This window comes from Pantoea dispersa (assembly GCF_035783935.1).
Taxonomy (GTDB): Bacteria; Pseudomonadota; Gammaproteobacteria; order Enterobacterales; family Enterobacteriaceae; genus Pantoea; species Pantoea dispersa_C.
Genome location: NZ_JALKOV010000003.1, coordinates 173015 through 230685, shown reverse-complemented (window position 1 = coordinate 230685; position 57671 = coordinate 173015). Strand labels below are relative to the sequence as shown.

The following is a 57671-nucleotide window of genomic DNA, read 5'->3' as shown; positions in this document are numbered from 1 at the left end:
TGAGGAAGCTTATCCGGGCGATATCATCGGCCTGCATAACCACGGCACCATCCAGATTGGCGACACCTTTACCCAGGGCGAAACCATGAAGTTCACTGGTATTCCTAACTTCGCCCCGGAACTGTTCCGCCGCATTCGCCTGCGCGATCCGCTGAAGCAGAAACAGCTGCTGAAAGGGCTGGTCCAGCTGTCGGAAGAGGGCGCCGTGCAGGTGTTCCGTCCGGTGCACAACAACGATCTGATCGTGGGTGCGGTGGGCGTGCTGCAGTTTGATGTGGTCGTGGCGCGTCTCAAGAGCGAGTACAACGTTGAAGCGATTTACGAAGCCATCAACGTGTCGACCGCCCGCTGGGTTGAGTGCAGTGACGCGAAGAAGTTTGACGACTTCCAGCGTAAAAATGAGATCAACCTGGCGCTCGATGGCGGTGACAACCTCACCTACATCGCACCAACCATGGTCAACCTCAACATCACGCAGGAGCGCTATCCTGACGTGACCTTCCGTAAAACGCGCGAGCACTAAGTTCGCCGTGCCGACCGGGCTGTCAATTTGTGCGGCCCGGTTTTCTCCTATACAGACTCCTCTTAATTGCGCTGCGGTTATCGCTTTTTGGCGAGATATCAACCACAAAAGCCAGCAAAAGCTGTAATCCCTACTATGATTATTCTGTCGGACGAGAAAACGGACCTGCAGGTCTGATTACGTCCATCACGCAGCAACGTGGTGTGTTGCTGACGCATTCGCGGTTGCGAGTGGGTTAACTGATAGAAGGATGATATCGATGAATAAGACTAAGATTGCTAAAACCCTGATTGCTGCACTGGCCGGTACTGCGCTGTTAAGCGGCGCGGCGATGGCGGCTGATACCAGCAGCAGCGCGGGTTCCAAAATCGATAGTTCTATGAAAAAAGTCGATGGCTTTATGGATGACAGCGGCATCACCGCCAAAGCCAAAGCCGCACTGGTGGACGATGAAGCAATTAAAAGTACGGATATCTCCGTCAAAACGCAGCAGGGCGTGGTTACGCTGAGCGGTTTTGTCACCTCACAGGATCAGGCCGAGAAAGCCGTGGCGCTGGTGCAGAAGGTGGAAGGGGTGAAATCCGTCAGCGATAAACTACACGTCAGAGACAGCAAACAGAGTTCATTGAAAGGTTATGCAGGTGATGCAGCAACCACCAGTGAAATAAAAGCTAAACTTTTAGCAGATGACATTGTGCCATCGCGCAACGTGAAGGTGGAAACTACCGATGGCGTGGTACAGCTGTCCGGGGAAGTGGCGAATCAGGCCCAGTCCGATCGGGCTGAGAAGATCGCCAAAGCCATTGAAGGCGTGAAAAGCGTGAAGAATGACCTCAAGGTGAAATCTTAACGCAACCGCAACGGCATCACCAACGGTGCCGTTGCGTATTAAAAACAGTGATGTGAAGAATAAGCAGTTCGATTTTCACTATGGTAAAGGAGAGGCTTATGTTTCGTTGGGGTATTATCTTTCTGGTCATCGCTCTGATTGCTGCAGCATTAGGTTTTGGCGGTCTGGCGGGTACGGCAGCATGGGCAGCTAAAATTGTCTTTATTGTCGGTATTATTCTGTTCCTCGTAAGCCTGTTTACCGGGCGCAAACGACCCTGACCCACTGCGTTAACATTGTTAACCCGCTAGTCACGTAAAGCGGAGACCAGTCATTGCCACCATTGAAGGTGCGCCGCGACGCTTGCAGAATGCGGTTGGTCAGGGAACGACAATGACTGGTTCTCCGGGATGCTGATTGAGCGCCTCCCTCAGAGCAGCAAAACTGAGGGACATTCATTGGGAATACGCATCCCGGTGTCGCTGGACACCTTTGAGCCGCTGGCGCTCACTCCGTTCAAATCCAAAAAAATTGCGCTGGTCTGCGAAGGCGGCGGGCAACGCGGCATCTTTACTGCGGGCGTTCTGGATGAATTTCAGCGCGCAGGCTTCAACCCCTTTCAATTGATGCTCGGCACCTCGGCCGGTGCACAAAATCTCTCAGCATTTGTCTGCGCGCAGCCCGGCTATGCGCGGCGCGTGATTACCCGTTACACCACCAGTAAACTGTTTTTCGATCCGCTGCGTTTTGTGCGCGGCGGGCATTTGATCGATCTCGACTGGCTGGTGGATATCACCCGACAGGAGTTTCCACTGGCGCTGAGCAGCGCCGAAAGCCTGTTTGCCAAAGGCAGCGAATTCTACATGTGCGCCTGCCGCAGCGATGATTACAGCGCGCAGTATTTCAATCCCACCAACCTGACCTGGCACGACATCATCAAGGCGTCCAGCGCCATCCCTGGCTTCTACCGCAGCGGCGTGTTGATGGATGGCGTGAGCTATCTCGACGGCGGCATCAGCGATGCGATTCCGGTGCGCGAAGCAGCGCGGCGCGGGGCCGATACCATTGTGGTGATCCGCACCGTGCCGTCACAGATGGCCTATACGCCGAAGTGGTTTAAGCGCATGGAGCGCTGGCTGGGCGACAGCGCCCTGCAGCCGATGATCAATATTCTGCATCAGCATGAAGAGAGCTATCGCCAGATTCAGCAGTTCATTGAACAGCCGCCGGATAATCTGCGCATCATTGAGATCTATCCGCCGAAGCCGCTGGCCAGCATGGCGCTGGGCAGCCGTCTGGCGTCGCTGAATCAGGATTATCATCTGGGCCGCCGCAGCGGGCGCTATTTCCTCGCCACGCTGGGCCAGTGGCTGAGTGATGCCGAACCGCTGGCGCGACCGCTTGCCGTGACGCCACCTGCCGCTGCCGCCAACGCGCCGGACAACCGGGCGGTCAGCACGCCACCGCTGGCGGGCAACGACGCCGATTTCGATGCAGGATCGCTGGCATGAGATTCATCGATACCCACTGCCACTTTGATTTTCCGCCGTTCGTTTCGGCTGCTGAATCCAGTATCGCGCAGGCGGCACAGGCGGGCGTTGAACGTATCATCGTGCCGTGCGTCGATGCCAGCCGTTTTGCCGTGGTGAGCCAGCTGGCGCAGCAGCATGCGGCGCTGTACAGCGCGCTCGGGCTGCACCCGATCAATATTGCGCAACATCAGGATGACGACCTCGACCGCCTTGAACAGTACCTGCAAACGCCGGATGTAAAACGCGTGGCGATCGGGGAGATCGGGCTGGATCTATATATGGATGCGCCGGATTTTGCGCGGCAAACCCGGCTGCTGGATGCGCAGCTGAAGCTGGCAAAGCGCTATGATTTGCCGGTGATCCTGCATTCGCGACGTACGCACGATCAGCTGGCGCAGCATCTGCGCCGTCACGACGTGCCGCGACGCGGCGTGGTGCACGGCTTCGCCGGCAGCCAGCAGCAGGCGGAGCGTTTTATCGCCCTTGGCTACGCGATTGGTGTCGGCGGCACCATCACCTATGCGCGCGCCAGCAAAACCCGCCACACCATCGCCAGCCTGCCCTTGCAGGCGCTGCTGCTGGAAACCGATGCGCCGGATATGCCGCTGCACGGTTTTCAGGGCCAGCCGAATCGCCCGGAGCGGGCGCGTAACGTGTTTGAGGTGCTGTGCCAGCTGCGACCGGAATCGCCCGACGAAATCGCCGACGCGCTGTGGCACAACAGCCTGCGTCTGTTCGCGCTGCCGGGTTGAGCCATGATCCTGCGCCTGCCGCGATCTCACTTCATGGAACAGCGCCATTACGGTCAGTGAAGTGTTAACTCTGCTTAATGGCCGTTGCAATTTTGGTCGCGGCGCAAGCTATTGCGCGATAAATCGCGCCGCGACAACGCCTCTGCGACTTCTGATGATCCGCTTACACCCACCTCTCTATCGCAAATTAGCTACGCTTTAACGATATCCGATACCTTTTTGCGGCAACATTTGTGATAATAATCACAATCAAACCGTGCTGCGCTGTGGCGCTGAATAGCGGTTTAATGTGATTAAAATCACTAAATTTATGTATTGATGAGTTCAGTTTTCTTTTCCCTGTGACAAATCTCGCAAATCAACAGAATGCGGATTGTTATAATTATCACATTCTCCGGTGAGCAGATTTCACCGGCCTGACTTTGGAGAGCACCATGACCGATCTGAACGCCGCCGCGCAACGCGCGCTGCAACTGATGGACCTGACCACCCTGAATGAAGACGACACTGACGAAAAAGTGATCGCGCTGTGCCATCAGGCGAAATCACCGGCCGGTAACACGGCGGCGATCTGTATCTATCCGCGCTTTATCCCGATTGCGCGTAAAACGCTGCGCGAGCAGGGCACGCCGGAGATTCGCATCGCAACCGTCACTAACTTCCCGCACGGCAACGATGATATCGACATCGCGCTGGCGGAAACCCGTGCGGCAATCGCCTACGGCGCGGATGAAGTTGACGTGGTGTTCCCGTACCGTGCGCTGATTGCCGGTAATCGTGACGTCGGCTTTGCGCTGGTAAAAGCCTGTAAAGAGGCCTGTGCGGCGGCGAACGTACTGCTGAAAGTGATTATTGAAACCGGCGAGCTGAAAGAAGACGCGCTGATCCGTGCAGCGTCCGAAATCGCGATCGATGCCGGCGCGGATTTCATCAAAACCTCTACCGGTAAAGTGCCGGTCAACGCCACGCCAGAGGTGGCGGCAATCATGATGCAGGTGATCCGCGATAAAGGCGTGCAGCAGCAGGTAGGTTTCAAACCGGCTGGTGGCGTGCGCACGGCGGAAGATGCGGCTATTTACCTGCAGCTGGCCGACGATATTCTCGGCAGCGGCTGGGCGGATGCGCGTCATTTCCGCTTTGGCGCTTCCAGCCTGCTGGCCAGCCTGCTGAATACCCTGGGTCACGCCACGGCGACCAGCAAAGCCGGTTATTGATCCACGCGGTCGCTAAAATGGCGGCCCACGGTGTCATTGCCCTCAGGTACGCATGGCTGCGTATCTGGCGGCTGTCATTCAGCGATACATCGCTTTTCCGGGGAGGCAACCTTGTTCCTGCCACAAGAAATTATTCGTAAAAAACGCGACGGCCAGCCGCTGAGCGAAGCGGAAATCCGCTTTTTCATCAACGGTGTGCGTGATAACAGCGTGTCAGAAGGGCAAATCGCCGCGCTGGCGATGACGATTTATTTTCACGACATGAACCTGGAAGAGCGCGTGGCGCTGACCATGGCGATGCGCGATTCCGGCACGGTGCTCAACTGGCAGGCGCTGAATCTCAACGGACCGATTGTCGATAAACACTCGACTGGCGGCGTGGGCGATGTGACTTCGCTGATGCTGGGTCCGATGGTGGCGGCCTGCGGCGGCTACGTGCCAATGATTTCCGGGCGCGGCCTCGGTCACACCGGCGGCACGCTGGATAAGCTGGAAGCCATTCCTGGCTTCGATATCTTCCCCAGCGACGATCGCTTCCGCCAGATCATCAAACAGGTCGGCGTTGCCATTATCGGTCAGACCAACTCGCTGGCACCGGCGGACAAGCGGTTCTACGCCACGCGCGATATCACCGCCACCGTGGATTCGATTCCGCTGATCACCGCCTCGATCCTCGCCAAAAAATTAGCCGAAGGATTAGACGCGCTGGTGATGGATGTCAAAGTCGGATCCGGGGCGTTTATGCCAACCTTTGAGGCCTCGCAGCAGCTGGCGCAGGCGATTGTCGGCGTTGCCAATGGCGCGGGATGCAAAACCACCGCGCTGCTCACCGACATGAATCAGGTGCTGGCGTCGAGCGCCGGTAATGCGCTGGAAGTACGCGAAGCAGTGCACTTCCTCACCGGCGAGGCGCGCAATCCGCGGCTGCTGGACGTCACGCTGGCGCTGTGCGCCGAAATGCTGATCTCCGGCAAACTGGCGGCAAACGAAGCCGAAGCGCGGCAAAAACTGCAGCAGGTGCTGGATAACGGTAAAGCGGCTGAGGTGTTTGCCCGCATGGTGGCGGCGCAGAACGGCCCGACGGATTTCATCGAGCAGATGGACCGCTACCTGCCAGCACCAACGCTGAGCAAAGCGGTGTACGCCGATCGTCCCGGCATCGTCAGCGCCATGGACACGCGGGCGCTGGGCATGGCGGTGGTGGCGCTGGGCGGTGGCCGTCAGCGCGCCAGCGACAGCATCGATTACAGCGTGGGCTTCAGCGAGATGATCGCGCTCGGCAGTGAGGCGAACGCGCAGCAGCCGCTGGCGGTGATTCATGCCGCCTCGGAAGCGCAGTGGCAGCAGGCCGCTGCGGCAGTGAAAGCGGCGATAACGCTCAGCGACCACGCTCCGGAGGCCACGCCGGTGGTGTATCGCCGCATCAGCGAATAGTGGCGTAACTGCGTGCCAGGCAGCGGCCGTTCGGGTATACTGATCTGATCGCTTTTTTTTGACTTGTCATCGCGCTATGGCGCAGGAGACTTGCATGAAACGTGCTTTTATTATGGTTCTCGACTCCTTCGGGATCGGTTCCAGCAAAGACGCCGATAAATTCGGTGATGAAGGATCGGATACGCTCGGCCATATCGCCGAAGCGTGCTTTGAAGGCCGCGCCAATGAAGGCCGCGAAGGTCCGCTGCATCTGCCCAACATGACTGCGCTCGGCCTTGGCAAAGCGGCGGAACTCTCTACCGGCCGCTTCCCGCCGGGACTGGATCCACAGGCGGAAATTATCGGCGCTTACGCCTACGCCAGCGAACTCTCTTCGGGCAAAGATACGCCGTCCGGCCACTGGGAAATCGCCGGGGTGCCGGTGCTGTTTGACTGGGGCTACTTCAGCGACAAAGAGAACAGCTTCCCGCAGGAACTGCTGGATACGCTGGTAAAACGCGCCGATCTGCCGGGCTACCTCGGCAACTGCCACTCTTCGGGCACGGTAATTCTCGACCAGCTGGGCGAGGAGCACATGAAAAGCGGCAAGCCGATTTTCTACACCTCGGCAGATTCGGTGTTCCAGATTGCCTGTCATGAAGAGACCTTTGGCCTCGATCGCCTGTACGCGCTGTGTGAAATCGCGCGTGAAGAGCTGACCAACGGCGGCTATAACATTGGTCGTGTGATCGCGCGTCCGTTCGTCGGCGATAAAGCCGGTAACTTCCAGCGCACCGGCAACCGTCACGATCTGGCGGTCGAACCACCGGCACCGACCATGCTGAAAAAGCTGGTGGACGAGAAGGGCGGCGAAGTGATTTCAGTGGGTAAAATCGCTGATATCTACGCGGAGCAGGGCATCACGCAAAAGGTCAAAGCCACCGGTCTGGATGCGCTGTTTGACGCCACCATTGAGCAGATGAAGCAGGCGCCGGACAACTCGATAGTGTTCACCAACTTCGTCGATTTTGACTCGACCTGGGGCCATCGCCGCGATATCGCCGGTTATGCCGGTGGGCTGGAGCTGTTTGACCGTCGTCTGCCGGAGCTGATGGCGCTGGTGAAAGAGGGCGATATTCTGATCCTCACCGCTGACCACGGCTGCGACCCGAGCTGGCATGGCACCGAGCACACGCGCGAGCACATCCCGATTCTGATCTACGGTCCAAAAGTAAAACCGGGCTCGCTGGGTTACCGCGATACCTTCGCCGATATCGGCCAGACCATCGCCAGCTATTTTGGCCTGTCCAGCATGGACTACGGCAAAAGCTTGCTGTAAAACAGCCACCACTTTTTGATAAGGAAGAACAACAATGGCAACTCCTCATATTAATGCCGAAATGGGCGATTTCGCGGACGTGGTGCTGATGCCAGGCGATCCGCTGCGTGCAAAACACATTGCCGAGACCTTCCTCGACGACGTGGTTGAAGTGAACAACGTACGCGGCATGCTGGGCTACACCGGCACTTACAAAGGCCGCAAAATCTCCGTGATGGGCCACGGTATGGGTATTCCATCCTGCTCGATCTACACCAAAGAGCTGATCACCGATTTCGGCGTGAAGAAGATCATTCGTGTGGGTTCCTGCGGTGCCGTGCGCGCGGACGTGAAGCTGCGTGACGTGGTGATCGGTATGGGCGCCTGCACCGACTCAAAAGTTAACCGCATGCGTTTCAAGGATCACGATTTCGCCGCCATCGCGGATTTCGACATGGTGCGTAACGCGGTTGACGCGGCTAAAGCGCTGGGCGTGGACGCGCGCGTCGGTAACATCTTCTCGGCTGATTTGTTCTATACGCCGGACCCGCAGATGTTCGACGTGATGGAGAAGTACGGCATCCTCGGCGTAGAGATGGAAGCGGCCGGCATCTACGGTGTGGCGGCAGAGTTTGGTGCCAAAGCGCTGACCATCTGTACCGTGTCGGACCACATCCGTACGCACGAACAAACCACCGCGGCAGAGCGTCAGACGACGTTCAACGATATGATTAAGATCGCGCTGGAGTCGGTGCTGCTGGGGGATTAATTTCCCTGGGTTTTCCTTCGCCCTCACCCTAACCCTCTCCCGCCCGCGGGAGAGGGGACCGATCGAGCTACGGTCATCGGCCTGTCCCGCATTCCTGACACAGCAGCCCCACCGTAAACATCTGACACACTTTTACCCAGGCTTGTGCATCTTCCTGCTGGCTCTGCGGCGATCTCTCCCTATCATTAGCGTGATAATGAAGAGACTAAACCCCTGATGAATTTCCGCAATTTCGAAGCCGAAGAGAAACTGTTTGTGCGCCGCGCACTGGTGGCGTTTGCCCTGGTTGTTATCTGCTTCACCATTCTTGGCATCAACCTGTATCGCTTACAGGTGGATCAGCACAGCTATTACCAGACGCGTTCCAACGAGAACGACATCAAAATGATCCCCATTGCGCCAACGCGCGGGCTGATTTTCGATCGCAACGGCATCCCGCTGGTGCGCAACGTCACCTGGTACGACATCCTCGTCACGCCGTACAAAATTGACAATATGCAGGCGACGCTGAAGGCGCTGACGCCTATCGTCGATCTGACACCGGATGATATCGAAACCTTTGAGCATGAACTGAAGCAGAGCAGCCGCTATAAACCGGTGGAGCTGAAGGCCGAGCTCACCGACGAAGAGGTGGCGCGCTTCTCGGTCAATCAGTTCCGCTTCACCGGGGTCACCATTGATACCTATCAGGATCGGGAATACCCGTACGGCGCCGATCTGGCGCACGTGGTCGGCTACGTGTCGAAGATTAACGATAACGATTACAAGCGGCTCAATGCCGAGGGCGTCGGGGAGAATTACGCCGCCGACCACAACATCGGTAAGCAGGGCATTGAGGGCTACTACGAATCTCTGCTGCACGGCAAAACCGGCTATCAGGAAGTGGAAGTGGATAACCACGGCCGCATCGTGCGCGTGCTGAAAGAGGTGCCGCCGGTGGCGGGCAAAAACATCTGGCTGACGCTGGATCTGCATCTGCAGCAGTATGTCGAGAGCCAGCTGGCCGGGCAGCGTGCGGCGGTGCTGATTGAGGATCCGCACGATGGCGGCGTGCTGGCGATGGTCTCCAGCCCGAGCTACGATCCCAACCCGTTCGTGAAGGGCATCAGCTACAAAGCCTATAAAACGCTGCTGCAGGATAAAAACCTGCCGCTGATCAACCGCGTCACTCAGGGGCTGTATCCACCGGCATCGACGGTAAAACCCTACATGGCGATGTCGGCGCTGCTCAGCAAAGTGATTACGCCGGGCACCACCTTTTTTGGTGCGCCAACCTGGACGCTGCCGGGCACCGATCGCAAATACCGCGACTGGAAAAAGTCCGGCCACGGCATGCTCGACGTCACCAAAGCGATTGAAGAGTCTGCCGACACCTTTTTCTATCAGGTGGCGTTCATGATGGGCATCGACCGCATCCACAGCATGCTCAGCCAGTTTGGCTACGGCAAACCCACCGGTATCGATTTGAATGAAGAGTACGCCGGGCTGCTGCCAAGCCGCGAATGGAAGCAGAAAGTACATAAGCACGTGTGGTATCAGGGCGATACGGTCTCGGTGGGCATCGGTCAGGGCTACTGGATCGCCACGCCGATTCAGATGGTGAAAGCGATGGTGGCGCTGATCAATAACGGCCGGGTGATTAATCCGCACCTGCTGGCCAAAGCGCAGCGCGGCACCTGGCAGCAGGCTTATCAGCCGACCGCGCCGCAGCCGCAGATTGGCGATGCGAAATCACCCTACTGGTCGCTGGTGCGCCACGCCATGTTCGGCATGGCCAACGCGCCCAACGGCACCGGTTATAAATATTTCCATACTGCGCCGTACGGCATCGCCGCCAAGTCCGGGACGTCGCAGGTGTTCAGCCTGAAACAGAACCAGACTTACAACGCGAAGATGATCCCGGTGCGCCTGCGCGACCACATTTTTTATACCGCCTTTGCGCCGTTTAATAACCCGCAGGTGGCGGTGGCGCTGATTCTGGAAAACGGCGGTAACGAAGGCATTACGGCCGCGCCGGTGATGCGTAATATCCTCGACCACATCTTCCTGCCGCCGCCGGATAGCAGCGTGCCGATGCAGACCGCCAGCACCGCGCAGGTGCACTGATCAGCGGAAAAATACCCGGTTGCGGCCGTGGTGTTTAGCGTCGTAGAGCGCGGCATCGGCATTGCTGTACAGCGTGTCGAAATCGGAGCCTGGCTTGCCGTAGCTCACGCCGAGGCTGGCGGTCACCAGCTGCTGCGGCAGCACCGCCAGCGGCGAGGCGTTAAGCGAGGCGTGAATCGCACCGGCAACAATCACCGCGTCGGACAGGCGATAGTGCGGCAGCAGCACGGTAAACTCTTCGCCACCGATGCGGCCAATGCTGGCACCGGCCGGGCAGTGCGCCTGAATGCGCGTCACCAGCCCGCAAATCACCTTATCGCCCGTCGGATGGCCGTATTCGTCGTTGATCTTCTTAAAGTGGTCGATGTCCAGAATGATCAGCGCCGCCGGGCCGCTCTCCAGCGTCTGGCTGATGCGCTGAATAATCGCGCCACGGTTCCACACCGCCGTCAGCGGATCGTGGCTGGCTTTGTACTCCAGCTCCTGCGCCAGCTGGTTTAACTGCTCATTCACGCGGTTCAGCTCGCGTTCGGCGCGGTCGCTGCGCGAGATCAGCCGCCAGGTTTCGCGCATCAGGCGCTGATAGTGGCGATTCAGGTGCAGCAGCGCCGCGCGGTAATCCTGTGCGCTCAGCGAGCTTTGCGCCGCCACGTCCTGTGAGCGGGTCAGCACCTCGCTCTCTTCCCGGAACAGCTCATTGAGGTCAATCATGACGCCAGTTCCGCCTGCAGATTAACCTGCAGATCGGTAAAATCCAGCGCCAGCTCCTGGCCGAACTCTTCCGCGATGTCATCTTCCGCATCAAACAGCCAGTTGAGCGTGACGCGCTGACCGCGCTGCGCCAGTTGGTTAAACTGATCGAACAGGCTGAACAGCATTTTGGTGCTGGAGCTATTGAAGTAGCGCAGCGCGATATGAACCTCCACAGCGCTATCAGCCCCAGGCTGCCACTGCTCAAGCGCATCCAGCAGCGGGCGATAAAACGCCGCCGCGTTCTCCGGCCACGACTCACCGCGCAGCGCAAACTGGTGGGTGGCAAAATCAAAACTCACTTCGGGCGTGCTCTCAGTGGCAGCAATCATAAGGTTTTGCATACAACATCAATCCTGGTGAATGGTGGCTTTAAGCCAAAACGTGGCGAAGCCGCTGGCGGGCAGCGGACGCAGTTCATACTCCAGCGGTTCACTGACATCACGGGCGAGCGTGAGCAGACCGATATTGGCCCCTTTGCTGGTGGCGGGGCTCTCGGCGCGCAGGCCAATACGATAGGCCTGCTTAATTTCGTCGTTGCTCATGGTGCGCAGTACCTCAAGCCAGTCGCGCAGCTGCTCGCAGGCGGCCTGATCGACCTGATTACTGCTCTCCAGCACGTAGTTATCGCCGTCTACGTGCAGCGTCACGGTGCCAAAGCGAAAGTCCTGTTCGGCATGGGTCAGGGTGCGGCTGTCCTGCGAATAGCGCAGGATATTCTGCACAATCTCGACAAAGCTGGAGAACAGCCGGCGGCGCACTTTGACCGGCGCCTGCTGGTTTTCCAGAAACACTTTGATCACTTCGCCCATCGCAGTGATGTTCTGCGGCGAAAAGAAGCCGGTATAGTGCAGCGCAACGTTGTCGGGCGGCAGGTGCGTGCCGGAGGAAGCTGGATGCATAGGAAGCTCGTTAATAACGCAGGCCAAACCAGGTGACGTCATCGCGTCGCGGCTGGTTGCCTTGCCAGTGAAGAAATGCCTGCGCAAACGCCGTGGAGAGCTCGGCCATCGGCAGGGTTTTATGTTGTTCAATGACCGTCTGAATGCGCTTTTTGCCGAACATGATGTGCCGCGCGCCGCCGGGTTGATCGGTCACGCCGTCGCTCATCACCAGCAGCACATCGCCGGGCTGCAGCGTGCGCTGCTGCTGCGGCCAGCAATAGTCGTGCGGTGTATCGGTGTAGCCAACGCCGACGCGATCGGCCTGCAGCGCGGCTGCTTCACCTTGTACCGGCTGCAGCACGGCGTGCATGCGCGCGCTGGCCCAGCTCAGCTGATGGCTGGCCGTCTCCAGCCGCAGCGCAATCGCATCGCAGCCGTCGTTGGACAGCGAGGTCTGCTGCGAGGCGTTGAGCTGGCCCAGCGTTTGTTTGATATGGCGATTGAGCGCCTGCAGCAGGGCGGACGGCGTGCGATGGTTGTGCTGCAGTGCACGCTCCAGCGCCGCGTGCAGAATCACCGTCATGAACGCGCCGGGAATGCCGTGGCCGGTGCAGTCGGCAATCAGCGCCAGCCAGCCGTGCTCGTCGCGGTGAAAGGCGTAATAGTCGCCGCCCACGCCGTCGCGCGGCTGCCAGTGCAGGCACCAGTCGCTCAGCTGCTGCGCCATCTGCTGCCGCGAGCGGTCCAGCATCGCGTCCTGAATCACCCGCGCGTAATCGATGCTTTGTAAAATTTGCTGATGCTGCTGCGCCTGCAAATCGGAGACGGTACGAATCAGGTCGATACCCAGACCGATGCCGATATAGCGGCCGTGTTCGGTCACGATAAAACCATCGGTCACTGATTTATCCCCGCTGGCAACCACCTGCTGCGCGACCCGATCAAGTTCGGTTTCGGCATCGATCACCAGCGGTTGTTTGTCCATAAAGGCGATGCAGCTTTTACGATCGTACAGCTCACGGAAGAACGGGCGCGTCATTTGCGACAGGAAGATGTGGCGGTTGATCATGCCGAACGGCGTGCCGTTTTCCACCACCGGCAGGCCAATCAAATCTTTGTGTTCGCTAAACAGCGCCATGACCGCCGTGTTGTCCATCGCTGGCGTGACGAACGGCACGGCAATACACAGCGAACGCGCACGGGCTCGGGCCGACAGGGCGCTAAGCCCGGTGGGTGAATCAGGCAGCTGCATAAGAAGGATTCTGGCGTTGGTTAGGAATAATCTTAGGCTACGACACGGCGATGACACTTTTATGTCATCACCGTGCCGCGCACGCCGCGGCGCTTACTGCGGGGCTTTTAGTGTATCGGCGACGTGGCTGATGGCGCGCACCACTTCACTGGAGCTGCCGCGAATCTCCGCAATCACACCGCCTGCCTGCTGCGCGAGCGCCACGCCCTGATCGGCACGCTTCAGGTTCGACGCGATGCCTTTCTGCGCCTTATCCGCCAGCTGGTGATTATGTTTCACCCGACTCTCGATTTCGCTGGTGGCACGATTGATGTTCGCCGCGAGGGTGCGCACTTCACTGGCGACCACGGCGAAGCTGCGGCCATGCTGACCGGCGCGCGCGGCTTCGACTGCGGCATTGAGCGCCAGCAGATTGGTTTGGTCGGCAATGCGGCGGATGCTCTCCACGATGGCGCCGATGCGATCGGAAGAGTCGCTCAGATCGTTGATATCCCCTGAAATACCGTGCAGTTCGCTGGCCAGCGCGTTGATATTCTGCACGCTGTTCTCAATGACCATCGCACCCTGTTGGGTGCTTTCGCTGGTGTGCAGCGCGGTTTGCCATGCCTGCTGCGCAGCTTCACGCTCCAGCTGGTTCTTTTCCACCTGCGCGGTAACGTCGGTGGCGAACTTCACCACTTTGTACAGCTCGCCGGCGCTGTTAAACACCGGATTATAGGTGGCGCGCAGCCAGACGGTGTTGCCCTGCTTATTGACGCGCTCGAACTGGCCGGAGATATATTCACCCTGATTGAGCTTGTGCCAGAAGCGGCGATAGGCCTCGCTGGTGCGCATGTCGGGCGGACAGAACAGGCTGTGATGACGGCCGATAATCTCATCAGCGCGATAGCCCATGGTATTAAAGAAGTTATCGTTGGCCATCAGCACTTCACCTTTGAGGTTGAAGGCGATGACTGCCATCGAACGCTCAATGGCTGTGGTCATGGCGCGCTGCTCCTGCGCATCCATAATGCGCGCGGTGATATCGCTCGCCAGCTTGACGATTTTAATCACCCGGCCGTGGCGATCCTGCACCGGTACGTAGTTGGCTTCCAGCCAGATCGGACGGCTGTGCTTCGCCACGCGCAAAAACTTATCGCTGAAGCCTTCGCCGCGATTCAGACGCTGCCAGAACTCGCGATACTGCGATGACTGCACCATATCCGGCGTGCAGAACAGGCTGTGATGCTGGCCGACAATTTCTGCCAGCGTGTAGCCCATGCGCTCCAGAAACAGCGCGTTGGCGGTGAGGATGTGACCATCAGGCGTAAACTCGACCATGGCGATGGCCTCCTGCAGCGAACTGAGCGTTGCGCTGCTGTGACTGCGTTTCTGCCGCGCGAGGCGCGACAGGATTCCCGATGTAATAGTGCTGAACATAGTGGACCTTATTATGGTTATGGGATGTCAGCACGGTTATCGGCGTGGGTGGCTAAAAATCCACCACTAAATAGCCCGGTTGCGCAGGTTTTTACCATCGGGTCCGGCGGTTGCTGCAAAAGGCAGCAGTCAGCTGATTTTTACCGAAAAGCGTTTGACGGTACGGCGCGAGTAAGGTTTAATGCGCCCCGTTGCCCGGATAGCTCAGTCGGTAGAGCAGGGGATTGAAAATCCCCGTGTCCGTGGTTCGATTCCGCGTCCGGGCACCAACATTCTGAAAACCCAGCCTTTATGGCTGGGTTTTTGCTTTTTGAAGCACCAATGATTTCTGGTCACTTTGACTGCTGAGGTCACTGTAATGCTTCAGCTATCCAGTATGAGCCTTCCTCTTAAGCAACCTGACGGGTAAAAGCACTTCGAAAATGTCTGCGTTAACTGGCGAACATCCAGATGCAGACGATCGGTTAAGCCATAGAACAGATAACAAATCGGGCAAGCGCGGCATCCCTTACTTTGGTATTTGCCCGTCCATGCCAGACATCCACTGCAGCCCAGGCTGCCCAGAGAAACAGCACGCACAGTAGTAGCCCAAAGGACACAAGATACAGAACGCTAATATCGATGTTGCCGGATGCCGTTTTAAACGCGTTAATCTGCGCGGTAATCATCGCCATAGCGGGCGGTCTCGCGTGTAATCGCCGCTGACCTTGCCGTAATCCAGCGGCTGCGCACGCGAAGGCTGCGTGTAGCGGTCAATGCCAGCACGCATGATGTTGAGGTCTTCGTTGGCTTTTTTGTAATCGAACAGGTAACGGCGGCGGTTATTCGGATCGGACTGCGCGGCGACGGTGCGGGTCTGGTCGGAAGAAAGCTGGATTTGGTCTAGTAGGCGTTGGGTGGTGGCGAGTTCGTCTAGTTAGGGTGATAAACAATTGAATGTGGCTAATACAATGATGGTAAAAGTTATTTTATTCAACATGATGTTAATCCCGAGGTTGCTCTGAGGCATTTAGATTACATTGGGTAAAAACTGGGGTGTCCTTTTAAATAAAGTTTAATGTTTTTTGCTAATTATAAATCCTCATGGTTATACACAAAAAATCAATAGCCTATGGCCAAAAGAAGGTTATCGAAATATACCATCCAGGCGGAGTGAAGGCTAACTATCCATGATGATATCAAGTCTGCAAAAGACAATATATGAAGTGATAAGTATAGTAATGAAGCAGATGTTATATAAATAATGCATCCAATAATTCGAGATACTGAATGGTATGTGCCGATTGATTTTCCAATGACGTCTCCTGCCATTGATTTATAATCATCCTCATCCATGAAAGAATAAAGTGATCTTCTCCAGGTTATTCTACTTTCATCCATCAACAAAATATGGTCGTTATTTATTTTGTTGTTAATTTTAAATGAAAGAAACAGATAAACACTCAGCGCCAAAAAAATGAAACCATAAGCTGATGTTAGTGATGTTATCTTTGCTGCATCAGTGGAATACTTTAATACGACCGTTGCCATGACTATAGCCAGATCTTTCCACAGAGATGATGCTATGTCTTTAGTTTGTTGCGTCATTTTTTGAACATCATCTACCAACCCTTTTCTTAAATCGCCTAAAGATTTAAGCGTGCCTTTACTGGATGTGCGTAAATGAGCTTTGAAAAGTAGTTTTGCAGAATCAAATGCTGCTCTCCCTTTACTCAAAAATCCTTTTTCAAGGGTTGTATTATCTGGCCATTCCCTAGCAAGCTCTGATGAGAAAAGCGTATGTTTTACTTCAATATCATCGACTTTACTGTAAACCCAACTACCTATTAATTGTAAATCATCAAATAATTCATCACCTACATTTTTATTTTTGAACTCTAAATGCTTTGGAGGTTTTCCGCTTAATTTGACGTTGAACGATTCATCTTCTCTATCAATTTCATTAACTAGCGAAATAAGAATGTTTTTGCTCGCCTCAACTTTCCAGGCTTCAAAAAATACATTGTTAGATGATTGTACCTTTAAAAGCCATGGATAAAGAGAATCAGGTATGACTGCTTTGTAAGACTGAGCTTTAACATAGTTTCTAATTTTATATTCTGCTTTTGCTGCATCCTTCGGCCTAGATATTGGATCACCTAACCAAGGTTTTACTTTAAAGGAAAAGTTTTCAAATTGCTTATCGCAGCCCAATATATATATTTCAGCGCAGTTATAGGGTTGAGTTGATGATGAAAGAAAACTTATCCATCCCTCTAATGATAATAAATAGTTACCAAGACTAAAAACCTTAATATTTATAGTGCAAATCTCATCATCATCAGCATCTGAAGGTGCCATAGAATTTTGTGTGCTGTCTTTGAAGGTAAAATCCAACCATCCCAAATTAAGTTGATACACAGCATTCCAAGCAGATAAACATTCACGAGACATTTTAGCTTTTAGGAAAAAGTGAGTGCCTTTTTCTACAATATCTTCAGTGATCAATAAGTTTTCACATTTGCGTGAAATAAAGATAGCAAGCTGAATGCACTCAAGGCTCGAAATCATCTAATGTTATCCCTGCCGTAATGATTTTAATTTCTGTTCTACCATCCGCTAATGGCGTTTTAGTAGGTTCGATATTGTCATCAAAAATAATGATGACATTCTCTTCGGTAACAATCTTCCTTCTCTTTGGGCTCGTAATATTTTCAGGTCTAATGATAAAAGACTCACCAAGAATGCCATGGCTTTTTGCTTCTTTGTTGAATGAGGTTAGAATAGGAGAGTCTTCAGTTAGATTGCCGAAAATAACTGAAAGTGAAACGCTAGGTTCAGAGGTATTAAATTCAAATTCTGCACTTTTCAAATGAGAGTATATTCTGTTGATTCCTTCTCTTTTGATTACATCAGGGAGGATAGCAGCGTTTTCCTTGAAGACTTTTTTTAAGACAGCTATGAGTTTTTTAGTTAAATCTGTTTCTGTATTTACACGTTTAACTAACAAGAATTTCTCAAAGTAATCAGAGATGTGGGAGCGATTACTTCGGTCCAGAACAATAACTTGACCACCGGACTTTTCGTTAAAACGTACCAGCGCAACTTTTTGAATAGCATCTGCTTTTTTAACAAATGATTCGCTAAAACGTTCAAGTTTTGGTACGTGAGCGACTTCAACATCATCTTCCAGCACGTATCTCACTACATCTTCATTTTCGTATTTAATTAATGCGTAAAGTTTTCCAAGAATGGTTGTAAGCTCAAAAAGCAGAAAGACGCCTTTACTTGCATTACCGGTATGGTGTGAATGAAAATCAGTAGCCAATTGTTTTGATTCATCTGAAAAACAATTTGGATTTTGATCTGCTGTATTAGAAATTATTCTAAGGATTCGTTCAACATTTGAAAAATCAAGAAATTCAAACAGATTACCCTTTAAGCTTGTTTTTATTCTCTCAAGAAAAAAATCTGGATAGAGTGGCGGTGATATCTCTTTTAAATAAATTGGAGTTTGAAGGCCTTTACCTACAACGTGAAAAATCATTCTATTGATTGCCAGAGAGTCTATTTCTTCATCCGTTAGAAAGCTCATACCAATTCCTGATTAAGATTTTTAGAATTATTTGCATACAACATAATAATTAACATTTCTGATAGATACAATCTTTTAAATGTAACTTTAAATCCAGATATTTCATGCGGTTATGAGGTTTGTCCTGAGCTATCATTCTAGGAAATGATGCTTAGCAACCCTAAAGCTTAAATTATTGCCGCGCTGTTAGCTTGGCTTGCCTGTTGGCGGCTTTGCGCTAGTCAAGCTTCGCACATCGTCGTCATGACCTGCTCCCCGTTGATTAATACGCTGTGATGTTAGTAATGTTTTCAATTTCATCCTGACCCCGAATATGATCCATGCATAACTTGGAATAACCGGCTTGCCGGGCACTCACCTCACAACGCCAGCTGCACCGCCGCGTCCCCGTCCCCGTCTTCGAGCTGCGCCGGCACCGCGCAGCAGATCAGCACTTCATCCTGCGCCAGCGTGATGCCTGGCCGGGAAGTGTAAGTCACCGCGCCTTGCACCAGTCTGGTTTTACAGCTGCCGCAATGTCCGGAGCGACAGCTGTAGGCCGGGCTCAGGCCGTGCGCTTCGGCCAGCTCCAGCAGCGTGCCGGACTGCGGTGTCCAGCGCGCTTCTTTCAGTGACTCTGTAAACACCACCGGCACCGCTTCGGTCGCCACCGGCGGCAGCGCGACGGGCTCTGGCGCATCCTCCTGCTGACGCTGCAGCGACGACGGACCAAACGCTTCGGCGTGAATACGCGCGTCGGCAATGTTCAGGCCGCGCAGTCCGTCATACATCGCCTGGGTAAATGACGGCGGGCCGCACAGATAGAAATCGTAATCGTTGAAGGGCAGCACCTGCGACAGCAGCGCCATATCGATGCGTCCGGTGACGTCGTAATCCACGCCGGCTTCGGCTGCACCCGGCTGGCTGAGCACGCGCACCAGCTTCAAGGCACCTTCGCTGGCTGCCAGCAGCGCATCGAGCTCACGCGCAAACGGGCGTTCGGCCAGGGTACGCGCCGACTGCAGCAAATACACCGGGCGCATCCGGCGTTTGCGTCGTCCTTCATAAATCAGATGACGCAGCATCGCCAGCAGCGGCGTGATACCAACGCCCGCCGCCAGCAGCACTGCCGGCCGCGTTTCATGTGCATCAATGGTGAAGTCACCGGCCGGTGCGCGCACCTCCAGCCGATCGCCGACGCGCAGGGCATCGTGCAGATACTGCGAGACGGCTCCGTCGCGCTTCACGCTGATGCGGTAATAACCGTCCGACGGCGCAACCGACAGCGTGTATTGCCGAATCAGCGGCTTAGCGCTGCCCGGCAGCGTCAGGCGGATCGGCAGATGCTGGCCCGCCAGATGCGGCAGCACGCCAGCGCCATCATCCGGCATAAGATGAAACGAGCGAATCTGCGCGCTCTCATCGACGATCTGCGTGATGCGAAATGGTCGCCACTGCGCCGCCAGCTGCTGCGCCTGCAGGCGTTCGCTGGCGGACGGCCAGTCACCGGTCATCAGCGAGGCGGGCGATATGCCGTCTGGCTGATCAGCCCAGCGCAGGGCGAGGGCAGCGCGCCGGCGCACGATGTGGCGCGCGCTAAAGCGCCACAGACGCTCTGCCCCCTGAAACGCGGCGATTTCGGCGGAGTCGGTTATCACCGTGGCATCGCCGCTCATCTGCAATACATCGCCGCTGGCGTAGTCGATAAACAGCAGCCCGGCCTTGCCGTTGAGTACCATGTTGCCGAGGGTGGAGAAGAACAGGTTGCCGTTGAAGTCTGGAATGGTCAGCACATCATCGGCACCGATGCGCACAAAACCGGCTTTGCCGCCGCGATGCGAAACGTCCACCTGACGGCGCGCTAGGTCGGCATAGGTGGTGACATAAAACGTGTCGGCTTGCCCGATGGCGGCGCGCGCGGCGTCATCCAGCGCGCTGAGCGTCTCAACTTCGCCCTGATACGCCCTGCCGGGCGCATGATCGAAGCGGAAATCGCGCAGCTGAATATAGCGCGGGCAGTTGCCGAAGCTCTGGTCTACCTGCACGCGCAGGCCACCGCCAATCGTCGTCACCACGCCGTTCATGCGATTGCGCCGCCGCGTGTGCAGTTCAATGCCGAGCAGGCCCACCGGCGCGCCATCGGCCATGCCGGCGGCGGCCGGATCGCTGGCGTCGGGATGCGCCGCGATATCCAGCGTGGTGGCGTCGGGCGAGAAGATAAAACCGGGCTGGCCCTCCAGCAGCGTGGCCCAGGCATCACCCTGTGCATCGACGCTGCCGGCCACGATAAATGGCAGCTGCGCGTAAAAGTCACGATGCTGATCCGGCATGTAATCGCGGATCACGCGCGGCCCGACATCGGCCATACGCTCCGCCACACCCGCCTGCTGCTGCAGCGCAATTTCACCTTCATGCCATACCGGCAGCGTGGTCAGTTTCTCGCCCATGATGCTGGCTCCTGTCAGGCGCGCAGGCCGGCGGCGGTCTGCGGAAAAGGCACAAAGCCGGGCAGCGCTTCAATACGACGCAGCAGCTGATTCACCGCAGGGTAAGCGGCCATCTCAACGTTGCCTTCCGGGGCACCGGCCAGGTAGCTATACATTGCAATATCAGCAAGGGTGGGATGGTCGCCCACCAGCCACTCACGCTGGTGCAGATGTTTCTCCAGCCGCGAAAGCAGCAGGTGCGCGCGCGCCAGCACCTCTTCAGCATTGAATTTGGCACCGAACACGGTAATCAGGCGTGCCGCTGCCGGGCCATAGGCCAGTTCACCGGCCGCGACCGATAGCCAGCGCTGCACCTGGGCGGCACCCAGCGCATCTTCCGGCAGCCAGTCGCTGCGGTTAAATTTCTTCGCCAGATAGACCAAAATGGCATTGGAATCCGCAATATAAACGCCTTCGTCTTCCAGCACCGGCACCTGACCGAACGGGTTGATGGCGAGAAATGCCGGGGTTTTATGTTCGCCGCCAGGCAGGTCGACGTCGACCGTTTCATGCGCTATGCCAAGCAGTGACAGCGCCAGCAGTGCGCGGTGAGCGTGGCCGGAGAGCGCCAGATGGTAGAGTTTCATGATGTGTTTCCTCAGGTTGTGGTCGGGGTGATCCCAGGCCGTGGCCTAAGGTTCGCACAGCCGCATGGCGGGCAGAATAGCCAGATCTGCGAAGTCATTATTGCAAAAAGTGGAAGGATGCAGCCGGGTGCGCAGCAGGGCGCACCCGGTAGAGGGCGTGATTCAGGAAGGCACGACGGCGCTGCCGCTGGCAGCCTGCGCCTGCTGTTCGTTCTGCAGCTCTTCGCGCAGCTTCAGGCGATCCCACACGCGGAAAAACGGATAGTAGATCACCAGCGAAATTGTCAGATTGACCACCTGCAACACCGTGCCGGAAATATGGCCGCCGGTGGCAAGATAGCCGCTGACGAAGATCGGCGTGGTAAAGGGCAGGGCGATGCCGGCCGGCGGCGCCACCAGACCGCTACTCATTGCCGCCCACGAGACAATCACCAGCAGCACCGGCGTCAGGATAAACGGCAGGAACAGGTACGGGTTCATCACCAGCGGAATACCAAACACCAGCGGCTCGCTGATGTTGAACAGCGCGGCCGGCGCGGCGATTTTCCCCAGCTGTTTCATCTGGCGGCTGCGCGCGCGGATCAGCATAAAGATCACCAGCCCCAATAGGGCGCCGGTGCCGCCGGGCGCAATCCATAAATCGTAAAACTGCTGGGTAAAGATGTGCGGAATCGGCTGGTTATGCTGAAAGGCTTCGAGGTTTTCACTCATGTTCGACAGCCATACCGGCTGAATGAACACCAGCACGATGGCATCACCGTGCAGCCCGAGCGTCCACAGAATGCCAATCAGCAGCACCGAGAAAATCATCCCCGGCAGCGTGCCGCCGACGTGGTGCATCGGCAGACCAATCACCGTGGCGATCAGGTTATTGATGTCGTGGAACGGCGAGGCTTCTACCGCCAGGCGCAGCAGCAGCACCACAGCCAGCACGCAGAAGCCGGGAACCAGCGCGAGGAACGATTTCGCCACCGCCGGCGGCACGCCTTCCGGCATCTTGATCACCAGGTTGCGGCTGTGCACAAAGCGGTAGATTTCAGTGGAGAGCAGTGCAATCACAATCGCCACGAACAGGCCCTGACTGCCGATCAGCGAAATTGGCAGCACGCCGGTGACCAGCTGCGCGGGCGCGCCTTCAACCGGGGCGAACAGCGTCTGCTGCGGAATGGTCATTACAAACGCTACCAGCGCCATCGCGCCGCTGGTTAGCGGGTCGAGCGTGCGGTATTTCTCCGCCAGCCGGTAAGCGATGCCGAAGCTGGAGATCAGCGCCATGATGTCGTAGGTGGCACGCACCGGGTAGAGCAGTTTGTTGCGCCAGCTGTCGCCGAACAGGTCAGCCATCAGATGGCCCCAGGCCGGGATCGGCAGGTAGGCGAAGATCAGAAAAAAGCTGCCGATCAGCATGAACGGCATGTTGAGAATGATGCCGTCCCGCACGGACAGCACATGCTTCTGCCCGGCCACCTTGAGCGCGGCGGGCAGCACATAACGTTCGATGATATTACGGTTGGACATAGGGCCTCCTCGGGCACAATGGCGCAACAAATTAACAGGTCAATGCGTGTCATTTCGGCGCGGCAGCGGATACCGGCACCCGGTCGTCGCGGCGCAATTTATTGCGCGATGAAACGCGCCGCGATGGCCGGGATGCGGTTTGCGACAGGGATATCACGCAAACTGCGGCAGCCACGGTTGATTCAGCGTCAGCACCTCGTCCAGCAGCGCTTCGGCGCTGGCGACGTCGCCGACCAGCGGGTTGCCGACCAGCGCCAGCAGCGCGGCACCGCGATCGCCGTGCACCGCCGCGTCGATGGTCAGCCGCTCGAAGGCTTTGATCTGCTGCGTCAGCCCGTGCATCAGCGGTGGCAGCGCGCCAAACACCAGCGGGTGCGCGCCCTGTGCATCGATCACACAGTTGACTTCCACCACCGCGTCGTCCGGCAGACCGTGAATCGCCCCGCGGTTCTGGCAGTTCACCACCAGATTTTGCCCGCTATTGTTATGGATGGCGCTGATGAGCTCAACGGCAACTTCGGAGTAATACGCGCCGCCGCGAAAACTCAGCTGCTCCGGCTTGTGCGCCAGCTGCGGATCGGCATACAGCGCGAACAGCTCGGCTTCCACTTTCATCACCTGTTCGGCGCGCGTTCCGGCCTGGCCGTGCTGCGCTTTCTCCTGCTCTTCGGCCAGCATCTGCGGCGTTTGCCAGTAGTAGCGGTGATAAGGGCAGGGAATCGCCTGCAGCGCCCGCAGAAACGCCGGCGACCACGGCATCTCTTTGATGTTATTCATGGTCAGCGACTGGCCCTCGCACAGCTGCTCGATCACCTGACGGGTCACATCCTGACCGCGGCACAGCACCTGATGCACCCACACCAGATGGTTCAGTCCGGCGAAGCGCAGCGCCACCTCGTCAAACGGCGCCTGTAACATACCGGCGATCATATGGTGCATATTCACCGGCACGTTACACAGGCCGATGATTTTCGCGTTGCTGAAGCGCGCCACCGCTTCGGTGACGATACCCGCCGGATTGGTGAAGTTAATGATGAAGGCGTCCGGCGCCAGCTGTTCCACTTTACGCGCAATCTCTAGCATCACCGGAATAGTGCGCAGCGCTTTGGCGAAGCCGCCGACGCCGGTGGTTTCCTGGCCGAGCCGGCCATATTTCAGGCCGAGGCGTTCATCGGCGGCGCGTGCCGCCAGCTGGCCGACGCGCAGCTGTGTCAGCACAAAGCGCGCGCCGAGAATCGCCTCATCCAGCGTGAAATGCACGCTGACTTTCACCTGCTCCAGGCCGTTTTTTTGCAGCATGCGGCGCGTGAGATCGGCGATGATCTGCACCTTTTCGCGTCCTGCCGCCACATCCACCAGCGCCAGTTCGGTTACCGGCAGCTGCGCATAGCGGTTGATAATCCCTTCCACCAGCTCCGGCGAATAGCTGCTGCCGCCGCCAATGATTGCTATCTTAAGCATCGTTTTCTCCTGCCGTGGTACGGCGATAGAGTTCAATGATTTCGCCCGCTAAATCCTGAATCAGCATGGCGTTCATCAGGTGATCCTGGGCATGTACCAGAATCAGGGTAACCGGCAGCCGGCCGCTGCCTTCATCAAGGCTAATCAGCGCCGTCTGCTGCTGGTGCGCGCTGCTCACGTTTTCCCGCGCGACCGCCAGCTGCTGCTGTGCCGCATCAAACTGCCCGGCACGCGCCAGCTGCAGCGCGCTCAGTGCGGCGCTGCGCGCGGCCCCGGCCTGCACCAGCAGCAGCATGATCTCCTCTTCCGGAACCACCATTACGTCATCTTCAGGCATGCAGAATCTCCCACAGCGCAGCGCCGTGTGTTGTCAGTTGGATTAGGGGAAACGGAAAATCAGGAAGCGTGCAGCGCCAGCGCTTTATCCAGCACCTGTTCGCCGCGCATCATGCCGTAATCCATCATATCGATCACGGCGACCGCCTTGCCCTGCGGGGCGGCGATGGCGGTGAGACGGGCAGCTTCAAACTGCACCTGCGGGCCGAGCAGCACCACGTCTGCGTCCGGCAGGATGCGTTCGAAGTCGGCCACCGGCACGGCCTGGATATCGATCGCCAGCCCGCGGCCCTGAGCGGCGCTCTGCATTTTATTCACCAGCATGCTGGTGGACATTCCGGCAGCACAGCAAAGTACGATGCGCATAATTTATCCTCGTGTGAATTGACTCCGGCATTTAAGACCTGTCTCATCCAGAGTGTAAATACCCTGCGGCCAGAGGATTTTGTGATGAAGAGGATTTAAAGTGTTTAAAATCATAGTATTAATCACAAAATGCATATGAAAATAATTTTCACTGATGTGATCGGGACGATAATTTTTCGCTTACTGCAATATCATTCCAGGAAATTTCACTGCGAAAAAGTGAAAAAAATATCACCATGAAAAATATTTTCATGCATCATGAGGGTTCGTTACCGGAGATGTGATGAGCTAATGGATATTGTCTGGCAACTGCAGCAGCAGTCGGCGCGCTTTGATGCGCAGGAATCAAAGCTGGCGCGATTTATTCTGGAGAACCTGCACGCCAGCGCGCAGGCCACCATGGAGAGCCTGGCGGCGCAGGCAGGCGTCAGCCCGGCCGTGCTTCAGCGTTTTGCTGCTTCGGCGGGCTATCCCAATCTGGATGATTTTCTGCATCAGGTGCGGCAGGCCGGCCAGCAGGAGAGCGCGTTTATGACGGTGATTCGTCAGCGACAGGCCTCGCTCAGCCAGCAGGAGCAGCGGGTGGCGCGCGCCATCCTGCGTGACGCCGCATTCGCGGCCTCGGCCACCATTGAACAGCTGGCCAGCCGGGCGGAAGTCAGTGCGGCGACCATTACCCGCTTTGCCCGTTCGGTCGGCTGCGACGACATTCGCGATCTGCGCATGCGGCTGGCACGCGCCAGCGCCGAACCGGCTACTTCCAGCCACGGTGCGGTGCCACAGCTGGCGAGTCTGCATCAGGCGCTGACCCAGCAGTGGCAGCAGCTGGATGACAGCCGCTGGCAGCAGGCGGCGCAGGCGCTGCGTCAGGCACGCAGCGTGTTGCTGATCGGTGCCGCCGGCCAGCACACGCCGCTGGTGGCGGAAGTGCAGCAGCGGTTGAGTGAATCCGGGCTGGCGCTGGCGTGGATCCAGGACGACAACCTGCTGCGCCTGACGCTCAGCCGTTTGCAGCCGGACGATCTGCTGCTGATCCTCGCGCCGGACACCATCAACAGCAGCGTGCTCAGCGCGGTGCATCACGCTCACATCCAGCAGACCCCAGTGATGGCGCTGTGCCCGGCGGCGCTGGATCTCGCCAGCCAGGCCAACTACTGGCTGCCGCTGCCGGATGCAGCACCGGCGCGGCGCTATGGCATTCTGCTGGCGCTGGACCGGCTGGCGGCGGCGCTGTAACACCCCGCCTTTCTGTTCAGGCGGTTGCCGCCACCTGAGATTTGGCTTCAATAAACTGCACCAGCGCGCGCGTCACGTCAGCGGTGGTGGCGCTGCCGCCGACGTCCGGCGTCAGAATGCCCGCCGCGCACACGTGCTCAATGCCCTGCATGATCAGCGCGGCCGCGTTGCGTTCGCCCAGATGCTCCAGCATCTGCACCGCGGTCCAGAAGGTGGCGATCGGGTTAGCGATGCCTTTGCCGGTGATATCAAACGCCGAGCCGTGAATCGGTTCGAACATTGACGGAAAACGCCGCTCCGGATCGATGTTGGCAGTAGGCGCGACGCCGAGACTGCCGGCCAGCGCACCGGCGAGGTCGGAAAGAATATCCGCATGCAGGTTGGTAGCGACGATGGTATCCAGCGATTTCGGGTGCAGCGTCATGCGGTGCGTCATGGCATCCACCAGCATCTTGTCCCACTGCACATCCGGAAACTCCTGCGCCACTTCCGCCGCAATTTCATCCCACATCACCATGCCGTGCCGCTGGGCATTGGATTTGGTCACCACCGTCAGCAGTTTGCGCGGCCGCGACTGCGCCAGTTTAAAGGCGTAGCGCATGATGCGCGTTACGCCCACGCGGGTGAAGATCGCCACTTCGGTGCCGACTTCTTCTGGCAGACCGCGGTGCGCACGGCCGCCGTTGCCGGAGTATTCCCCTTCCGAATTCTCGCGCACGATGACCCAGTCGAGATCGCCCGGTCCGCGATTGCGCAGCGGCGAGATTACGCCCGGCAGAATTTTGGTGGGCCGCACGTTGGCGTACTGATCGAAGCCCTGACAAATCGGCAGGCGCAGCCCCCACAACGTGATGTGATCCGGCACGTCCGGCGCGCCCACCGCGCCAAAGTAGATGGCATCAAATTGCTTCAGCGTTTGCAGGCCATCTTCCGGCATCATCACGCCGTGCTGCTTGTAGTAATCCGAGCCCCAGTCGAAGGTCTGCACATCAAACTTCAGCTGCTCATCGTGCCGCGTCAGCGCCTGCAGCACTTCAACGCCCGCTGAAATCACTTCCGGGCCAATACCGTCTGCCGGGATCGCGGCAATTTTGTAGTTACGCATCGTGTTCTCCAGTCAATTAATGGGTATGAGGATGAGGTAAATCGGCGCTTTGCGGGTTTGGCGTGCGCGCGGCGAGAATCAGCACGATGAGCGCCGACAGCACCAGCAGCGCGGCGACGTAATAGAGTCCCCAGGTGTAGCTGCCGGTTTGCTGGCGGATCACGCCGATCATCATCGGGCCGACAAAACCGCCGAGGTTGCCGATGGAATTAATGGTGGCGATGCCGGCGGCGGCGGCCGGTCCGCTGAGAAACAGCGTCGGCATGCTCCACAGCGGCGGTTTGGAGGCGCTGATGCCGACCGTGACCAGCGTCAGCGCAATCATCACCGCCAGCAGCGTGCTGACGTTGCCGGCATAAATCAGCCCGGCGGCAGCCAGTAAACAGGCGCCAATGACGTGCCAGCTGCGCTCGCCACGGCGATCGGAGTGACGCGCCCACAGGATCATGCCGATCACGCCGATCACCGCAGGGAAAGCATTGAGGAAGCCGATTTCCAGCGAGGAGGCGCCGAAGCTGCGGATGATTTGCGGTGACCAGATCCCCAGCGTATACAGGCCGGCCGATGTGCCGAAGTACACCAGCGCCAGGGCCAGTACGCGCTTGTCCGCCAGCCCGCGCCAGGCGCTGCTGTGGCCGTGCTGCGTCGATCGTGCCTGCTCTTCAGCCTGCATCGTCTCCTGCAGCCAGCGCCGCTCTTCTGCGTTCAGCCATTTAGCCTGCGCCGGACGGTCGGTGAGAAAAAACAGCACCACTATGCCCAGCAGCAACGCCGGAATCGCTTCTAACACGAACATCCACTGCCAGCCGGCGTAGCCCAGCAGACCGTGCATCTCCAGCAGCGCCGCAGAGACCGGCGAGCCGAGCGCGGTAGAGAGCGGGGCGGCGGCCATGAAGATGGCGGTAACCTGCGCGCGCTTCGCCGCCGGGAACCAGTAGCTGAGGTAGAGAATGATGCCGGGGAAGAAACCGGCTTCCGCCACGCCGAGCAGAAAGCGCAGGAGGTAGAAGCTGGTGGTGCCCTGCACCAGCGCCATGCAGCCGGAGACTAATCCCCAGCTGATCATCACGCGGGCGATCCAGATGCGTGCGCCCACTTTGTGCAAAATTAAATTCGACGGGACTTCAAAAAGAAAATAGCCGAGGAAAAAAATCCCAGCGCCAAAACCAAATACCGTGGGCGAGAAACCTAAATCCTGATTCATGGTTAACGCGGCAAAACCAATATTGACGCGATCGAGAAACGCGATGAAATAGAGCAGCATGATGAAGGGCACAATGCGCAACGTCACTTTACGCATCACCCTTTTTTCGAGGTGAGAGTTCATATTAAAGTGCTCCAGATTGTGTAGGGTAGTATTATTTTCTGGTTGTCGAATGCAGTATGCAGGTTTGTATTGCGCGATCATCAGGCGTGGATTATATAAACTATTTGAATAATCGTGCGGTGAGGGAAATGTGGATATAAATCAATTGCGTTGTTTTGTCGCGGTGGGTAAAGAACTGCATTTCGGTCGGGCGGCACAAAGTATGGAAATGATGCCTGCATCACTTTCCCGCTTTATTCGCCTGCTGGAGGAGGATCTCGGCGTGCGCCTGTTAAACCGCTCAACGCGCAATGTTTCATTAACCGCCGAGGGAGCCCTGTTTTTTGACGAAGCGGGAAAACTGATCGATCAGTTTGATGCGCTGGCGCTGCGTTTTAAAGGCGGATTAAAAGATGAACGCCGGACATTACGCATTGGGGCTATCGATAGCGCCGCGCGCGGTTTAGTGCCGGCACTGCTGAATTTATTTGTGCCGCGTCATCCGCTGAGCGATATCCATATTATCGAAGATAAAACCCTTAACCTGATTCCTAAATTAAAATCCGGCTGGCTGGATATGATTATTATCCGTGCGCCGCAGCGCATGGATGCGTCACTGGCGCTGCGTTTTATTACCCGCGAAAGTTGCGTGCTGGCAGTGCCGCTGACGCATCCGCTGGCGGATAAAGCGCAGGTGACGGTGGCGGATTTTCAGCATGAAGCCATGATCATTCCCGACCGCCGCACCCGGCCGCACAGCCACGATCTCACCATCAGCCTGTTTAAGCAGGCCGGCCTGACGCCACATATCGCGCAATATGCCGAAGAGAAGCAAACCATTCTCAGCCTGGTGTCCGCCGGCCTCGGTCTGGCGGTGGTACCAGCCTCTTATCGCACCATGAACAGCGACAGCGTGCGCTATATCGCGCTGACGTTACCCGAGCAGATTAAAGGTTTGCCGCTGAGTATTGCGTGGCAGAAGGGCAATGAAGATCCGCTGTTGCGTGAAATGCTGCGCCTGCTGCATGACCACCGGCAGGAATTGATCGACAGGCTGTGAGGCTGCGCCAGAGCGCGCGCTGACGTTCTGTTTATTACTTTCATTCTGCAAGTGACTTGCAAAATGAAAGTTACTCTGCAACAGTATTCCGCAACCACTCCTTTGCGGACACTGATCGATGAAAAACCAACCTCTCTGTAATATGCCGTGCCCTATCGCGCGCAGCCTTGGACGCGTCGGCGACGGCTGGAGCATGCTGATCATGCGCGATGCGCTGGCCGGCTTTACCCGTTTTGATGAGTTTCAGAAAAGCAGCGGCGTGGCGCCCAATATTCTGTCGCGCCGGCTGAAAGAGCTGGTGGAGGATGGATTGCTGGCAAAGGTGTGTTACAGCGACACGCCGGCGCGCTACGAATACCACCTCACCGCAGCGGGCCGCGATTTTCGCACGGTAATACTGGCGCTGGCCGAGTGGGGCAGCACCCACTTTTCACCGGAAGGGCGGCAGATGCAGCTGGTTGAAAGCGCCACCCAGCGCCCGGTGACGCCGCAAATGGTCGACAGCGCCACCGGCCAGCCGCTCTCCAGTGACAAATACCAGATGGTGCCAGGCCCGGCGGCCAGCCCGATGATGCACTATCGCCAGCAGTATCTGGCGAGAAAGCGCGCGGGCGATACGGCGCAAAAATTCGCCCCGCAGACGGTGGCCGGGAACGAACCATGAGCCTGACGCGGAAAAAAGCGGCACTGCTGCTGATGCTGGCCTGCGGCGGCGTGGCGCTGGCAGGCTATGGCTATTACTGGTGGCACAGCGCGCGCTTTATGCCTTCGACCGATGATGCTTACGTCGGCGCGGATATCAGTGCGATTTCGGCCAAAGTGTCCGGCTATGTCCAGACCCTGGCGGTGCAGGATAATGCGGCGGTTAAAAAGGGCGACCTGCTGGTACAGCTGGATAACCGCGACTATCTGGCGGCGGTTGACCGTGCGGTGGGCGAAGTCGCCGCGCAGCAGGCGGCGCTGCAGGATATCGCCGCCACGCGTCAGCTCCAGCTGGCCACCATCGACGGCGCGCGTGCTGCACTGCTGGCGGCGCAGGCGGTGACGCAGAAAACCACCGCTGACCAGCGCCGCTATGACGCGCTGGTAAGCAGCGCTGCGGTGTCGCAGCAGATTCGCGATCATGCGCAGGCCGATTACCATCAGGCGCTGGCGCAGGAGGGCAAAACCCGTGCCGATCGCACGGTCGCCGAACGCCAGCTGCAAGTGCTGGATGCGCGCGAGCAGCAGACGCACGCCGCGCTGGCGCAGGCGCAGGCCGGCCTGGCGCTGGCGCAGCTCAATCTGGAATACACCGCTATCCGCGCGCCGTTTGATGGCGTGATCGGCAATCGCCGCGCCTGGGCTGGTTCGTATGTTAGCAGCGGCACGCAGCTGCTGTCGCTGGTGCCGGCGCAGGGGCTGTGGATTGACGCCAACTTCAAAGAGAGCCAGCTGGCGCACATGCAGCCAGGCCAGACGGCAACAATTGTCGCGGACGTGCTGCCGGGCCGCACCTTCAGCGGGCATGTCGCCAGCCTGTCGCCTGCGACCGGTTCGCGCTTCAGCATTCTGCCGGCGGAAAACGCCACCGGTAACTTCACTAAAATCGTCCAGCGCGTGCCGGTGCGCATTGCGCTGGATGGCGATGCGGCCACGCTCGGGCTGTTGCGGCCGGGGCTGTCGGTGACCGTTACCGTCGATGAGCGCAGCGCGCGATGAGCCGCGTGGCCGCCGCGCCGATCGCGCCCGCGCAGATGCCGGTCAGCCGGAAAGTTTTCGCCTTTGCCACCCTGTGCATCGGCATGTTTATCGCGCTGCTGGATATCCAGATCGTCTCAGCCTCGCTGCGTGACATTGGCGGGGGTTTATCGGCGGGCGATGATGAAACCGTGTGGGTGCAGACCAGCTACCTGATCGCCGAAATCATTATTATCCCGCTCTCCGGCTGGCTGGCCAGCGTGCTGTCCACGCGCTGGCTGTTCGCCGCCTCGGCCTGCGGTTTCACGCTGATGAGCCTGCTGTGCGGCTGGGCGTGGAACATTCAGAGCATGATTGCGTTCCGCGCGCTGCAGGGGCTGGCGGGCGGCTCAATGATCCCGCTGGTGTTTACCACCGCCTTCGCCTTTTTCCAGGGCCGGCAGCGGGTGATTGCCGCCGCGACCGTGGGCGCACTGGCGTCGCTGGCACCGACACTCGGCCCGACCGTTGGCGGCTGGATCACCGACAATTTCAGCTGGCACTGGCTGTTTTTTATCAACATTATTCCCGGTATTTACATCACCATTGCGGTTCCGCTGTTGGTGAACATCGATCAGCCCAACCGTGAACTGCTGCGCGGCGCGGATTATCTCAGCATCGTGCTGCTGGCGCTGTCGCTCGGCTGTCTGGAATATACACTGGAAGAGGGGCCGCGCTGGGGCTGGTTTGATGATGACACCATTGCCACCACCGGCTGGATTGCGCTGGCGGCGGGCGTGTTGTTTGTGATCCGCACGCTGCGGCATGCCAAACCGATCGTCGATTTACGCGCGCTGAAGGACCGCGACTTTAGCCTCGGCTGCTACTTCTCGTTTATGGCGGGCGTGGGGATCTTCGCCACCATTTATCTCACGCCACTGTTTCTCAGCCAGGTGCGCGGCTTCAGCGCACTGGAGACTGGACTGGCGATCTTTTCTACCGGGGTGTTTCAAATCCTGTCGATCCCGCTGTATGCCTGGCTGGCGAACCGCGTCGATCTGCGTATTTTGCTGGCGGCCGGGCTGATCTGTTTTGCGCTGTCGATGCATTTCTTTGTGCCGATTACCCATGACTGGGGCGCGAAGGAGTTACTGTTCCCGCAGGCGTTTCGCGGCATGGCGCAGCAGTTTGCCGTCGCGCCGACGGTGACGCTGACGCTGGGCAGTTTGCCACCGGCCCGCCTGAAGCTCGCGTCTGGCCTGTTCAATCTGATGCGCAACCTTGGCGGCGCGATTGGCATTGCCCTGTGCGGTACGGTGCTCAACGACCGCACCAACCTGCACTTTAGCCGGCTGGCGGATCATCTCAACAGCGCCAGCCTGACGCTGGGTGATTTTCTGCAGGGGCGCGCTCAGGCGCTGATGGCCAGCGGCCTGAGCCCGGATGCCGCGCATACGGCCGCGCTGCAGTCGCTGGCGGCGCTGACGCTGCGTGAAGCGCGCACCCAGGCTTTTTCCGACGCGTTCTGGCTGATCATGACAGGATTTTTCGTCGCGGCGCTGCTGGTGCCGTTACTGAAAAAGCCGCAAGGGTGAGCGCCAGATCGTAGTCCTTTAACGCTTACTCAGCGCTTCCCACAGGCCCAGCAGATAGGTGGTGCCCAGCGCGCGGTCGTACAAACCGTAGCCCGGCCGCCCGGTTTCACCCCAGATAAAGCGGCCGTGATCCGAACGGATATAGCCGTCAAAGCCGTTGTCATACATCGACTGCAGCACGTTATACATATCCAGCGAGCCGTACTCTGTCGGATGCGCGCACTCGTAGAAATCTTTATCGCGGATGATCTTGATGTTGCGCACGTGGGCAAACGGGATGCGCTTGCGGCGCGAGAATTCGGCCAGAATGGCATAGACATCGTTCTGTGGATCCTCGGCAATCGATCCGGTGCACAGCGTGATGCCGTTGGCTTCAGAATCGACGACGTTACAGATCCAGTCGAGATCGTCGCGGTTCTTCACCACGCGCGGCAGACCGAAGATCGAATACGGCGGATCGTCCGGGTGGATCGCCATCTTCACGCCCACCTCTTCACACACCGGGATCACCGCTTTGAGGAAATAGGCGAGGTTTTCGCGCAGCTTCGCGTCATCTACGTCCTGATATTTGGCAAACAGCTCCTGAATTTTTTCCAGCCGTTCCGGCTCCCAGCCCGGCAGCGCGAAGCCGTTGGCGCTGCCCAGCACCTCTTTCACCACCTCGTCGAGGCTTTTATCAATGCCCTGCTTCTCGAAGGCCATGGTGATGGAGCCATCCGGCAGCACGTAATTCATATCCGTCTTCATCCAGTCGAACACTGGCATGAAGTTGTAGCAGATCACTTTTACCCCGGCGGCCGCCAGGTTGCGGATGCTTTGCTGATAATTGGCGATGTAACGATCGCGACTCGGCAGGCCGATCTTGATGTCGTCATGAATGTTGACGCTCTCAATCACTTCAACCGTCAGTCCGGCCGCATGTACCTGATCGACCAGCGCCTGGATCTTCTCCTGCGGCCAGGTTTCGCCCACCGGCACATCGTACAGCGCGCCCACCACGCCGCGTACGCCCGGCACCTGGCGAATATATTCCAGCGAAACCTTATCTTCCTTCGGACCAAACCACCGCATTGTCAGCTGCATTATGTCATCCACCGTCATCGTGTCTGTATGATAAGTGTTAAACTACCATACTAGAATTCACAGAGGCAGCATTACGCAGCGACTAAGTCTTGATCCGCGTCACAGAACCGGGTTTATCCGCGCTGCGGCGGGTTACTGCGCCGTCACCAGCTGGTTGAAGTACTGCTTGTACTTGAACAGCTCCAGGTCCGAACGCAGCCCCAGTTTGCGCAGCGCGGTTTGCTTCTGACCGCTGATGGTTTTGCGGCTGCGCGCGTATTTACCGGCGATCTGCGTAATGCTCAACCCATCCAGATAGCAGCGAATCACCTCGATTTCGCGCGGACTCAGCTCGCGCAACAACAGGGTGATGTCGTCACCCGCCTGGCGCGGCGTCAGGTAGTCGTGCATTTCACGGTCGCTCTCCTGGAATTTATCCAGCTCCAGCATCATGTCCGGCGTCAGGAAACGCTTGCCGCGACAGATCTGATGAATGGCATCGATCAGCACTTCCTGATCGTGGCTTTTGCCGACAAATCCCTGCACGCCGGCTTTCAGCAACAGCTGAACAATCGCCGGTTTCTCCACCGCGGACGACACCAGAATCTTCAGCTGCGGATAGTGCAGGCGCAGCTGCTTCACCATTTGCAGCCCATCGAGCTGGTCTTCGCCCAGCATGTAATCCAGTACCAGAATGTCGATTGGGTGGCGCTGCAGGAAGGTCATCAGCTGCTGGCGCTGGGCAAAGGCCCCGGCCAGATCGAGCTGCGATTCCTGGGCTAAACGGTACTGCATGGCTTTACCGATCAGCGGATGATCGTCCAGCACGGCAATCTGCCAGATTGCGCTCTCTTTCATTAAATCACCTCTTCAGGAATGGGCGTTTCCAGGGCACGCAGGAACAGCGCATCCAGCTCGGCCACCGCCCCGGCGACCTCCGGCAGCAGCTGCTGTAATAGCGCACTATCTTGATGCTCCGCGGCCTGTTCGGCGGCGCGGCAGCGATGTTGTAAAGCCTCGGCGCGCAGCATTCGGGCACTGCCGAGTAGCTGATGCGCGGCGTGACGCGCCGAAGCAAAATTGTTCGCAGCCACCGCCTGCGTCAGCTGGGCGAGATCGTAGCTGTTCTGCTGGCGCGCGGTGGTCACCAGGTCGCGCCACGCCTGCGGATTATTGGCCGCCAGGTTCTCCAGCGTCAGCAGAGTATCGTCGCGCAGGTGATTCATCGGCGCGCCGGTGATCACCTGCAGCAGCTGCGCCCGCTCCAGCGGTTTGAACAGGCAGCCGTTCATGCCGGCGTCCTGCGCCAGTTGTGCCACGCGCTCTTCGGCCATGGCCGTCAGGCCGTAAACCGGCACCGCACGTCGCACCATGCGTTTCTCTTCGGCGCGCAGCTGGCGGGTGAATTCGAAGCCGTCCATCTCTGGCATGTTGCAATCGGTAATCACGCGATCCGGCTGATTCTCGCGCCACAGCGCCAGTGCGGCTGCACCGCTGTCGGCCACCAGCACATGGTGCCCGGCATAGCGCAGCTGCTGAGCCAGCAGCAGGCGGTTGGTGGCGTTGTCATCGACAATCAGAATGCGCAGCGCAGCCTGCTTTACGGGCTCTACCGGCTGCGGCAGCACGGGTTGCTCATGCGCAATACGCGCCGCTTCCGCGCGGAAGCGCAGCATAAACACGCTGCCGTCACCCGGTTCGCTCTCGACGTGCAGCTCGGTGCCGAGCATTACCGCCAGCCGGCGGCAGATATTCAGGCCCAGACCGGTGCCGCTGGCGCGATTGCTGCCCTGACCGACCTGGATAAACGGTTCGAAGATCGCCTGCTGCTGCTCTTCTGACAGGCCAACTCCGCTGTCGCTCACCTCCAGCACATACTCCGGCAGCGCGCTATCTGCCTGATACAGCGCCACTTCCACTGCGCCCTGCGAGGTAAACTTGATGGCGTTGCTCACCAGATTGGAGAGGATTTGCTTCAGCGCTACCGGGTCGAACAGCACCTGATCCTGCGTCAGCTCCAGCACAATATTCAGCTCAAGGCCTTTATTCAGCGCCACCTGGCGGAACAGCGCTTCGCAGTCATGTACCACTTCGCTGAGCGACATCGGCTGCAGCTGAATACTGAAATGACCGGACTCGATTTTTGCCAGGTCGAGAATATCGCCTACCAGCGACAGCAGCGATCGCGATGACTCCCAGGCGACATCAATATTTTTCTGCCGCTGCTGTGCGTCGCTTTGGCCGAGATGCTCAATCTCCAGCAGGCCAATCAGCGCCGCCAGCGGCGTGCGAATTTCATGGCTCATGTGCGACAGGAAGGTGCTTTTCGCTTCGCTGGCACGCACCGCAACTTCGTTGGCTTTACGCAGGTCGGCCATCAGCGCTTCGATATGCGCCAGCTGCTCGCTGATTTCACGCTCGTGCTCGCGCTGTTTCGCCAGCGAGGCTTTCAGCAGATGGTTACGCCACAGGAAAAACAGCAGGCCCAGTCCGGCCACGGCGACGATGCGCAGCATGTAGCTGCGATAGCTTTGCCACGAAGTGCTGGTGGCGGGTGGCGTGTATTTGATCCAGCGCTCCATCAGCGACTGCATGGTCGGCTGCGGAATATCGGACAGCGCTTTGTTGAGAATCGACAGCAGCACCTGATCCTGGCCATTGACCGCCATCGCCATACGGAACATCGGCAGCGGCGCGACAAAGGCGACTTTAAAGCTGTCACTGAAATGGTTGTTGAGCAGGAACAGCGACGACTCGTACGGCACGATAAAGCCATCCAGCTGCTTATCCAGCAACTGGCCGAGTGAATCGATCGACACGCCGTTTTCGACAAAGTTGATGCCCGGCCAGCGCTCGCGTAAATCGTAGCGATAATAGGCGCGCTCATAGATGCCGATGCGCTTGCCCGCCATCTCATCGAAGCTTTTCCAGGTGCTGTCTTTGCGCGTGACGACCACCCACGACGAGTAAATGTACGAACGGCTGTAGCGGATTTTGTCGTCCTGCTGCGCGGTGGCATCGCTGACGGCGATAATCGCATCGCGCTGGCGGTTGAGCGTGTCACGCATGTTGCTCAACCCCTGAATCGGGTTATAGCGGAAGCGAATGCCGGTGCGCTGTGAAATCATTTTCAGCAGGTCAACGCTCAGGCCGACCACGCGCTGCCGGTTATCAACGAAGGTAAACGGCGTGTGCGAGGGATCGTAGTTGACGGTGATTTCCCGGTGCTCTGCCAGCCACGCCGCCTCTTGTTCGCTCAGGTCGAGGGGATAATTTTTCACCACTGACTGATAATCCAGGCTCCAGGCTTCGGCAATCTGTACCGCGTTGCGCAGCGGAATGTTTTTCAGGATTTCATTAATGGCGTTGATCAGCGGCAGATTGGCGTGGTTGCTGGCAAAGCGCGCATCGACATCGTTGGTATACGGGGTGCTGTGCGCTTCAATCACGTTCTGTAAGCCGCGATGCGAGAGAAAGCGCTGGGTCGCGGTGTTGCTCCAGAACAGGGTGTTTTCACTAAAGGCGGTATCGGTGTAGGCCCACAGCGGCGGCGAGGCCGGTGCCAGCGTGGCGCGCGGGTAGCGTTTGTGCAGCAGCGCTTTGAGTTCGGCGTCACCGTAATAGAGCAGGCGATAGCGGCTATTTTTCAGTTCATTATCGAAGGTTGCGTTACGTTTACTGATTAACACGCTGCGCGCCAGTGAGTACGGCAGGCTCAGCGCCAGCTGCGTATCCTGATTGGCGGCCAGCGTGTAGTAAGGAATCAGATCGACTTCGCCGTCGTTGAGCGCATCCACCAGCTCCAGCCGGGTTTTATACACTTTTATTTTTACGGGCAGATTCAGCGCCTTCGCCACGATGGCCAGATAATCAGCCGAGAGACCTTCGTAGGTTTTGGCTTCAAACGACACGGAATAGGGCGGCAGCGGATTATTCCACACGCCGACGCGCAGTACCGAATGCTGTTTCAGCCACTGCTGGCTCTGCAGCGGCAGCGTCACTTCGGGTGCCACCAGACCATAGCGCGGCGAGAAATTTAACGTGGTTGCACCCCAGGCAGACAGGCAGAAGCCCAGTAACAGAATCATGCTGAGGATGCGTTTACTCACGGATGGTTTCACTCGTTGTGCCTGTTGCCTGCGCCGCCACGATGACTGCGCTTCTTCTCTGACGGCGCGTTGCGCGTCAGGCACCTTTCAACAGCGACACGTAATACAAGCAGAATTAAATCGCGCTTAAGAAATTTCTTAAAAACAAGAGAGAAAACGCCTGGGTGCCGGCCAGACGTGCCACCGCGCCGAAGCGAAGCGCGCTGCTATTTTTAGTAAGTGTAAGTTTTGTTTGCTGAAATTACCGCGTTGCTTCGCCATTCCTGCTGATCCCGGTGCAATTTCCCGACGCTAATCGCCTTTTCATTTGTTTTATTTACAGAATCTACCGTGCAGGCAAAATAACCCTTATTTTCTCTCCAGCGATCAACCATGTCCGAAGAAGCGCTGCGCCAGCAGATTCAGAACCTGAAAAAGCGCAATGCGCGGCTTAAGCGCCTGGCTCATGACGCGCGCAACAAGCTGAATGCGGCGCTGGACGGCACCGGCTTGTGCCTGTGGCAGCTGGATATTCCCAGCGGCAAGCTGGTGATTTTTAACCGGCGCTGGGGCGCGATGCTCGGCTTTCAGGCGAAAGAGACCAAAGCGCGCTTTGATGCCTGGCGCGAGTGCCTGCATCCGGAAGATGCCGATGAGGTGCTGCGCGCCTTTTACGATCACATTGAAGGGCGCGCGCCCTATTACGAGGCGCTGCACCGTATGATCGGCAAGAACGGCAAAATCACCTGGGTGTTGGATCGCGGACGCGTCAGCGAGTGGGACGAGCAGGGGAATCCGCTCAAAGTGACCGGCACCCACATCGACATGACCAAAGAGAAGAATTACGAAGCCCAGCTCTCCCTGCTGGCGCATCACGACCCGCTGACCGCGTTGCCCAACCGCCACGCGCTGCAGGCGCATTTCCGTCAGCTGCAACGCGCCGGGCCGCTGTGCGTGGCGTTTATCGACCTCGACAACTTCAAGCACGTCAATGACACGCTCGGCCATCGCAGTGGCGACGAGGTGCTGATTCAGCTCAGCCAGCGCATCCGCGATTTGCTGCCGTCAGAAGCTATCGTTGGCCGGCTGGGCGGCGATGAGTTTGTCCTGCTACTGCCGTTTTTGATTGAGTATCCGAAGGTGCGCATTCTGGCTCAGGCGGTGCTGGATGCGGCGCTGACGCCGTTTGATGTCGACAATGGTCATGCGAAGATTGGCGCCTCGATCGGTATCGCCCCGGTGCACCGGCGCGACAGCTTCGACGACGCGCTGACCCGGGCGGATGGCGCGATGTACCAGATTAAGAAGAACGGCAAGCAGGGCTTCGGCCTGGCAGGCAATATATCGGCGGGGTGAGGGCCAGCGCCCGCACCCCTTTCTCACTTAAAACGCGAAACAGGAACAGCCCAGCGCACCCCAGAACGCGTTGTTGTCTGACACCGGCACCGATGACTGGCGCGCCACATCATGCGCATGGCTGTGCACGCCGCAGGGGCCGCTGCACTGGTGTACCTGCGGCATCCGCGCGGCGCGACCGCTGGCCTGCGGCGGGGCGCTGCGGTAGTGACCAGGCACGGTGACCACCGGCGACCACTCCGGCAGCACCGGCACCGGCGGCGGTGCCAGCGGCGTAAAGCTGCCCGCGGCATACACCACGTCGCCATCCACCAGCGTCAGCACCGATTCAATGCCTTTGATCTCCTCTTCCGGCACGCTGAAGAAATCTTTCGACAGCAGCACCAGATCGGCCAGCTGGCCCACTTTGATCTCGCCTTTGGCGTTCTGCTCGCTGGAGAACCAGGCGCTGCCTTTGGTCCACAGCATCAGCGCGGTTTCGCGGTCGATGCGTGCATGGTCATCATACAGCTGCATCCCGCCGACGGTACGGCCTGATACCAGCCAGTACAGCGCGGTCCACGGGTTATAGCTGGCAACGCGGGTGGCATCGGTGCCCAGACCGACCGGCACGCCGGCCTCCAGCATGCGCGCCACCGGCGGCGTCTGCTTCGCGGCCTCTTTGCCGTAGCGATCGACAAAGTATTCCCCCTGGAAAGCCATGCGATGCTGCACTGCCAGACCGCCGCCGAGCGCTTTTACCCGCTCAATATTGGCTTCAGTGATGGTTTCCGCATGGTCAAAGAACCAGTGCAGGCCATTGAACGGAATGTCGCGGTTCACCTTCTCAAACACATCCAGCATGCGGCTGATTGATTCGTTATAGGTGGCGTGCAGGCGGAACGGCCAGCGATGCTCCACCAGATGACGTACCACGCGCTCCAGCTCATCTTCCATGCCGGGTGCCAGATCCGGGCGCGGTTCGAGGAAATCTTCGAAGTCCGCCGCCGAGAACACCAGCATTTCACCGGCACCGTTGTGGCGCAGGAAATTGGTGCCCTGGCCCGGCTTCAGCATATCCGTCCACTTTTCGAAATCTTCCAGTTCGTGGCCGGGACGCTGGGTAAACAGGTTATAGGCGATGCGCACCGTCAGCTGTTTTTTCGCGTGCAGTTCGGCGATCACGTCGTAATCGTCCGGGTAATTCTGGAAGCCGCCGCCGGCGTCAATGGCGCTGGTCAGACCGAGGCGGTTCAGCTCGCGCATAAACTGACGCGTCGAGTTAACCTGCTGTTCCAGCGGCAGCGTTGGCCCTTTCGCCAGCGTGGCGTACAGCAGCATGGCGTTAGGGCGGGCAATCAGCATGCCGGTAGGATTGCCATTGCTGTCGCGCTGGATTTCGCCGCCCGGCGGGTTCGGCGTCTCTTTGGTGTAGCCCACCACTTTCAGCGCAGCGCGATTCAGCAGCGCGCGGTCATACAGATGCAGAATGAAGACCGGCGTATCGGGCGCGGCGGCGTTGATTTCGTCCAGCGTCGGCATGCGGCGCTCAGCAAACTGGAACTCGCTCCAGCCCCCGACCACGCGCACCCACTGTGGTGATGGCGTCCGCAGTGCCTGCTCACGCAGCATGCGCAGCGCATCGGCCAGCGACGGCACGCCTTCCCAGCGCAGCTCAAGATTGTAGTTAAGGCCGCCGCGAATCAGGTGCAGGTGCGAATCGTTCAGGCCGGGAATGCCGGTGTGCCCTTTGGCGTCGATGATTTGCGTATCGCTGCCGGCAAAGCGCATGACCTCTGCTTCGCTGCCGACGGCGAGAAATTTGCCATCTTTAATGGCCACGGCGCTCGCCAGCGGATTTGCGCGATCGACGGTGTGAAACTTACCGTTGGTAAAAATCAGTGATGCGGTCGTCATTCTGTTCTCTCCGTTAAATTAAGCGTAGCGGCCCTGAGCCACCGTGTTAATGCGCGGTTAAAAATGCTTGCGCCGATGAGGAAAAAAATACGAAATGACAGCAGTTATTGATAACGGATTGTTTTTACGTTGTCGTTCAACTTTTTTTGCGGAGGGTAGGGAATGCGTTTAAATCTGGAGGCGCTGCTGATTCTGGATGCGCTCGATCGTCACGGCACCTTTGCCGCGGCGGCCGCGCGACTGTTTAAAACCGCGTCGGCGTTGAGCTATACGGTGCAGAAGATGGAGAGCGATTTGAAAATCACGCTGCTCGATCGCTCCGGCCATCGCGCCACGTTCACGCCGACCGGCCGGTTGATGCTGGAAAAAGGGCGGACGCTGCTGCGTGCGGTGAACGAGCTGGAGCAGCAGGCGCGCTACGTGGAGAGCGGCTGGGAGAGCCTGCTGACCATCAGCGTGGATGCTTCGCTGCCGTTCAGCATCCTCACGCCGCTGATTGACGAATTTTATCAGCAGCACCCGCACACCCAGCTGCAGTTCCGTCAGGACGTGCTGGCCGGCTGCTGGGAAGCGCTGCACTACGGCGAAGCGGACATTGTCTTTGGCGCGGTTCAGGAACCCGCCACGCGCAAAGAGATTGTCTGCCAGCCGCTGGGCTGGCTGGAGTATGTATTCGCTGTCGCACCCGACCATCCGCTGGCGACAGCGCCCGAACCGCTGCTGCGTGAACAGATCCGCCAGTATCGCGCGGTCACGGTGCATGATTCATCCCGCCACGGTGCCGGCATGGATTTACGTGTGCTGGATGAGCAGAAGACGCTGAGCGTGCATGATTTCCCCGCCAAGCTGCAGGCGCATCTCGCCGGGCTCGGCTGTGGTTATCTGCCGCTTTACCTGGCGCGCCCGCACCTGGCGAGCGGTGCGCTGGTGGCGCGCCAGCTGGACAGCGAGTGCCGGCGCGACATCGCCTATCTGGCGTGGAATGAGAGTGCCTGCGGTAACGCGGCCATCTGGTGGCGCGAGCGCCTGCCGACGCTGCCCGGCCTGCGTGACATCTACGCGCCAGCCTGATCACAGCGCAATATGATGGCTGACCTGCGGCGGTTCATCACCCTGATGGAACTGCAGCACCGCCTGCTGTAACTCAGCATCGGCGCGCGACACGCGCTGGTGCTGACGCAAATGCTCCTGCCATGATTCCACCATAAACCACTCCAGCAGCGCCCCGGCATCGTCGGTCTGCTCCATCAGTCCCCACGCATAGGCACCGTCACGGCGTCGCGCCTGCGCCAGTTTGTGCATGGCGTGCTGGAAAGCGGCGCGATCGGCCTGCGGTACGCGGTAGCGAATCTGGATCAGTACGGCGCCACGGCGGATATCCACCGCATCGCTGACCACCGGTTCAGCCCAGTGCTGCGCCGGCTGCAGATCCGCTTCGCCTGCCGGCAGCGCCAGCCGTTTCGCCAGCAGCGCCGTGATGAGCAGCGCCGCGCCGGCCAGCATCAGCGTTGACGCCAGACCCATGTGCTGGGCGATCAGGCCCCAGGCCAGACTGCCGCCCGCCAGCGTGCCGTTGAACACCATCAGGTAGACCGCCAGCCCGCGCCCGCGTACCCAGTCGGGCAGTACCGCCTGCGCCACGCCGTTGAGGGTCGTCAGCGCGATGATCCAGCCGGTGCCCAGGACCAGCATTAGCAGCAGCGCCAGCCATTGCGGCGGGCTGAGCGCCAGCGCCACCATGACCAGCGCGCTGAGCACGGCGGAGAGCAGCATCAGTCCGTCATGGCTCAGCCGGGCACGCAGGCGCGGCAGCAGCAGCGCGCCGGCAATGGCACCGGCCCCGACGGCGCCGAGCAGCAAGCCGTAAAAGCCTGCGCTGCCGTGCAGCATAGTGCGCGCCACCAGCGGCAGCAGCGCCCAGATGGCACTGGCGAAGGCAAAATACAGCGCAGCGCGTAACAGCACGCGGTGCAGTTCGCGGCTGGCCTTCACATAGCGCAGCCCGGCGCGGAAAGCGCCGAAGAAGTGCTCATTCAGCCCGCTAGCCGCCTTCGCCGGACGTTTCCACCACAGCAGCGCGGCGATGACGAAAAAATAACTGGCGACATCGGCACCGTAAGCGGCCATAGCGCCTAAACTTGCCAGCAGCAGACCGCCGGTCGCCGGGCCAATTGCCCGGGCGATATTGATGCCCAGCGAGTTGAGCGCGACGGCATTTTTCAGTTCATGGCGCGGCACCAGCTCCGGCACGATGGCCTGCCACGCCGGGCCAAACAGCGCCGCGCCGATGCCGCCGACAAAGGTCAGGCCGATCAGCCACTCGACGGTGAGCCAGTGGTTGTGCGACAGCAGCAGTAGCGTGCCGCTGACGCTGGCCATCAGCAGCTGCACCACAATCAGCAGGCGGCGGCGGTCAACAATATCCGACAGTACGCCAGCTGGCAGCGCCAGCAGGAACACCGGCAGCGTGGCGGCGGTTTGCATCAGCGCGACGGCGGTTGGATTATCGGACAGTCCGGTAATCAGCCAGGCGCTGGCGACGTCACGGATAAAGCTACCGGTATTGCCGAGCACCGAAGCGCTCCAGATCACGGCGAAAAGCCCGTAGGCGAAAGGGGAAAACGCGCCGCTGCGCGCTGTTTGTGGATGTGGCTGGTTCATCAGGCTGTTCCTGTCAGTGTGCGATGAGAGCACGATACGAAGCTCGCCCGTCAGGAGATAGCGGAAAAAATCGGCCAACTTGTACAAGGATTTTTGACGGCAGGGCTTAGCAAAAATCTTTGCACAAGTTGTCAAAATCTCTGCTTTAGGTTTTTCCATCATCCCGCGCTAGTTTGATTGCCAGACACAACATCACTGACTAACGGAGAAAAAACATGAGCACATTCAAGACTAAAGACGGCGTAAACCTGTACTTCAAAGACTGGGGCAAGGGTCAGCCGGTGCTGTTCAGCCACGGCTGGCCGCTGGATGCCGATATGTGGGACAGCCAGCTCAACTTCCTCGCCGAGCGCGGCTACCGCGTCATCGCCTTTGACCGCCGCGGCTTTGGTCGCTCCGATCAGCCGTGGGAAGGCTACGATTACGACACCTTCGCCGACGATATTCACGGTCTGATTGAGCATCTGCAATTGGATGAAGTGACGCTGGTGGGCTTCTCGATGGGCGGCGGAGATGTGTCGCGCTACATCGGCCGCTATGGCACCGCGAAAGTGAAAGGGCTGGTGCTGCTGGGCGCCGTCACGCCGATCTTTGGTAAAACCGACGATCACCCGGAAGGGGTGGAATCAGCGGTGTTTGATGGGATCAAAGCGGGCTTGCTGAAGGATCGGGCGCAGTTTATCAAAGAGTTTGCCACGCCGTTTTACGGCACCAACGCGGGCCAGACGGTTTCCGATGGCGTACTGACGCAGACGCTGAACATTGCGCTGCTGGCGTCGCTGAAAGGTACGCTGGATTGCGTGACCGCGTTCTCTGAGACGGATTTCCGTGCGGATATTGCGAAGGTGGATGTGCCGACGCTGGTGATTCACGGCAGTAACGACCAAATCGTGCCGTTTGAAGCTACCGGTAAGCTGGTGCACGAGATGATTGCGGGTTCACAGCTGAAGGTGTACGAGAATGGCCCGCACGGGTTTGCTGTGACGCATCAGGACCAGCTGAATGCGGATCTGCTGGCGTTTTTGCAGGGGAATTAAGGGGGAAGGTGCGTTTTTCCCCCCTCACCCTCACCCTAACCCTCTCCCGCTCGCGGGAGAGGGGACCGATCGAGCGGGGATTAGCTCTTGAATTAACCTGGGCTGTCTCAGTCCTGCATATGGCAGCGTTTCCCTCTCCCGTGGGAGAGGGCCAGGGTGAGGGCATCAGGCCGCAGTATCCCGCATCAGACCGCAGTATCCCGCTTCAGTCCGCCAGCAAATGTCCGTACATCGCCAGCAGGCGGCGGGTGACGCCGTTGGTCCAGCCGAAGCCATCCTGCAGCGGATACTCACCGCCACCACCTGGGCGGGCGCGATCGCCGCTGATATCGTACTTCTCAACCAGCTTGTGGTGCAGCGAATAGAAGTTCTTCACCGTGGTCAGCCAGTTGACCGCAATTTCCGTGGCCAGCGTCTCTTCACCGTAGTGATTCAGCCCGACCACCGCCATCCACTGCAGCGGTGCCCAGCCGTTGGGTTTGTCCCACTGCTCGCCGCTCTCGACCATTGAGGTCACCAGACCGCCCTGCGTGAGCAGCAGCTGACGCAGCGCGACCGCCTGCAGGTGCGCCTGCTCCGGTGATGCCAGACCCAGGAACAGCGGCACCACCGCCGCCGCGGTAAAGGCGCCAAAGCGCTCACGCCGCCAGTCGTAATCGCGGTATACGCCTGCGGTGTTATCCCACAGATAACGATTGATCGCCTGCTTGCGCGCATCCGCTTTTTTCTGCCATGCCAGACCGGTGAGTTCTTCGCCTTTGGCATGCGCCAGCGTTGAAATCATCAGCTCCAGCTTGTAGAGAAACGCATTCAAATCCACCGGGATAAACTGCGTGGTGCGAATGCTGGCCAGCCGCTGTGGATCGCGCAACCAGCGCGAGGAATAATCCCAGCCGGAAGCCGCGCCAGCGCGCAGATCGCGATAAACCTCGCTGGCCGGACGACGCGATTTGCTGGCGGTTTCCACATCTTCCATCCACGACTCATCGCGTGGCGTGTCGCGATCGTCCCAATAGCGGTTAAGCAGCGAACCGTCCGGCATGCGCACCACGTGGCGATAGGCCTGATGCGGCATCAGCTCGCCAGCGCCGTCCATCCAGAACTGATACTCTTTCATCAGCTGGTCAAGGTAGCGTTTGGCACCGCGAATACCGTCCTCTTCAAACAGTTCAACCATCAGCGCAAACACTGGCGGCTGCGAACGGCTGAGATAATAGGTGCGGTTGCCATTAGGCACGTGACCGTAGTTATCGATCAGCCAGGCGAAGTTGTCCGCCATGTGACGCAGCAAATCGTCGCGGCCCGCTTCGGCCAGGCCGAGCATGCTGAAGTAAGAGTCCCAGTAGTAGGTTTCACCAAAACGCCCGCCGGGCACCACGTAAGGCTTCGGCAGCGGCAGCAGCGATGAGTGCGGTAAATGCTGCTGCGGCATTTTAGTTAACACCGGCCACAGGTCATCAATATGCTCCGTCAGAGTTTTATCCGGATTGGAGACATAAAAACTCTCGTTGACCTGCGGTAAATAAAAATGCTCGTGGACAAATTTTTCCAGGTCAAACTCTGCCGTCCGTTTGCGACGGCGATAGCGGATTAAAATATCCAGCGGATCGAATTTGGGTGCGCAGTCCGGAAACGTTTTGCTGTCGGCAAAAATACGTGACGTCTGCACGTGCTCAAACAGCTCCAGATAGCGATCGGCAGGCGTCAGCGCATCCGGCGCAGGCAGGCCTTCGATCAGCTCGGGTTCCGGCTCCGAATCCTGCATACCTTCGCGGATAAATTCGTGAGGATCGTATTGATACCCCAGATCAGCATGGGCTTCGTGTTCCCCGAAAGCTTGACGTTGCTGGTGGTTAGTATTAATAGCGGCCTCCTGAAATTGCCTGGTTGCTCAAAGGACAAATTATAGATCTCTGACCGGCTGAGACAACAATGCGAAATATCTATGAACGTAATAAATCTTGTCGATTGATCGACTATTTAACGCTTTTTTCAGCGAATACAAAGCGCTATATTTCAGGAATTGAAAGCAGCTTCTCAAATGAAGCTTTAAATAAGTGAACAGAATTATCTGTAAATAAGAAAATGGCCAGCGATTACGGCAAAAAGCGCCGCTCAGATTGATCATTTGATGGCAAACGAGGCGGGAGAAATGGCCTTCCGGACTGCCCTCACGCTCCGCCGGCGACTGTCCCGTCGCAGAGGTGAGGGCCTGCTCATTGCTTTATTTGGCCAGCGTGGCCTTAATCACTTCAGCGAATGGCGTGGTCGGACGGCCGATCAGCTGGCTCAGCGTCTGGCTGTCGTCATACAGCCCACCCTGGGCGGCACCGGCATCCGAGTCCGCCAGCAGTTCGGCCAGTGGCGTGGGTAAACCGGCTCCGATCAGCGCCGCGCTGAACTCCGCAGGCGGCAGGTTAACGTACTCCACCTTTTCGCCGGACTGACGGGCAATCTCCGCGCTGAATTCCGCCAGCGTGTAGCTGTCATCACCGGCCAGTTCATACACTTTGCCCGCCTGATCGTCACGGCTGATCACCTCCGCCGCCGCGGCTGCGTAATCCGCGCGCGCCGCCGACGCGATGCGCCCGCTGCCCGCCGCGCCGATAAAGGCATGGTGCGCTAATGCCGGTGCGATGCTGGCCGCGTAGTTTTCGGTGTACCAGCCGTTACGCAGCAGGGCATAAGGGATGCCTGAAGCCTGCAGCAGCGCTTCGGTGGCGCGATGCTCCACGCCGAGACCCAGCGGTGAAGTATCCGCGTGCAGCAGGCTGGTGTAAGCGATAAATGACACGCCTGCGGCTTTGGCGGCGTCAATCACCGCCTGATGTTGTGCTTCGCGCTGGCCGACTTCGCTGGAGGAGATCAGCAGCACTTTAGCCACGCCGGCAAAGGCGCTGGGCAGCGTTTGCGGCTGATTATAATCCGCTGTACGCAGCGCGACGCCGAGCGCCTGCAGGTCCTGCGCTTTTTCCGGTGAACGCACCAGCGCGATGATCTCGCTGGCCGGGACTTTTTCCAGCAGCGCTTTAATCACTAAACGGCCGAGCTGGCCGCTGGCTCCGGTAATCGCAATCATGTTGTTTCCCTCAGGTTGTACTGGTATGAAAACAGCCTACGAGATAAGCTAACTTTTAGTAAGTACTTACAGAATTGTTAGTTTGGGCGGAGCGAAGTAAATGGCTGAAAACCTGAGTGATAAATTTTCCCGGGGCGAATTGCTCAATGTGAACTGTCCGTCACGTGAAGTGTTAAAGCGGATTACCAGCCGCTGGAGCGTGCTGGTGTTACTGGCATTGCGCGCCGAAACGCTGCGCTTTAGCGAACTGCGGCGCCGGATTGGTGGCGTCAGCGAACGCATGCTGGCGCAGACGCTGCGTTACATGGAAGAGGATGGCTTTATCGAGCGTATTGCCTATGACGTGGTGCCGCCGCACGTGGAGTACCGGCTGACGGCGCTGGGGCATGAGGTGGAAGGACAGGTGATCGGCCTCGCCGACTGGCTGGAGAGTAATGTCCACCGCATCCTCAAAGCGCCGCAAACGGCGTGACTGCCGCGCGGCGCGCCAGGCTCAGGCGGGCAAATATTTCGCAAACCAGTCAAGCGTGCGACGCCATGCCAGATCGGCGGCGGCCTGGTCGTAGCGCGGCGTGGAGTCGTTGTGGAAGCCGTGGTTCACGCCGGGATAAATATAGGCTTCATAGGTTTTATGCTGCGCCTGCAGCGCGGCTTCATAGGCTGGCCAGCCTTCGTTGATGCCTTTGTCCAGTGCGGCATAGTGCAGCAGCAGCGGCGCCTGAATGCGCGCCACATCTTCCGCTTTTGGCTGGCGGCCATAGAACGGCACGGCGCAGGCCAGTTCGGGAAAGGCCACTGCCGCCGCATTGGCTACGCCGCCGCCATAACAGAAGCCGGTGATGCCGACCTTGCCGCTCCCCTCAGGATGCTGCATCAGGAAATCGACCGCCGCAAAGAAATCGTTCATCAGCTTGGTCGGATCGACTTTCGCCTGCATCGCACGGCCCTCTTCATCATTGCCCGGATAGCCGCCCAGCGAACTTAAGCCATCCGGCGCCAGCGCAATATAGCCCGCTTTGGCGACGCGTCTTGCCACGTCTTCAATGTAAGGATTCAGGCCGCGATTCTCGTGCACCACCACCACGGCACCTACCTTGCCGCTGGCGTGAGCCGGCCGCACCAGATAGCCGCGTACCTCACCATGACCCTGCGGTGAAGGGTAGTGAATATAGTCGGCGTTGATATCGGGATCGGTAAACGATACCTGCTGCGCCAGCGCATAGTTGGGGCTCATGGCGCTGAGCAGGGTGGCTCCGGTCATACCGGCAATGGTGAACTTTGCGGCCAGCGTCAGAAACTCGCGCTTGCTGATACGACCGTGCGCATAGTAGTCATAAAGCTCAAGCAGTTCCTGGGGAAAATCCTGGGCGGTAAGACGGGTCATAACCTCTCCTTCGCTGATTAACCGGACTGTGCTGCTTTAACAAAGCACAGCCTGACGCCGCTGGCAAATGCCGTGCCCCAGCAGGTTAATGCGCGATGGCTCACAAAATGTCACCTAAAGGCAGCAAATTAATTTCTTTTTGGTCTATAAAAATTATCTTTTAATTAACAAAGTTTCTTTTTGGCTGCTGTGCAGGAAATTTTACAGCGTAACGTGACAGCGCGGTCCGCTGCCGTTTTGTCTGGCGCAGTAATTAACAACTAAATTAGCCAGTTACCTGATTTAAGCATTTTCTTCTCGCTGTGCTTAATAACAAGATTGTTACAATGAATCACGTGCTTTAACCTTAACTTAGTGATTTTAAACAAGTAGTTTCTGGCGAAAACAATGATCGAAATCAAAAAATACTGTTATAGTTTTAGCCATTCCCACTGTTTCTTTTTGTTCTCGCCGCTTGCCTTACAATTGGCGTGAATCTCTTCCGACGTCGCAAAATAATAAATTTTGTGCGTCAAACTTGTTAATTATAAGTAAAAATTCGGTGTAATCTTGTGGCAAAGAGGTAAGCAATGTTTGGATTAGATGCCTTCCACCTGGCCAGGATTCAGTTCGCCTTTACTGTTTCCTTCCATATTATTTTCCCGGCCATCACCATCGGTCTCGCCAGTTTCCTGGCGGTGCTCGAAGGCATGTGGCTGAAAACCCGTAACGAGACCTATCGCGATCTCTACCATTTCTGGTCGAAAGTCTTTGCCGTTAACTTCGGCATGGGCGTGGTGTCCGGACTGGTGATGGCGTACCAGTTTGGTACCAACTGGAGCGGTTTCTCGCAGTTTGCCGGCAGTATTACCGGTCCGCTGCTGACGTATGAAGTGCTCACCGCCTTCTTCCTTGAAGCCGGCTTCCTCGGCGTGATGCTGTTTGGCTGGAACCGCGTCGGACCGGGTCTGCACTTCTTTGCCACCTGCATGGTCGCGCTCGGCACCATCATCTCGACCTTCTGGATCCTGGCGTCCAACAGCTGGATGCACACTCCTCAGGGTTACATCATTGAAAATGGCATCGTGGTGCCGCAGGACTGGTTCAAGATTGTCTTCAACCCGTCGTTCCCGTACCGCCTGTTCCATATGTCGGTGGCGGCCTTCCTCGCCAGCGCCTTCTTTGTGGGCGCGTCTGGCGCGTGGCATCTGCTGCGCGGTAACGACAATCCGGCCATCCGTAAAATGTTCTCCATGGCACTGTGGATGGCGCTGATAGTGGCACCGATTCAGGCGATGATCGGCGATGCGCACGGCCTGAACACCCTTGAGCATCAGCCAGCGAAAATTGCGGCGATTGAAGGCCACTGGGAGAACCCGCCGGGCGAAGCCACGCCGCTGATCCTGTTTGGTATTCCGGATATGGATGAAGAGCGCACCAAATATGCGCTGGAAGTGCCGTACCTCGGCAGCCTGATTTTGACCCACAGCCTGGATAAGCAGGTGCCGGCGCTGAAGAGCTTCCCGAAAGAGGATCGCCCGAATTCGCTGGTGATTTTCTGGTCGTTCCGCGTCATGGTGGCGATGGGCCTGCTGATGATCACCCTTGGCGTGCTGAGCCTGTGGCTGCGTTACCGCAAGCGGTTGTACAGCTCGCGGCCGTTCCTGTGGTTCGCCCTGCTGATGGGCCCGTCCGGCCTGATCGCGATTCTGGCAGGCTGGTTTACCACCGAGATTGGTCGTCAGCCGTGGGTGGTGTATGGCGTGCAGCGCACCATTGATGCGGTGTCGGCGCACGGCGACCTGCACATGAGTATCAGCCTGCTGGCCTTCATCCTCGTCTATTCGTCGGTGTTTGGTGTCGGCTATGTCTACATGATGCGCCTGATTAAGAAAGGTCCGCTGACCGGCGAAGGTAAAGATGTGCGCCACGGTGGTCCGGGGCAGGGCAAAACGCCTGCGCGTCCGCTTTCTGCTGCCCATGAGAGCCTGAACGAACCGCAGGAGGGTAAATAAATGATCGATTTCTCCATTATCTGGTTCGCCATTATCGTGTTCGCCACCCTGATGTATATCGTGATGGATGGCTTCGATCTCGGCATCGGTATTCTGTTCCCGTTCAATAAAGATGCGGTTGAGCGCGACATGATGGTGAATACCGTTGCGCCGGTGTGGGATGGCAACGAAACCTGGCTGGTGCTGGGCGGTGCCGGTCTGTACGGTGCGTTCCCGCTGGCCTATTCGGTGATTGCCGATGCGCTGGCCATTCCGCTCACCGCGATGCTGATTGGCCTGATTTTCCGTGGCGTAGCGTTTGAGTTCCGCTTTAAGGCCACCGAAGAGCACCGCGCGTTCTGGGATAAATCGTTTATTGCCGGCTCGCTGCTGGCGACCTTCAGCCAGGGCGTTGCGGTCGGTGCGATTATCGACGGTTTCCCGGTAAAAGGTCGCGAGTTTGCTGGCTCGGCGATGGACTGGCTGGCGCCATTCCCGCTGTTCTGCGGCGTCGGTCTGGTGGTGGCGTATGCGCTGCTGGGCTGTACCTGGCTGATCATGAAAACCGAACATGAGCTGCACCGTAAGATGTCCGCGCTGGCGACACCGCTGGTGATCGCGCTGCTGCTGATTGTCGGGATTATCAGTCTGTGGACGCCGTTCACCCACGATGCGATTGCGCACCGCTGGTTCAGCCGTCCTAACCTGTTCTGGTTCCTGCCGGTGCCGGTGCTGGTACTGCTGTGTTCGTGGGGCATCGTGCGCGCCATCAAGCGCGAGGCGCATTACTCGCCGTTCCTGCTGACGCTGGCGCTGGTGTTTCTCGGCTTCTCTGGTCTTGGCATCAGCGTATGGCCGCACATCATTCCGCCGGCGATCACCATCTGGGATGCCGCGTCACCGCCGCAGAGCCAGGCCTTTATGCTGGTGGGGAGTTTGCTGATTATTCCGGTGATTCTGGGTTACACCTTCTGGAGTTACTACGTGTTCCGCGGAAAAATCAAAGCCGACGAGGGATACCACTAATATGCAAACCGAGGTCAGCGATATGAATAACCCTACTGAAACGAAAGCCCCCTGGTGGAAGCGCGTGCTGTGGTTAGTCATTATTTACGGCGCAAGCGTGCTGGCACTGGGCGTGGTGGCATCACTGTTTCGTATGATGATGACGGCAGCGGGCATGCGTTCGCACTGAGTTGTCGATAAGGGCAGGCACGCCTGCCCGGTATTATCGGTCGCCTTCAATGGCGACCTGACAAGGTGATGCACGATATTCGTAGGGTGCGCATTAATGCGCACCGCTATGCGCAGGCAAATCACTGCTCAACGATGCGATGCCATTAAGACGATAAAAGTTAGTCACCTAAGCAATTAATGCTTTTCCCGTCCCGCTGTCTTTACTCTTCCTTACGTTATCCATACGATTTTGTTATATTTATGTGACGGATAACGCAAAAGCACCGCCTTTCCCAACCCATTCAATTAAAAAAATGCTCAGCCTGAACCTGAAAAAACAGTACATCAACGATCTGGTGGACTGGATCGAGGCCAATCTGACCGACGAGCTCAATATCGATCTGATTACCCTGAAATCCGGTTACTCCAAGTGGCACATGCAACGCATGTTCAAAGAGATGACCGGCCAGACGCTGGCCTCGTACACGCGCAAACGTCGTCTGACGTTGTCTGCCATGGCGCTGCGCCTGACCAGCATGCCGCTTATCGATATCGCCGTGCGGTTTGGCTTTGATAATCAGCAAAACTTTACCCGGGTGTTCAAAAGCCACTTCGCCATGACGCCGGGCGCTTACCGCCGCATCCCGGAGATGCAGATGAAAGATTTCCACAGCCGCATTTCAACCCAGCGGCAGTGGGTGAGCGCGCGCCTGGCCGAAAAGCCGGAGCTGAAGTTGTGCGGAGAAGTGATTGAGTGGGAGTGCCGCTTTGGCGAATACATTGATCATCACAATCACGTGGTGGCGCAGCATACGCGTGATTTCATCGCTTTCGCTGGCCAGCACGTGCAGCGTGGCTGGCTCGGTTTCCAGTTCAGTCCGGGCGTCAACTCCAGCGACCAGCAGCATATCAGCCTGTTCCAGGCGCTGGAGAGCCAGTACGCCGATGTGCTGACCGGTAATGTGCAGAACTGGACCGGTGAGAGCGGACTGTATGCGGAGATCGACTGGCACGGTGCGCCGGAAGAGATCAATGCCTTTACCGCAGAGGTGTATTACAACCATCTGCCTGCGCTCGGCGTGGCGCGACGTCCGGGTAAAGATCTGATCAAGCTGGACCTGCGTTATAGCACGCCGGATCTGCTGCAGGGCACGTTCTACATTCCGGTTAAGGTCGGATAATGCATATTTCGTGCGGTAAACTGTGACAAACCGCACGATTTTATAAAATCCTGCGCCTGACTGGCGTAAAATCCTTCACTGAAACCTGACTGACCGTGGAAAACGCTGTTTGCCACCTCTCAGGCTGGATCATCACCTGCATATCTGGTCCATTCCGGGCCGCTATAGTGAAAAGACAAAAATTATGCGACTTCTACCGTTGTTACTTTCAACAGCGCTTGTGGCGTTTTCCGCGCTGGCAAGTGCCCAGATGGCTGAGCCTTTCTCACCGCCAGGCGGCCTGCATCCGCATCAGCCGCATTGCGCCCAGCACGAGATTGCCGGCGACAATGCGCTGCCTCAGCAGCATAGCGATGACGTAACACTGCTGACCTGCACCAACCACCAGGCCTGATGGCGCGCCTGGCTTCCTTCATGCCGGTTAAGTAAAGAATCTGCCAGCCGCTCAGTTTCGTCGCGGCGCGATTTATCGTGCCCGCGCACCCCTTCATTTCCCGTTTTAAGCCTTTATTCGGAAATTCCGAGTAATAAACGAGACATAAGCTGCTTTTAACGAGGTGTCTCAGCCGCTAAACTTCTCCACCAAATGTCTCTGCTCAGGAGGAGTTGTGAACAAACCCCGTAGTATTCGAAGCTTGCTGAAAAGCTTTATCGAAAGTGACGCCAGCAACGGCATGGTGCTGATTCTGGCGGCCGTGGCGGCGATGGTGCTGGCCAATAATGCCGCCACCGCGCAGGGCTATCAAACGCTGCTGGCAGAGCCGGTACAAATTCGCTTCGGCGCACTGGATATCAGCAAAAATCTGCTGTTGTGGATTAATGATGCGCTAATGGCGCTGTTCTTTTTGCTGATTGGCCTCGAAGTGAAGCGCGAGCTGATCACCGGTGAGCTGGCCAGCCGCGATCGTGCCATCTTCCCGGTGATTGCGGCGGTGGGTGGGATGGTCGCACCGGCGCTCATCTTCCTGCTGTTTAACCATGATAACGACATTGCCCGCAACGGCTGGGCCATCCCGACCGCCACCGACATTGCCTTTGCACTCGGCGTGCTGGCGCTGCTTGGCAGTCGCGTACCGGCGGCGCTGAAAGTGTTCCTGATGGCGCTGGCCATCATTGACGATCTCGGTGCCATCGTGATTATTGCGCTGTTCTACACCAGCGATCTGTCGGTGCTGTCGCTGAGCGTGGCAGCCGGTGCCATCGTGCTGCTGGCGATCCTCAATCGCTGCGGTGTACGCAACATCGCGGTGTATATGCTGGTGGGCGTGGTGCTGTGGACCGCGGTGCTGAAGTCCGGCGTGCACGCCACGCTGGCAGGCGTCGTGGTGGGCTTCTTCGTGCCGCTGGAGGAGAAAGAGGGTCACTCACCGGCTGAGCACCTGGCGCATGGCCTGATGCCGTGGGTCAACTGGCTGATCCTGCCGCTGTTCGCGTTCGCCAACGCCGGTATTTCACTCAGCGGCATCACCTTTGGCGATGTGCTGTCGCCGGAGCCGCTCGGCATCATCCTGGGTCTGCTGATTGGTAAACCGCTGGGCATTACACTGTTCTGCTGGCTGGCGGTGAAGATGCGGCTGGCGGCGCTGCCAGGCAGTACCACCATTCGCGACATCATGGCGATCGGCGTGCTGTGCGGCATCGGCTTTACCATGTCGATCTTCATCAGCTCGCTGGCGTTTGACGCCGCGCATGAACAGCTGGTGACATTCTCGAAATTGGGCATTCTTAGTGGTTCGCTGCTGTCGGCGGTGATTGGTTACACGCTGCTGCGCATCAAACTGCGCTAATAAGGGGAGGCGCAAGCCTCCTTAATCGTATGAATCAGCTCAATTTTAATCATCTCTATTACTTCTGGCAGGTGTGCAAAACCGGTTCGGTGGTGCGCGCCGCTGAAGTCTTGTGCCTGACGCCGCAAACCGTAACCGGCCAGATCAAGGCGCTGGAAGAGCAGCTAAATGGCGTGCTGTTTCGCCGTCAGGGGCGCGGTCTGGTGCCTACCGAGCTGGGCCAGCTGGTGTTCCGCTATGCCGATCGCATGTTTATGCTCAGCCAGGAAATGCTCGACATCGTTAACTATCGCAAGGAGTCGCATCTGCTGTTTGATGTTGGCGTGGCGGATGCGCTGTCGAAACAGCTGGTGAGCAAGGTGCTGGAAGCCGCGGTGATGGCCGGCGAGAAACTACAGCTGCGCTGCTTTGAATCAACGCATGAAATGCTGCTGGAGCAGCTCAGCCAGCACAAGCTGGATATGATCCTCTCCGACTGCCCGATTGATTCTACCCAGCAGGCCGGGCTGTTTTCGCTCAAGCTTGGTGAGTGCCCGGTCAGCTTCTGGTGTAATGCGCCATTGCCTGAGCTGCCGTTTCCCGCCTGTCTGGAGCAGCGGCGCCTGCTGCTGCCGGGCCGGCGTTCGATGCTGGGGCGCAAGCTACTGAACTGGATCCACAGCCAGGGGTTACAGGTTGAGATTCTCGGTGAGTTCGATGATGCGGCGCTGATGAAGGCGTTTGGCGCGCAGAACAACGCAATCTTTGTCGCACCGACGCTGTACGGTGACGACATCTACCGTGACGACAGCGTGCGCGAGATCGGCAGGCTGGAGACGGTGATGGAGGAGTATCACGTCATTTTTGCCGAGCGTATGATTCAGCACCCGGCGGTGCAGCGCATTTGCCATCGCGACTTTAGCGCGCTGTTCAGCCACGGATCGCAGGCATAAAAAAACCGGCGAAGCGCCGGTTCTTTTAACAAAGCGATAAACAGACGGCGATTAAGCCAGTTTGTTGATCTGTGCAGTCAGGTTTGCTTTATGACGTGCAGCTTTGTTTTTGTGGATCAGACCTTTAGCAGCCTGACGGTCCACGATTGGTTGCATTTCGTTGAATGCGTTCTGCGCAGCAGCTTTGTCGCCGGTTGCGATAGCCGCGTATACTTTCTTGATGAAAGTACGCATCATAGAACGATTGCTCGCGTTATGCTTGCGACGTTTCTCAGATGTTACGGCGCGTTTCTTAGCTGATTTGATATTAGCCAAGGTCCAACTCCCAAATGTGTTCTATATGGACAAATCAAAGGCCGAGGACTATGCCTTTTGCGCCTTCTTTTGTCAATGGATTTGTGCAATAAAGCGTCGTTTTAACCACGACACCCGCTTACGTAATTGATGGCGCAAGATTCTACCAGCAACACCGCGCTGAATACAGTATTTCGCAACAAAATTGTTGTGATGATGCCGGAGCCGCCCGCCAGCGGGCGCCTGACGCTGAATCAGGCGCAGGAAAGGCACGCAGACGGGTTAACCTGAACGCTATTCAAGGGTATAATCCGCCGATTTCCACCGGTTTGAGTCAGCCATGAAGTTTATCCGCGGTATTTACAATCTGAAAGAGCAGCATCGCGGCTGCGTCCTGACCATTGGTAATTTTGACGGCGTGCATCGCGGCCACCAGGCGCTGATGGCGGAGTTAATTGCCGAAGGACGTAAACGCAACCTGCCGGTGGTGGTGATGCTGTTTGAGCCGCAGCCGCTGGAGCTGTTTGCCGGCGACAAAGCGCCGGCGCGCCTCACGCGTCTGCGTGAAAAGCTCAAATACCTCGCACTGGCCGGCGTTGATGCCGTGGTGTGCGTGCGCTTCGATCGCCGTTTTGCGGCACACTCGGCACAAAGCTTTATCAGCGAACTGCTGGTCGACAAGCTCAATGTGAAATTCCTCGCAGTGGGGGATGATTTCCGCTTTGGCGCTGGTCGC

At 57.8% G+C, this 57671-nt stretch carries 52 protein-coding genes, 1 tRNA gene and 1 pseudogene (2 of these 54 running past the window's edge); 28 read left to right on the top strand and 26 right to left on the bottom strand.

Annotated elements, in window-relative coordinates; all coding sequences use genetic code 11:
• The 10 genes from prfC to mrdA form a co-directional block, all read left to right on the top strand.
• Positions 1-523 carry the end of a peptide chain release factor 3 gene (gene prfC, locus MXF20_RS08190; RefSeq protein ID WP_325968723.1) on the top strand. It extends 1067 nt beyond the left edge of the window, so only the last 523 of its 1590 coding nucleotides appear in the window; its start codon lies beyond the left edge, outside the window; it ends in the stop codon at positions 521-523.
• Between the two features lie 259 nt (positions 524-782).
• Complete coding sequence (gene osmY, locus MXF20_RS08185; protein WP_021507660.1) at positions 783-1373, top strand: molecular chaperone OsmY; 591 nt, start codon at positions 783-785, stop codon at positions 1371-1373.
• Between the two features lie 98 nt (positions 1374-1471).
• Positions 1472-1633 carry a DUF1328 domain-containing protein gene (locus MXF20_RS08180; protein ID WP_007893192.1) on the top strand — a complete coding sequence of 54 codons (162 nt, stop codon included), beginning with the start codon at positions 1472-1474 and terminating at the stop codon, positions 1631-1633.
• 177 nt (positions 1634-1810) lie between these two features.
• The gene (locus MXF20_RS08175; protein WP_325968722.1) at positions 1811-2863 is read left to right on the top strand and encodes a patatin-like phospholipase family protein; all 1053 of its coding nucleotides are present in this window, start codon (positions 1811-1813) and stop codon (positions 2861-2863) included.
• Positions 2860-3636 carry a TatD family hydrolase gene (locus MXF20_RS08170; protein WP_325968721.1) on the top strand — a complete coding sequence of 259 codons (777 nt, stop codon included), beginning with the start codon at positions 2860-2862 and terminating at the stop codon, positions 3634-3636. The genes MXF20_RS08175 and MXF20_RS08170 overlap by 4 nt, the downstream gene beginning before the upstream one ends.
• A gap of 434 nt (positions 3637-4070) precedes the next feature.
• The gene (deoC, locus tag MXF20_RS08165; protein ID WP_325968720.1) at positions 4071-4850 is read left to right on the top strand and encodes a deoxyribose-phosphate aldolase; all 780 of its coding nucleotides are present in this window, start codon (positions 4071-4073) and stop codon (positions 4848-4850) included.
• A 111-nt stretch (positions 4851-4961) separates the two neighbouring features.
• Entirely contained in the window at positions 4962-6284 is a 1323-nt protein-coding gene (deoA, locus tag MXF20_RS08160; RefSeq protein WP_325968719.1) for a thymidine phosphorylase, read from the top strand.
• A gap of 94 nt (positions 6285-6378) precedes the next feature.
• Entirely contained in the window at positions 6379-7602 is a 1224-nt protein-coding gene (gene deoB / locus MXF20_RS08155) for a phosphopentomutase (RefSeq protein ID WP_325968718.1), read from the top strand.
• A 34-nt stretch (positions 7603-7636) separates the two neighbouring features.
• The gene (gene deoD, locus MXF20_RS08150; protein WP_277977717.1) at positions 7637-8350 is read left to right on the top strand and encodes a purine-nucleoside phosphorylase; all 714 of its coding nucleotides are present in this window, start codon (positions 7637-7639) and stop codon (positions 8348-8350) included.
• A 216-nt stretch (positions 8351-8566) separates the two neighbouring features.
• Entirely contained in the window at positions 8567-10456 is a 1890-nt protein-coding gene (gene mrdA, locus MXF20_RS08145) for a penicillin-binding protein 2 (protein WP_325968716.1), read from the top strand.
• Here the strand turns inward: mrdA and MXF20_RS08140 are convergent, their stop codons facing one another.
• The 5 genes from MXF20_RS08140 to MXF20_RS08120 form a co-directional block, all read right to left on the bottom strand.
• Positions 10457-11167 (bottom strand): GGDEF domain-containing protein, encoded by a 711-nt coding sequence (locus MXF20_RS08140; RefSeq protein ID WP_325968715.1) that lies wholly within the window; start codon positions 11165-11167, stop codon positions 10457-10459.
• The gene (locus MXF20_RS08135; protein ID WP_238561203.1) at positions 11164-11550 is read right to left on the bottom strand and encodes a DUF1987 domain-containing protein; all 387 of its coding nucleotides are present in this window, start codon (positions 11548-11550) and stop codon (positions 11164-11166) included. Before MXF20_RS08135 ends, MXF20_RS08140 begins: the two co-directional genes overlap by 4 nt.
• A 6-nt stretch (positions 11551-11556) precedes the next feature.
• Positions 11557-12108, bottom strand: a complete 552-nt coding sequence (locus tag MXF20_RS08130; protein ID WP_058770658.1) for a SiaB family protein kinase — start codon at positions 12106-12108, stop codon at positions 11557-11559.
• A 10-nt stretch (positions 12109-12118) separates the two neighbouring features.
• Positions 12119-13342: a SpoIIE family protein phosphatase gene (locus MXF20_RS08125; RefSeq protein WP_325968712.1), complete on the bottom strand. Its 1224-nt coding sequence runs from the start codon at positions 13340-13342 to the stop codon at positions 12119-12121.
• A 93-nt stretch (positions 13343-13435) separates the two neighbouring features.
• Positions 13436-14761 carry a PAS domain-containing methyl-accepting chemotaxis protein gene (locus tag MXF20_RS08120; RefSeq protein ID WP_325968710.1) on the bottom strand — a complete coding sequence of 442 codons (1326 nt, stop codon included), beginning with the start codon at positions 14759-14761 and terminating at the stop codon, positions 13436-13438.
• A gap of 193 nt (positions 14762-14954) precedes the next feature.
• Between MXF20_RS08120 and MXF20_RS08115 the strand changes: the two genes are divergently transcribed.
• A tRNA-Phe gene (locus tag MXF20_RS08115) sits at positions 14955-15030 on the top strand.
• A gap of 195 nt (positions 15031-15225) precedes the next feature.
• On the opposite strand, the gene MXF20_RS08110 is transcribed toward MXF20_RS08115, so the two are convergent.
• The 10 genes and pseudogenes from MXF20_RS08110 to MXF20_RS08065 form a co-directional block, all read right to left on the bottom strand.
• Positions 15226-15435, bottom strand: a complete 210-nt coding sequence (locus MXF20_RS08110) for a TIGR03758 family integrating conjugative element protein (RefSeq protein WP_325968708.1) — start codon at positions 15433-15435, stop codon at positions 15226-15228.
• A pseudogene (locus tag MXF20_RS08105) lies at positions 15426-15662 on the bottom strand (RAQPRD family integrative conjugative element protein); the annotation flags it as partial. The pseudogene MXF20_RS08105 and the gene MXF20_RS08110, both read right to left, overlap by 10 nt.
• 200 nt (positions 15663-15862) lie before the next feature.
• Positions 15863-17311, bottom strand: a complete 1449-nt coding sequence (locus MXF20_RS08100; protein WP_325968706.1) for a hypothetical protein — start codon at positions 17309-17311, stop codon at positions 15863-15865.
• Positions 17295-18335, bottom strand: a complete 1041-nt coding sequence (locus tag MXF20_RS08095) for a nucleoid-associated protein (protein ID WP_058770655.1) — start codon at positions 18333-18335, stop codon at positions 17295-17297. Before MXF20_RS08095 ends, MXF20_RS08100 begins: the two co-directional genes overlap by 17 nt.
• A 359-nt stretch (positions 18336-18694) precedes the next feature.
• Positions 18695-20761: a pyridoxamine 5'-phosphate oxidase family protein gene (locus tag MXF20_RS08090; RefSeq protein WP_325968705.1), complete on the bottom strand. Its 2067-nt coding sequence runs from the start codon at positions 20759-20761 to the stop codon at positions 18695-18697.
• Positions 20762-20775: 14 nt separating this feature from the next.
• A complete protein-coding gene (locus MXF20_RS08085; protein WP_325968704.1) occupies positions 20776-21387 on the bottom strand; it encodes a glutathione S-transferase in 612 nt (203 codons plus the stop codon).
• Positions 21388-21549: 162 nt separating this feature from the next.
• On the bottom strand, positions 21550-22905 hold the full coding sequence (gene celB / locus MXF20_RS08080) for a PTS cellobiose transporter subunit IIC (protein WP_325968703.1): 1356 nt from the start codon (positions 22903-22905) through the stop codon (positions 21550-21552).
• A 153-nt stretch (positions 22906-23058) separates the two neighbouring features.
• Positions 23059-24366 (bottom strand): 6-phospho-beta-glucosidase, encoded by a 1308-nt coding sequence (locus MXF20_RS08075; protein ID WP_325968701.1) that lies wholly within the window; start codon positions 24364-24366, stop codon positions 23059-23061.
• Positions 24359-24703: a PTS lactose/cellobiose transporter subunit IIA gene (locus MXF20_RS08070; protein ID WP_325968700.1), complete on the bottom strand. Its 345-nt coding sequence runs from the start codon at positions 24701-24703 to the stop codon at positions 24359-24361. Before MXF20_RS08070 ends, MXF20_RS08075 begins: the two co-directional genes overlap by 8 nt.
• A 59-nt stretch (positions 24704-24762) precedes the next feature.
• Entirely contained in the window at positions 24763-25071 is a 309-nt protein-coding gene (locus MXF20_RS08065; RefSeq protein WP_325968978.1) for a PTS sugar transporter subunit IIB, read from the bottom strand.
• 288 nt (positions 25072-25359) lie between these two features.
• Between MXF20_RS08065 and MXF20_RS08060 the strand changes: the two genes are divergently transcribed.
• The gene (locus MXF20_RS08060) at positions 25360-26304 is read left to right on the top strand and encodes a MurR/RpiR family transcriptional regulator (protein WP_325968699.1); all 945 of its coding nucleotides are present in this window, start codon (positions 25360-25362) and stop codon (positions 26302-26304) included.
• 16 nt (positions 26305-26320) lie between these two features.
• Here MXF20_RS08060 and MXF20_RS08055 read toward each other — a convergent pair whose 3' ends face one another.
• Both MXF20_RS08055 and MXF20_RS08050 read right to left on the bottom strand, forming a co-directional pair.
• The gene (locus MXF20_RS08055) at positions 26321-27409 is read right to left on the bottom strand and encodes a tartrate dehydrogenase (RefSeq protein WP_325968697.1); all 1089 of its coding nucleotides are present in this window, start codon (positions 27407-27409) and stop codon (positions 26321-26323) included.
• Between the two features lie 16 nt (positions 27410-27425).
• Complete coding sequence (locus MXF20_RS08050; protein WP_325968696.1) at positions 27426-28736, bottom strand: MFS transporter; 1311 nt, start codon at positions 28734-28736, stop codon at positions 27426-27428.
• Between the two features lie 130 nt (positions 28737-28866).
• Here MXF20_RS08050 and MXF20_RS08045 point away from each other — a divergent pair, with 130 nt between their 5' ends.
• The 4 genes from MXF20_RS08045 to MXF20_RS08030 all read left to right on the top strand — a co-directional run bounded on the left by MXF20_RS08045 (position 28867) and on the right by MXF20_RS08030 (position 33029).
• Complete coding sequence (locus MXF20_RS08045; RefSeq protein ID WP_031279716.1) at positions 28867-29775, top strand: LysR family transcriptional regulator; 909 nt, start codon at positions 28867-28869, stop codon at positions 29773-29775.
• A 118-nt stretch (positions 29776-29893) separates the two neighbouring features.
• Positions 29894-30439, top strand: a complete 546-nt coding sequence (locus MXF20_RS08040) for a helix-turn-helix domain-containing protein (protein ID WP_325968694.1) — start codon at positions 29894-29896, stop codon at positions 30437-30439.
• Positions 30436-31476 carry an HlyD family secretion protein gene (locus MXF20_RS08035; RefSeq protein ID WP_325968693.1) on the top strand — a complete coding sequence of 347 codons (1041 nt, stop codon included), beginning with the start codon at positions 30436-30438 and terminating at the stop codon, positions 31474-31476. Before MXF20_RS08040 ends, MXF20_RS08035 begins: the two co-directional genes overlap by 4 nt.
• Positions 31473-33029, top strand: coding sequence for a DHA2 family efflux MFS transporter permease subunit (locus MXF20_RS08030; protein ID WP_325968691.1), 1557 nt, complete (start codon positions 31473-31475; stop codon positions 33027-33029). The genes MXF20_RS08035 and MXF20_RS08030 overlap by 4 nt, the downstream gene beginning before the upstream one ends.
• Positions 33030-33047: 18 nt before the next feature.
• Here the strand turns inward: MXF20_RS08030 and uxuA are convergent, their stop codons facing one another.
• The 3 genes from uxuA to MXF20_RS08015 form a co-directional block, all read right to left on the bottom strand.
• Positions 33048-34112: a mannonate dehydratase gene (uxuA, locus tag MXF20_RS08025; RefSeq protein ID WP_325968689.1), complete on the bottom strand. Its 1065-nt coding sequence runs from the start codon at positions 34110-34112 to the stop codon at positions 33048-33050.
• A gap of 132 nt (positions 34113-34244) precedes the next feature.
• The gene (locus MXF20_RS08020) at positions 34245-34949 is read right to left on the bottom strand and encodes a response regulator transcription factor (RefSeq protein WP_021507618.1); all 705 of its coding nucleotides are present in this window, start codon (positions 34947-34949) and stop codon (positions 34245-34247) included.
• Positions 34949-38212, bottom strand: a complete 3264-nt coding sequence (locus MXF20_RS08015; protein ID WP_325968688.1) for a transporter substrate-binding domain-containing protein — start codon at positions 38210-38212, stop codon at positions 34949-34951. The genes MXF20_RS08020 and MXF20_RS08015 overlap by 1 nt, the downstream gene beginning before the upstream one ends.
• Positions 38213-38572: 360 nt before the next feature.
• Here MXF20_RS08015 and MXF20_RS08010 point away from each other — a divergent pair, with 360 nt between their 5' ends.
• Positions 38573-39535 (top strand): sensor domain-containing diguanylate cyclase, encoded by a 963-nt coding sequence (locus MXF20_RS08010; protein ID WP_325968687.1) that lies wholly within the window; start codon positions 38573-38575, stop codon positions 39533-39535.
• Positions 39536-39562: 27 nt separating this feature from the next.
• Here the strand turns inward: MXF20_RS08010 and MXF20_RS08005 are convergent, their stop codons facing one another.
• Complete coding sequence (locus MXF20_RS08005) at positions 39563-41431, bottom strand: amidohydrolase (RefSeq protein WP_325968685.1); 1869 nt, start codon at positions 41429-41431, stop codon at positions 39563-39565.
• 162 nt (positions 41432-41593) lie between these two features.
• Between MXF20_RS08005 and MXF20_RS08000 the strand changes: the two genes are divergently transcribed.
• Entirely contained in the window at positions 41594-42502 is a 909-nt protein-coding gene (locus tag MXF20_RS08000) for a LysR family transcriptional regulator (protein WP_325968684.1), read from the top strand.
• On the opposite strand, the gene MXF20_RS07995 is transcribed toward MXF20_RS08000, so the two are convergent.
• Positions 42503-44092 carry an MFS transporter gene (locus MXF20_RS07995; RefSeq protein WP_325968682.1) on the bottom strand — a complete coding sequence of 530 codons (1590 nt, stop codon included), beginning with the start codon at positions 44090-44092 and terminating at the stop codon, positions 42503-42505.
• Between the two features lie 215 nt (positions 44093-44307).
• On the opposite strand from MXF20_RS07995, the gene MXF20_RS07990 reads away from it, so the two are divergent.
• Positions 44308-45129, top strand: coding sequence for an alpha/beta fold hydrolase (locus tag MXF20_RS07990; RefSeq protein WP_282995922.1), 822 nt, complete (start codon positions 44308-44310; stop codon positions 45127-45129).
• A gap of 205 nt (positions 45130-45334) precedes the next feature.
• Here MXF20_RS07990 and treF read toward each other — a convergent pair whose 3' ends face one another.
• Positions 45335-46993, bottom strand: a complete 1659-nt coding sequence (gene treF / locus MXF20_RS07985) for an alpha,alpha-trehalase TreF (protein WP_325968977.1) — start codon at positions 46991-46993, stop codon at positions 45335-45337.
• A 360-nt stretch (positions 46994-47353) separates the two neighbouring features.
• Positions 47354-48208 carry an SDR family oxidoreductase gene (locus MXF20_RS07980; protein ID WP_325968680.1) on the bottom strand — a complete coding sequence of 285 codons (855 nt, stop codon included), beginning with the start codon at positions 48206-48208 and terminating at the stop codon, positions 47354-47356.
• A 100-nt stretch (positions 48209-48308) separates the two neighbouring features.
• Between MXF20_RS07980 and MXF20_RS07975 the strand changes: the two genes are divergently transcribed.
• Entirely contained in the window at positions 48309-48680 is a 372-nt protein-coding gene (locus MXF20_RS07975) for a helix-turn-helix domain-containing protein (protein WP_325968679.1), read from the top strand.
• Positions 48681-48701: 21 nt separating this feature from the next.
• Here the strand turns inward: MXF20_RS07975 and yghX are convergent, their stop codons facing one another.
• A complete protein-coding gene (yghX, locus tag MXF20_RS07970; RefSeq protein ID WP_325968678.1) occupies positions 48702-49592 on the bottom strand; it encodes a YghX family hydrolase in 891 nt (296 codons plus the stop codon).
• Between the two features lie 569 nt (positions 49593-50161).
• Between yghX and MXF20_RS07965 the strand changes: the two genes are divergently transcribed.
• From MXF20_RS07965 to nhaR, 7 genes are all read left to right on the top strand, one after another.
• Positions 50162-51586 (top strand): cytochrome ubiquinol oxidase subunit I, encoded by a 1425-nt coding sequence (locus tag MXF20_RS07965; RefSeq protein ID WP_325968676.1) that lies wholly within the window; start codon positions 50162-50164, stop codon positions 51584-51586.
• On the top strand, positions 51587-52591 hold the full coding sequence (gene cydB, locus MXF20_RS07960) for a cytochrome d ubiquinol oxidase subunit II (RefSeq protein WP_325968673.1): 1005 nt from the start codon (positions 51587-51589) through the stop codon (positions 52589-52591).
• A gap of 22 nt (positions 52592-52613) precedes the next feature.
• Positions 52614-52760 (top strand): DUF2474 domain-containing protein, encoded by a 147-nt coding sequence (locus MXF20_RS07955; protein ID WP_418936846.1) that lies wholly within the window; start codon positions 52614-52616, stop codon positions 52758-52760.
• A gap of 295 nt (positions 52761-53055) precedes the next feature.
• The gene (locus tag MXF20_RS07950) at positions 53056-53922 is read left to right on the top strand and encodes a helix-turn-helix domain-containing protein (RefSeq protein ID WP_058780419.1); all 867 of its coding nucleotides are present in this window, start codon (positions 53056-53058) and stop codon (positions 53920-53922) included.
• 250 nt (positions 53923-54172) lie between these two features.
• The gene (locus MXF20_RS07945; protein ID WP_021507604.1) at positions 54173-54316 is read left to right on the top strand and encodes a hypothetical protein; all 144 of its coding nucleotides are present in this window, start codon (positions 54173-54175) and stop codon (positions 54314-54316) included.
• 214 nt (positions 54317-54530) lie between these two features.
• Entirely contained in the window at positions 54531-55709 is a 1179-nt protein-coding gene (gene nhaA / locus MXF20_RS07940; RefSeq protein WP_325968671.1) for a Na+/H+ antiporter NhaA, read from the top strand.
• Between the two features lie 29 nt (positions 55710-55738).
• Positions 55739-56641, top strand: coding sequence for a transcriptional activator NhaR (gene nhaR / locus MXF20_RS07935; RefSeq protein ID WP_325968669.1), 903 nt, complete (start codon positions 55739-55741; stop codon positions 56639-56641).
• A 51-nt stretch (positions 56642-56692) separates the two neighbouring features.
• Here the strand turns inward: nhaR and rpsT are convergent, their stop codons facing one another.
• Positions 56693-56956, bottom strand: coding sequence for a 30S ribosomal protein S20 (gene rpsT, locus MXF20_RS07930; RefSeq protein WP_013507813.1), 264 nt, complete (start codon positions 56954-56956; stop codon positions 56693-56695).
• A gap of 319 nt (positions 56957-57275) precedes the next feature.
• Here rpsT and ribF point away from each other — a divergent pair, with 319 nt between their 5' ends.
• Positions 57276-57671, top strand: partial view of a bifunctional riboflavin kinase/FAD synthetase gene (ribF, locus tag MXF20_RS07925; protein ID WP_058774845.1) — the beginning only. 543 nt of this gene lie beyond the right edge of the window; the window shows 396 of its 939 coding nt (coding positions 1-396); the start codon lies at positions 57276-57278; its stop codon lies beyond the right edge, outside the window.

Excerpts from the sequence above, each read along its gene's own strand:
- osmY (WP_021507660.1), top strand. The coding sequence starts at position 783 with ATGAATAAGACTAAGATTGCTAAAACCCTGATTGCTGCACTGGCCGGT.
- MXF20_RS08180 (WP_007893192.1), top strand. The coding sequence starts at position 1,472 with ATGTTTCGTTGGGGTATTATCTTTCTGGTCATCGCTCTGATTGCTGCA.
- MXF20_RS08170 (WP_325968721.1), top strand. The coding sequence starts at position 2,860 with ATGAGATTCATCGATACCCACTGCCACTTTGATTTTCCGCCGTTCGTT.
- deoC (WP_325968720.1), top strand. The coding sequence starts at position 4,071 with ATGACCGATCTGAACGCCGCCGCGCAACGCGCGCTGCAACTGATGGAC.
- deoB (WP_325968718.1), top strand. The coding sequence starts at position 6,379 with ATGAAACGTGCTTTTATTATGGTTCTCGACTCCTTCGGGATCGGTTCC.
- deoD (WP_277977717.1), top strand. The coding sequence starts at position 7,637 with ATGGCAACTCCTCATATTAATGCCGAAATGGGCGATTTCGCGGACGTG.
- mrdA (WP_325968716.1), top strand. The coding sequence starts at position 8,567 with ATGAATTTCCGCAATTTCGAAGCCGAAGAGAAACTGTTTGTGCGCCGC.
- MXF20_RS08140 (WP_325968715.1), bottom strand. The coding sequence starts at position 11,167 with ATGATTGACCTCAATGAGCTGTTCCGGGAAGAGAGCGAGGTGCTGACC.
- MXF20_RS08135 (WP_238561203.1), bottom strand. The coding sequence starts at position 11,550 with ATGCAAAACCTTATGATTGCTGCCACTGAGAGCACGCCCGAAGTGAGT.
- MXF20_RS08130 (WP_058770658.1), bottom strand. The coding sequence starts at position 12,108 with ATGCATCCAGCTTCCTCCGGCACGCACCTGCCGCCCGACAACGTTGCG.
- MXF20_RS08125 (WP_325968712.1), bottom strand. The coding sequence starts at position 13,342 with ATGCAGCTGCCTGATTCACCCACCGGGCTTAGCGCCCTGTCGGCCCGA.
- MXF20_RS08120 (WP_325968710.1), bottom strand. The coding sequence starts at position 14,761 with ATGTTCAGCACTATTACATCGGGAATCCTGTCGCGCCTCGCGCGGCAG.
- MXF20_RS08110 (WP_325968708.1), bottom strand. The coding sequence starts at position 15,435 with ATGGCGATGATTACCGCGCAGATTAACGCGTTTAAAACGGCATCCGGC.
- MXF20_RS08100 (WP_325968706.1), bottom strand. The coding sequence starts at position 17,311 with ATGATTTCGAGCCTTGAGTGCATTCAGCTTGCTATCTTTATTTCACGC.
- MXF20_RS08095 (WP_058770655.1), bottom strand. The coding sequence starts at position 18,335 with ATGAGCTTTCTAACGGATGAAGAAATAGACTCTCTGGCAATCAATAGA.
- MXF20_RS08090 (WP_325968705.1), bottom strand. The coding sequence starts at position 20,761 with ATGGGCGAGAAACTGACCACGCTGCCGGTATGGCATGAAGGTGAAATT.
- MXF20_RS08085 (WP_325968704.1), bottom strand. The coding sequence starts at position 21,387 with ATGAAACTCTACCATCTGGCGCTCTCCGGCCACGCTCACCGCGCACTG.
- celB (WP_325968703.1), bottom strand. The coding sequence starts at position 22,905 with ATGTCCAACCGTAATATCATCGAACGTTATGTGCTGCCCGCCGCGCTC.
- MXF20_RS08075 (WP_325968701.1), bottom strand. The coding sequence starts at position 24,366 with ATGCTTAAGATAGCAATCATTGGCGGCGGCAGCAGCTATTCGCCGGAG.
- MXF20_RS08070 (WP_325968700.1), bottom strand. The coding sequence starts at position 24,703 with ATGCCTGAAGATGACGTAATGGTGGTTCCGGAAGAGGAGATCATGCTG.
- MXF20_RS08060 (WP_325968699.1), top strand. The coding sequence starts at position 25,360 with ATGGATATTGTCTGGCAACTGCAGCAGCAGTCGGCGCGCTTTGATGCG.
- MXF20_RS08055 (WP_325968697.1), bottom strand. The coding sequence starts at position 27,409 with ATGCGTAACTACAAAATTGCCGCGATCCCGGCAGACGGTATTGGCCCG.
- MXF20_RS08050 (WP_325968696.1), bottom strand. The coding sequence starts at position 28,736 with ATGAACTCTCACCTCGAAAAAAGGGTGATGCGTAAAGTGACGTTGCGC.
- MXF20_RS08040 (WP_325968694.1), top strand. The coding sequence starts at position 29,894 with ATGAAAAACCAACCTCTCTGTAATATGCCGTGCCCTATCGCGCGCAGC.
- MXF20_RS08035 (WP_325968693.1), top strand. The coding sequence starts at position 30,436 with ATGAGCCTGACGCGGAAAAAAGCGGCACTGCTGCTGATGCTGGCCTGC.
- MXF20_RS08030 (WP_325968691.1), top strand. The coding sequence starts at position 31,473 with ATGAGCCGCGTGGCCGCCGCGCCGATCGCGCCCGCGCAGATGCCGGTC.
- uxuA (WP_325968689.1), bottom strand. The coding sequence starts at position 34,112 with ATGCAGCTGACAATGCGGTGGTTTGGTCCGAAGGAAGATAAGGTTTCG.
- MXF20_RS08020 (WP_021507618.1), bottom strand. The coding sequence starts at position 34,949 with ATGAAAGAGAGCGCAATCTGGCAGATTGCCGTGCTGGACGATCATCCG.
- MXF20_RS08010 (WP_325968687.1), top strand. The coding sequence starts at position 38,573 with ATGTCCGAAGAAGCGCTGCGCCAGCAGATTCAGAACCTGAAAAAGCGC.
- MXF20_RS08005 (WP_325968685.1), bottom strand. The coding sequence starts at position 41,431 with ATGACGACCGCATCACTGATTTTTACCAACGGTAAGTTTCACACCGTC.
- MXF20_RS08000 (WP_325968684.1), top strand. The coding sequence starts at position 41,594 with ATGCGTTTAAATCTGGAGGCGCTGCTGATTCTGGATGCGCTCGATCGT.
- MXF20_RS07995 (WP_325968682.1), bottom strand. The coding sequence starts at position 44,092 with ATGAACCAGCCACATCCACAAACAGCGCGCAGCGGCGCGTTTTCCCCT.
- MXF20_RS07990 (WP_282995922.1), top strand. The coding sequence starts at position 44,308 with ATGAGCACATTCAAGACTAAAGACGGCGTAAACCTGTACTTCAAAGAC.
- MXF20_RS07980 (WP_325968680.1), bottom strand. The coding sequence starts at position 48,208 with ATGATTGCGATTACCGGAGCCAGCGGCCAGCTCGGCCGTTTAGTGATT.
- MXF20_RS07975 (WP_325968679.1), top strand. The coding sequence starts at position 48,309 with ATGGCTGAAAACCTGAGTGATAAATTTTCCCGGGGCGAATTGCTCAAT.
- yghX (WP_325968678.1), bottom strand. The coding sequence starts at position 49,592 with ATGACCCGTCTTACCGCCCAGGATTTTCCCCAGGAACTGCTTGAGCTT.
- MXF20_RS07965 (WP_325968676.1), top strand. The coding sequence starts at position 50,162 with ATGTTTGGATTAGATGCCTTCCACCTGGCCAGGATTCAGTTCGCCTTT.
- cydB (WP_325968673.1), top strand. The coding sequence starts at position 51,587 with ATGATCGATTTCTCCATTATCTGGTTCGCCATTATCGTGTTCGCCACC.
- MXF20_RS07955 (WP_418936846.1), top strand. The coding sequence starts at position 52,614 with ATGAATAACCCTACTGAAACGAAAGCCCCCTGGTGGAAGCGCGTGCTG.
- MXF20_RS07950 (WP_058780419.1), top strand. The coding sequence starts at position 53,056 with ATGCTCAGCCTGAACCTGAAAAAACAGTACATCAACGATCTGGTGGAC.
- MXF20_RS07945 (WP_021507604.1), top strand. The coding sequence starts at position 54,173 with ATGGCTGAGCCTTTCTCACCGCCAGGCGGCCTGCATCCGCATCAGCCG.
- nhaR (WP_325968669.1), top strand. The coding sequence starts at position 55,739 with ATGAATCAGCTCAATTTTAATCATCTCTATTACTTCTGGCAGGTGTGC.